The organism is Fusobacteriaceae bacterium (assembly GCA_031272775.1).
Taxonomy (GTDB): Bacteria; Fusobacteriota; Fusobacteriia; order Fusobacteriales; family Fusobacteriaceae; genus JAISST01.
The window spans coordinates 1-57,209 of the sequence record JAISTB010000016.1; the positions used below are offsets into that span (position 1 = coordinate 1).

Sequence of the window (57,209 nt, forward strand, 5' to 3'; positions counted from 1 at the left end):
TGAAGTCGATACGGGAGTTTATCACAGACGAGGCTTATCTTGCGGGCGTTAGAATTCTCATCGAAAGCCGCGACGAGACGCCGACGCCTGAAACTTATGCCGAGGCCTGTATGACGGTGTTGACAAAAATCGGCGCTGAAATCTCGGCTATCAAGGAAACCTACGAAGGTACTACAGATTTCAGCGATAAAAAATTCAGCGAAGTCTTCAGGAACAAGACTCGGCTTATTACCGACCCGCATGGAGAAGGAGAAGGGATATCACAAAACGCGCCTTCGATTAGGCCTGAGTGGAAAATTGACCTCGGACTTGCCGACTGGTTCGTGTTCAACGACAATTTCGGTACAACAGAAGAAAAAGCGTTTGTTGCGTATTTTGCTTCATATGTTGAGGATTTGAAGCGTGAGTACGAATACGTATTCCTCGTCCGAAACGAAAGGCAGCTTGTTCTGTATTCCTTTGACGGAGGGGAGCGTTGTGAGCCGGACTATTTGATGTTCCTCGGACGCAGAAACGGAACCGGTGTTGAGCAATACCAGATATTTGTCGAGCCCAAGGGCAACCATCTTCTCGAAGTCGATAAGTGGAAGGAGGACTTCCTGCTCCAGATTGAAAGTCGCGGCATTCCAAAAAAGACCTTTGCCGACGATAACGAATACTACGTATGGGGATTCCCGTTCTATAACCAGCAAAACAGGATTGATACATTCACCCAAGCGTTCGTGCGACTTCTACCGCCTGGGTACTATGGTCTTCCCCAAGAAACGCAACGTGAGGTTGCCGTCGACACTCCGCCTCTAGATTATAATGATGAACCTGCGAATAAATGATCACCAACGAAAAGAGATAAGCTTATGGCAGACATATTTGACAAAGAAAAACGCTCAGCTGTAATGCGGAATATTTAAGGCAAGGGAAACAAGTCCACCGAACTGGCGATCATTGCCATTTTTCAAGAATTAGGTATCAGTGGTTGGAGGCACGGATATCAGCTCAAAGGTCATCCGGATTTCGTCTTCCTAAAGAAACGCATCGCCGTTTTTGTCGACGGTTGCTTCTGGCAAGGTCATAATTGCAGAAATGCTCGTCCCCAAGAAAACGAGACATTCTGGAGGAAAAAAATCGGCGACAATATCGCGCGTGACAGGATAATTACCACGTTGTTTGAAAGTCGAGGCTGGATAGTTATTCGCATATGGGAGTGCGAATTGAAAAAAATAACCGTGAAATTCTTGTTAAAAAATTAAGCGGCGCATTATTAGTGAAAGATACTGAATAAATCTTGTATATTTATATATTGACACCTTACGAAACAGCAGAATCTATTCCGCAAACCTCAACAAAAGGAGAGCCCCCCATGACAACCTTCATCTGCTACCCCAAATGCACAACCTGCCAAAAAGCAAAATCCTGGCTTGACCGCAAAGGAGTCAAATACGAAATCCGCGACATCAAGACGGCCAATCCAAGCTACAAGGAACTGAAAACCTGGCTTGCCACAAGCAAGCTGCCGGTAAAAAGCTTTTTCAATACAAGCGGCTTGCTGTATAAGTCCATGAATCTCAAAGAAAAACTCCCCGCCATGAGCGAAGACGACTGCCTGAAACTACTCGCCACAGACGGGATGCTTGTGAAGCGCCCGCTTTTGATCGGGGACGGGTTTGTGCTGGTGGGATTCAAGGAGGGGAATTGGGCGCATAACATACGCCCCGCCGTAGGCGACCCGGCCCCTTACCCGCAAGTGTAAGGGCGTAATCTTGCGCCCGCCTTGTCATCACCTTAATACTGGCATTATCCCCAAAGGAGGTCCCCAATATGAATAAACCACTGGTAGCATACTTTTCAGCAAGCGGCGTCACAGCCAAGGTAGCGAAGATACTGGCGGAGGCGGCAAGCGCCGATCTCTACGAAATCAAGCCGGAAGTTCCTTACACGCAAGCGGATCTGGACTGGCAGGACAAAAATTCCCGCAGTTCCATCGAAATGAAAGATAAATCCTTCCGCCCGGCCATCGCCGACAAAGGCGCCAACATCGCCGCATATGACGTGATATTCCTCGGCTTCCCCATCTGGTGGTACATCGCGCCGACGATCATCAATACTTTCCTCGAAAGTTATGATTTCGCGGGAAAGACTGTCGTGCTGTTTGCCACATCCGGCAGCAGCGGTTTCGGAAAAACCGTGGAAAGCCTGAAGGGTAGCGTTTCCGCTTCCACGATGATCAAGGAGGGCAAACTTTTGAACGGCAAACAGACCAAGGAAGGTCTCGCGGCTTGGGTTGCGGATCTTGGAATATAGGACGTTTTCAAATTTTATTGACAACATCAATAAAATCATATACAATTTGGGCAAAAATATGTAATATTGCCTGAATAAATGTCTCGATTCGACCGGAAAGCGAAAAAACCCAGAGATGATGAGATTAAAAAGTCATGAATGGAGAAAGCCCATATGAAAGTTGGCAGAGAAAATGAAATTTTGGAGTTCAAACGGACTACAGGCGAACTAAATGAAGCCGTCATCTCGATTTCTGCTATTCTGAACAAACATGGAGGCTGAGAGCTCTATTTTGGCGTGCAAAATGACGGTACTCCTGTCGGGATGGATATTTCTGACAAAACGCTTAGGGATATAAGTCAAGCGGTAGCTAATTTCCTTGAACCAAAGATATATCCGAAAATCAATGCAGTATATATCCACGAAAAGCATTGTATTCGTGTGGAATTTTCGGGCGACAAAGCACCATATCTGGCCTTCGGTTGCCCTTACATCCGCGTTGCGGACGAGGACAGACAAATGTCTGCGGCGGAACTGGAGAAGTTCATCCTCAAAAAGAATGCCGGACGCGATATCTGGGACAGCGAACCTTCCAATAAAACTGTAAGCAATGTAGACGAAGGCGTACAGTATCTGATTGAAAAAATGAACTGGCGTGTTGTGCTGGATGGTTCCGTCCAGCGAAAAGAAATTCCGGAAGTCCCTGTCGATGCGATCCGTGAAGCCATCACAAATTCCTTTGCCCACAGAGATTACCGCTCCACGCAAAATAATGAAATAGCCGTTTTCAGCGATAGAATAGAAATCTACAATCCGGGACGCTTCCCAGACGGACTAACGCCGGAAGACTATATTCACGGGAATCCTCGCCCGATTAAACGCAACCCGAATCTTGCGCAGCTTTTGTATTATTCAAAGGATATTGAGAGTTTTGGAACCGGCTTGCAGCGAATCGTGGCCGCCTGTGAGGAAGCGAAAGTAAAGGTTTCGTTCGAGACACTAAAGCTCGGGTTTGTCGTAGTGTTTCACCGCCCGACTAGCGATTTTGCTACAAAGGATACTAACTGGATAACCAATGACCAGAGAAATGCCCCTGCAAGCATTGGCAACACTGTAAAAGACACTGTAAAAGACACTGTAAATGTGTTGCAGGCGAAAATATTAGGAGGTCCCCCGTAAATGAAATCATACCGCAAAGAACTGCATTTCCACACGAAAACCCGTCGGGCCTTTGTAAACATCACGCCGCAAGTGGAAGCGGCGTTGGCTGAGAGCGGGATCCGCGAAGGCCTGTGTCTTGTGAACGCCATGAACATCACGGCCAGCGTATTGATCAACGACAATGAAAGCGGTCTGCACAGCGACTTTGAAAAGTGGCTGGAAAAGCTCGCGCCCGAAAAACCCTATGACCAGTACGCCCACAACGGCTACGAGGACAACGCCGACGCACATTTGAAGCGCACCGTCATGGGACGGGAGGTCGTGGTCGCCGTCACAAACGGCAGGCTGGACTTCGGGACCTGGGAGCAAATTTTTTACGGAGAATTCGACGGCAAGCGCGACAAGCGGGTATTGGTGAAGATCATCGGGGAATGACGAAGGCGCCCGCAAATAGTCGTTGTCAGAAAGGAAAAAACATGCTACAATAACGATTATACAAAGCGGTCCGAGGGACCGCGGGGGGAGGTAAAAAATGGCGGAAAAAGAAGAAAACATCACGATCCGCGCCATGGTCGCGGAAGATTACGACGCGGTGTACGCGCTCTGGAAACGGACGGAAGGTATGGGCCTGCGCGCCATCGACGACTCGCGGGAGGGCATCGCCAAATTTCTGCGGAAGAATCCTGAGACGAACTTTGTGGCGTTGAAGGCGGGTCAACTTGTCGGCGTGATTCTCGGGAGCTATGACGGCAGGCGCGGCTACGTCTACCATACGGCCGTCGAAAGCGAACTGCGCGGACAAGGGATCGGGAAGGCTCTTGTCAATACGCTCCTGGCCAAATACAAGGAGATCGGCGCGACGAAGCTCGGCCTGATTGTACTGACAAACAACCCCGAAGGCCTGAAATACTGGCAAAAACGGGGCTTTGTGCTGCGGACCGACAACCATTACCTGAGCTATACCGTAGACCCTGAAAATATCTGACCCGGGTTTGCGGGCAGCGACCGGAGTGATGAACTTTTCCCCCGCGGATGAGGCCTGGTTAAGTAAAGAGGAATTTTATGCGTTTCAAATTGCAATCGAAATATGAACCTACGGGCGACCAGCCCGAGGCCATCGAACAGATCGTCAACAATATCCATAACGGCGTCAAGGATCAGGTGCTCCTGGGCGTGACGGGCTCGGGAAAGACATTTACCGTGGCCAATGTCATCGCGCAGACCCAGCGGCCGGCCCTCGTCCTCGCGCCCAACAAGACCCTGGCCGCCCAGCTCTATTCCGAGTACAAGGCCTTTTTCCCGGAAAACGCCGTGGAATATTTCGTCTCCTACTATGATTACTACCAGCCCGAGGCCTATATTCCGTCTACGGACACCTATATCGAAAAGGACTCGTCCATCAACGACGAGATCGACAAGCTGCGCAACGCGGCCACCGCGGCCCTGATCAACAGGCGGGACGTGATCATCGTCGCGTCGGTATCGGCCATCTACGGCCTAGGTTCCCCCGAGACCTACAAAAAGATGACGATCCCCCTGGACAGGCTGACCGGCATGCCCCGGAAAGACTTGATCCGGCGGCTGATCGCTCTGCGCTACGAGCGGAACGACATCGCCTTCGAGCGGGGAAAATTCCGCGTCAAGGGAGACGTCGTCGATGTGTATCCATCGTATACGGAAACGGGCTACCGCCTCGAATACTGGGGCGACGAGCTCGAGGAAATCTCGGAGATCAATACGCTGACGGGGCAGAAGATCAAGAGAAATCTGGAGCGGATCATCATTGCTCCGGCGACGCAATATCTGACTGAGGACGGCGACGAAGAACGCGTCTTTCAAGAGATCCGGCAGGACCTTGTGACGGAGGTCGACGCCTTTTCCCAAAGGGGGAAGCTCCTCGAGGCCCAGCGCTTGAAGCAGCGGACGGAATATGACCTCGAGATGATCCGGGAGATCGGGTACTGCAAGGGCATTGAAAATTATTCCCGCTATCTGGCCGGAAAACAGCCGGGGGATACGCCGGACACGCTGCTGCGGTATTTCCCGCGGGATTTTCTCATTTTCATCGACGAATCCCACATCGCGGTCCCGCAGATCCGCGGCATGTACCTCGGCGACCGTTCCCGGAAAGTTTCCCTTGTGGAAAACGGCTTCCGGCTCAAGGCGGCCCTTGACAACCGGCCCCTGCGCTTTGACGAATTCCGGGACATCGCGGGACAGACGGTCTTTGTTTCGGCGACCCCGGGGGATTTTGAGGTGGACGCCAGCGGCGGCTGTATCGCCGAGCAGCTGATCCGGCCCACGGGCATCGTGGATCCCGAAATCGACGTGCGGCCCACAAAAAACCAGATTGACGACTTGCTCGAAGAGATCCGGATCCGGGCAAAGAAAAAAGAGCGGGTCCTGGTGACGACGCTCACAAAAAAAATGGCCGAGGAATTGACGGAATACTACATCAATCTGGGCGTAAAAGCCAAATATATGCACTCGGATATCGAAACCCTCGAACGAATCGAGATTATCCGCGGCCTGCGCAAAGGGGAATTTGACGTCCTCGTGGGAATCAACCTGCTGCGGGAAGGCCTCGACATTCCCGAAGTCTCGCTGGTGGCCATATTGGAGGCCGACAAGGAAGGCTATCTCCGGAGCCGCCGTTCCCTGATCCAGACCATCGGCCGGGCCGCCAGAAACACCGAAGGCCGCGTGATCCTTTACGGCGACGTCGTCACGATGTCCATGCGGGAGGCCATCGACGAAACAAACCGGCGGCGGGCCAAGCAAATCGAATACAACGCCTTCAATCATATCGACCCCCGGACCATCGAAAAAGAAATCGCCGAGGATCTGATCAATCTTGACTACGCCCTCCCCGTGGACGAGGCGGGGCTCGGGCGCAAGAAAAAATTCACGTCCCGGGAGGATATCGAAAAAGAGATCGGCAAGCTTCAAAAATCCATCGCCAGACTCTCCAAAGAGCTTGATTTTGAAAACGCCATCGTCAAAAGAGACGAAATGCTGCGCCTGAAAAAGCTATTGCTGGAATTTTAGGGCCTTTTTCTGTTTTTTCCGGCGAATTGCGTCTCCGACCTTGACAAAGGGCGAATTTCCGGATATAATAGAAGCAGACAGCAAACCGCCCGTCGCGGAAGGCGATGAAGAAGGCGGTAAAGAAAGCAGGTGAGGTTCCGTGACCAATGTGCATATCCGCTACGCCGTAATGAGTATCAGCCTGCTCGTGATTATTTTGCTCGTTTACCTCATGAAAAAGAAGCGCAAATCCCGCCTGATCGTTGTCGATGACGTCATCGAAAGCTACTATTACCGCTATGGCGGCGATATCGGCTGGATCCGCGGGCAATTCCTCAATTACAAATTCAAATCCCTTTCGGCCATGCTGAGCAGCAAAGACGCCGAAGATTCCGATTTCCGGATCGATATCCTCGAAGGGGAGGACGGAAAGAAAATGAACGTCTACGCGACGGAATACAGCTACAATTCCTCGCCGAAGCTGGAACCCCTGATCCGGGAGCTGCAGTTAACGGAGCAGCAATACGGGCGCTTCCTCGAAAATATCCTCGCGACCTACTGCGTCAAAGGCCCCGACGCCATCCGGGAGCAAATCCGGAACAAGAAAAAAGAAAACAAGCATTAACCCTATTTCACAAGCTTTTTGTAAATCGGAAAGCCGTCGAAGGTCGCGAAATAATCCTTCGGCGTCTCGGCTCTGCGGATCGGCTCAAAGGAACCGTCGGCCTTCAGGAGAATTTCCGCCGAGCGCAATTTTCCGTTGTAGTTGTAGCCCATGGAAAAGCCGTGGGCGCCCGTATCGTGGATCACGAGAATATCGCCGACATCCGTTTTCGGAAGCTTCCGGTCGATCGCGAACTTGTCGTTGTTTTCGCACAGGGCCCCGACGACGTCGTAGGTATGGTCCTCAGGCGCGTCTTCCTTCCCCAGTACCGTAATATGGTGATAAGCGCCGTACATGGCCGGTCGCATGAGATTTACCGCGCAGGCGTCGACGCCGAGATATTCCTTGTAAATGTGCTTTTGGTGCACCGCCGTCGTCACGAGGCAGCCGTAGGGACCGGTCATAAAGCGGCCCGATTCCGTATAAATGGCGATATCCGTCATGCCCGCGGGGCCCAGGATTTTTTCATAGACCCGGCCCACGCCCGCTCCGATGGCCTTGATGTCGGCGGGTTCCTGCTCGGGCGTATAGGGAATGCCGATTCCCCCCGAGAGATTGATGAAGCCGATGTGGACGCCCGTCGCCTGTTTGACTTCCACGGCCAGGGAAAACAATACCTCGGCCAGCATGGGATAATAGTCGTTTGAGACGGCGTTGCTGACGAGAAAGGCGTGGATGCCGAATTCCTTGACGCCTTTGGCCGAGAGGATCCGGAAGGACTCGATCAGCTGTTCTTTCGTCATGCCGAATTTGGAATCGCCGGGATTGTCCATGATGCCGTTGCTGATCCGGAACAATCCGCCCGGATTGAAGCGGCAGCTCATTTTTTCGGGAAATTTCCCGAGGATGGCCTCAAGATAGGGAATGTGCGTGATATCGTCAAGATTGATGATGGCGCCCAGCCTGGCCGCAAGGCGGTATTCCTCCGCCGGCGTGTTGTTTGAGGAAAACATGATGGCGTCGCCCATGATCCCCAGAGCGTCGGAGATCATGAGCTCCGTCAGGGACGAACAATCGCAGCCGCAGCCGCATTGATTCAAGATTTGCACGAGAAAAGGATTCGGCGCGGCCTTGACCGCGAAATACTCCCGGAAGCCCGGATTCCACCCGAAGGCCGCGTTCATAGCCAGGGCGTTTTCCCGGATACCGCGTTCATCGTAGAGATGAAAGGGCGTTGGATACTGTGACGCGATTTCCAGCGCTTTTTCTTTTGTAACAAATGCTCGTTTTTTCATTTTATCCCCCGTTAAAACATAAATCCGAATCTGATTTCAAAGATCGGTTTTTTCTTTCTGTCGATGTCATTGGTCAAAAATACCGCCACAGGCCCCACGAAGGTATCCCAGCCGACGCCGACGCCGTAGCCGGTCACGACGCCCTCGTTGAGGCGCCGGTCCTTCTGGTGGAGGATCTTGTCGGAATGATAGGCCAGGACGTTGTATTTTCCCATGAGATAGAGCGAATTGCGCAGGCGGTACTGGAGTCCGGCGCTCGCGATCGCAAATTCGTCCGTATAGCGCCCCATGGCCGGAAGTCCGAAATAGGTGATGTGATCCTTCATATTGACAAAGCGCCCGCCGCCGATTTTGAAAAGTTTTTCGGCCGTCAGCCGCTCCCCGGTCATTTTTCCGTAGGAAGCGCCGAGACTCAGCGAGAGGTCTTTGGACAGCGGCAAATAGAAATCCGACAGCAGCTTGTAAGCGCTGTAGCGGTCGCTTCCCCGCATGTGCTCCGCGTAGAAGAATACGCCCTTTGTGGGGAAAATCCGGTTGTCCAGCGAGTCAAAGGCCACGTAGGGCCCTGTCATCACGCGGTTGAAATGCCGATCAAAATCGAGAGCGCCCCGTTCGCCTTCGTCGTAAGTGACGCCGCCGCTTTCCCAGGTGAAAGAGAGGCCGGCCACGGCCATTTTGTATATGGACGTAAAAATATCAGCCGTCCCCGTAAATTTGCCGCTGCGATAGGTCGATACATGGTCGCGGTTCCGGAAAATGAACAGCGGATTCTGCTCGTAACCCAGCGAAAAGGCGGAGCCGAATTTGAAGCGCATGGAATCATAGTAGGAGGCGTTGCCGATGGAAATTTTCGGATACTCGGAAATCTCCGCCGCAATGCTGTAATTCCTGCTCCAGACGCCGTATTGGGGAAAATCCACCAGGGCCTTGAGGGCCGCGCCGTAGCGGGACACGTAGCCCAGAGCCGCCCGGACGTGGATGTCATGGCGCTCCCGGACGTCGAAATGTAAAACTTCCCCGTCCAGATGATAATAGAGCTTGTCCACATAGGGAATGCTGTAGATTTCCTTGGCCCATCTGTCGATCTCTTCCCGGCTCAATTGGCGCGCTTTTTCCGGTCTCAGCTTGTTGACATTGCCTAGCGTAAGCGTCTTGTTTCCGCGGAGAACGACGGCGTCCACGGCCCGGTCCTTTTCCCGCGGGGCCCGGTTCCGGAGCGCCTTGAAACGATTGCCGTCGGAAAGGGTCCGGAGCGCCTGGCCGTATTTTTGCGCGGCCGCGTAACCTCTGGCGATCAGCGGCGCCATATCGGTAAAATCCATGTTTTTCTTGTCTCCGACGTCGGGCTCGATGAGGATCGTCGGGAGTTTTTTCAAAAATACCGTGTTCATATCCCCGTGGAACGTCGAGAGCTGCTCGACGACCGTAAAGAGGTTGACTTCTTCGTCGATCACGATGGGATCGGTGCTGACGTTGACGGCAATGATGATGTCGGCGCCCATTTCGATGGCCACGTCGATGGGAAAATTGTTGCTCGCGCCGCCGTCCACGTAGTAGCGCCCCTTGTCTTCGACCGGCGGGAAGACGCTCGGGAAAGACATGCTCTTCAGTACGCCCAGGGCGAGGTCCCCCGATCCGACCACGGCCGCCTTGCTCGTCTGGAGATCCGTCGCCACGGCGCGGAAGGGAATCGGCAGGGCGTCGAAGTCTTTGATGTCTTCGGCCCGGGAAAAGATGGTCTTCAGGTCAAAATAAGTCTGCTGGTTGGAGACAAAGCCCCGGGGCAGGGAGATTTTCATGTCCCGCGTGACGCGGAAATTGATCGGGTATTTCTCATAGGACAATTTTTCGTAGACGTCCGTAAAAGGCCGCTTGCGGGAAACCGCCGCGAAGGGGCTCGTAAAATTCGTGTGGACAAGGGTGTTTTCAATCTCCGCGGGGGAATAGCCCGCGGCGTACATGCCGCCCACAAAGCTCCCGATGCTGGTCCCCACCACGAGATCGAGGGGAACCTGATATTCCTCGAGGGCTTTCAAAACGCCGATATGGGCCGCGCCTCGTGCGCCGCCGCCGCTCAGAACCAGGGCGACCTTCGGTTTTTTCGCGGGCGTCCGGGCGGATTTCCGGGCGGGTTTCCCCTCTTCGGCCTCCCGGATCGGCTGTTCATTTTCGGAAAGAATGGCCTGTTTCAGTTTTTCCAGCTCTTCTTTTTGGGCCAGAAGGCCCTCGATTTGGGCGTCAATGGCCTTGACCCGGTCCTCCTTCGTGAGCGGGGCCGCGCCAAAAATTGCCGCGAACAGCAAAAAGAACAAAATCAGGCTCAGCAAAGTTTTTCTCATCCCGATTCCTCATTTCCGGAAAATTCTGTTTCCATATTTTATCACAAAATCACCCTCTTGTCCACGAATAAGTTGAAAGGAAAGTCTTTTCGGGACGGAATAATGAAAAAGTCAACAAAAATATTGATTTCCATTTGATTTTATCGCCCTCTTGCTGTACAATATACTATAAAGACAGAACATCGGGAAAGTTTTCGACGATGGGTAAAAGTTTGAATCAGGAGGTTTACATGAAGAAAAAACTGATCTGGATAAGCATCGCAACCATGGTGATCCTGGCCGGCTGTAGCGGACTGGGTTCCTCCAAATCCGACTCCTCCCCCGCGCCTGTTTCTTCCTCAAAATCTTCCGGCTCCGGATTTTTGAGCGGCATCTTCAACAGGATCCCGGCGGAACTGCAGGAAGATGTGTACGGCAGAGTCGATGAAAATAACGAATTGTACGGCTTCGGATCCGGCGCTTCGGACAAACTGGGCGCGGCGGCGGGACAAATGCGCGCCATTGACAGCGCCAAGGCGGATCTGACAAAGAAAGTGAGAAAAGAGGTGCAGGCGACGCTCAATACTTACTGCGCTTCGCTGGACGCCTATACCCAAACATTGGTGAAACCCGCCATTCCCGACATGACCGGGCACGCGACGGAGCTCAGCATGTACAATATCCTTCAGAAAGGGGCCTGGGAAGACGACAAGAAGGTATACGCCCTCGTGACCGTGGCCAAAAACGACGTCCACAGCAATACCCGAAACGTATTCCAGACCTTCCTCGACAACATGTCCAGGAAGATCAGCAGCGCCAAAGGTCAGATGTAATATGTTTGAAACGACAGTAACATTAACCCGGGACATCGTCTCGGAATATCAAAGCGCCTTTCTGAAAAAAGGCAGATTCCAAAAAATGGTCATCATTTACGCTGTTGTGGTGGCCTTGTTCGCCGCCTACGTGCTGCTTTCGCCCCAAAAGGGCGGGATGCGCTATCTTTTGTTGTTGGCGCCGGTCCTTTTGGGCTGGTTTGTCTACAAAAAAGTCAGCAATCTCGCTTCGCAAGAGTATATGCGCTATGTGAGCGCCAACAACGGCGAGGACCTTTCGGTTGTTTACACCATAGACGAGACCGGCATAAACGGGGTAAGCGGCGCTCAGGGAAACAGCATGGCCTTTACCTATGACCAGATGACGCGGGTCGTGGAGACGGAAAACCTCTATGTGGTCTTTTTGAAGACGCACATGGTGATCCCCCTGGCCAAGGCCGGATTTACCAAAGGGACGCCGGAAGAATGCAAGGCCTGGATCGAAAGCAAAATCGGCGTATAGCAAAGGCTCGGGGGCAATCGGAAAGAATCGGGACGTGATGGAATGGAAACTCTGAAAATACTGGAATCCGGCCTGTTGACCACCGTGCAGGATCTCGGGCGATACGGATACCAGCGCTACGGCATCGCGGTGGGAGGCGTCATGGACGCCTTTTCCGCCAAAGTTGCCAACAGACTCGTGGGAAACAAAGCTGAGGACGCGGTCCTTGAAACGACCTTGAAGGGCGTCGACATTGCCTTTGTGGCCGACTGCGTTTTTGCCGTAACCGGCGGTAAATGCGCCTGTTCCCTGAACGGGAAGCCCCTTTCACTCTGGCGGGCTTACCGGGCCAGGACCGGAGATGTGCTCAAAATGGGCATTTGCCAGGAAGGCGTCCGAAATTATCTCGCTTTTTCCGGCGGCATCGACGTCCCCCTCGTCCTCAGCAGCCGCTCGACCAATCTCAGAGCCAATTTCGGCGGCTTTCAGGGCAGGGACATCAAGATGCACGACGTCCTGCGGGTATTCCCGCGCTATCTGCCCGACATCCCGCTTTTGAAATTTAAAGACGACCTCCGCCCCGTATATCCGAAGGAGGTCAGGATCCGCGTGATTCTCGGCCAGCAGTCGGATTATTTTACGGAAAAAGGCGTCAAGACGTTTTTCGCGGACGCGTACAAAATCACGCCCGATACGGATCGGATCGGCATGCGCCTGTTGGGGAAAAAAGTCGCCCACAAGGAGACGGCCGACATCATCTCGGACGGCATCACCTTTGGCGCGATCCAAATCATCGGAAACGGCCAGCCCGTGGTCCTTATGGCCGACCGCCAGACGACGGGGGGATACACGAAGATCGGAAACGTGATCACGGCGGACCTGCACATGCTCGCCCAGGCCCTGCAGGGAACGAAGGTGCGCTTTGTCAGAGTTACCGTGGAAGAGGCCCTGGAGGCCCTCGGAGAATTTGACCGGCTCATCTCCGACGACGCTTCTTACGAGCAGATATTCGAATTGCCGGAAAAACCGGTGGACCCGCCCATTTACCCCGGATTGATCCCTGTCCCGGCGGGCGTCAACGGGAAAAAATACGTGAAAAAACTCTACCGGACCTGCGCCCTCTTGCGGCCCGTCACGGCCAAATACACCCTGACCATCGCGGATCAACGCTTTGAGGTGGAAGTGGAAAAAATCCCGGATTGAACCGGGATTTTTGGAAAGCGCTTTATCCTCGCGCGTATGTGTCAAATAATGCTTACAGGTAGATGAAGGCGCCGATCGCGCCGCAGGCGGCCATGACCAGCATGGGTTTGGGCTTGAATTTTTGCAGGACGAAAAGCGCTAACAGAAAGAGCGCGCCGCCGGCGTAGTTATTGATGCCGCTCAGGGTGATCCGCGCGTTTTTCTCGCCCCAGAGACAGAGGATCAGGATCGAGAGTCCCGCCGAGAGGATCATGGCCACCACCGCCGGACGGAGCCCCGCCAGTACGCCCTGGACCACCGAGAGATTTTTGTATTTGAAAAAGATATAGGCCAGAATCCCCATAATGATGCAGGAAGGCGTCACAAAGCCCGCCGTGGCCACAATGGCCCCGGGCAGTCCGGCGATTCTTGTCCCCACGAAGGTGGCGGAATTGATCGCGATGGGACCCGGCGTCATCTGGGAAATCGTAATCAGATCGGTAAATTCGGCCAGGGTCAGCCAGCCGTGGTAATTGACGACCTGGTTTTGGATCAGCGGCAGCGAAGCGTAGCCGCCTCCGACGGTAAACAGGCCCACTTGAAAGAAACTCCAGAACAGTTCGAGAAAGATCATGTCAGTTCACCTCTTTTTTGCGGCCGGTCAGCATGATCCGGGCAAGGCCGATCAGGGCGCAGACGAGGATCGTATAGACGACGTTGACTTTCAGGATAAAGGTCACGACAAAGGTCGCGATCATGATGAAATAAGAGACGGCGTCCCTGGTCTTGATGACGTTGCGGCCGAGGTTGATGACGACGTCAATGATGGTGGCGGCAACTCCCGCCTGCATCCCTTTGAGGACCGCCTTCACGATCCGGTTGGACTGGAACGCGGTATAGAAAAAGGAAATGACGGTCAGGATAATCAGACAGGGCATAACGGAGCCGAGGATCGTCACAAAGGCGCCGGGGACGCCCGCCACGTCATAGCCCAAAAGGAATGACGCGTTGATGGCCACTGCCCCCGGTGAAGACTGGGCGATGGCGATGAGATCCAGGATCTCGTCTTCGGCGATCCAGTGGAGCTCATCCACAAATTTTTTCTTCATAAGCGGAATAATGACATAGCCGCCGCCGAAGGTAAAGGCGCTGATGAAAAATGTCGAGATGAACAGTTTCCAATACACATGTTTCGGTTTCGGCTTTGCCTGATCCGCCGCTACTGCTTGCTTTTCGGGTTCTTCTTTGGGATAGTCAGACATGTAATTCTCCTTTTGATCTTAAAATACACTCTATTATAGCACGCTTTGAAGGAATTTTTAAGATATTTTACAGATATTTTGGAAATATAGCGGGGAGGTCCTATGAAAAAAATCCTTGTTCTGGCGCTTTTCGCGGGCATTCTGGCGCTGGGGGCGGAAATCGCCGTAAAAGACGCCGTCAGAAAAAACAACCTGATTTACCGGAAAGGCGCGGCGCAGCCCTTTACCGGAACCGTGACGGAAAAATATCCCGGCGGGAAACCGAAGGCGAGCGCGGCCTACACGAAGGGCAAACCCGACGGGCTCTCCCGTTCCTGGTCCCCCGAGGGGAAACTCCAGAGCGAGATCCGTTTTAAGAACGGCGTCCGGGAAGGGGTGACGAAAGTTTATCACAAAAACGGCGCTCTCAAGAAAGAGGCGACCTATCGGAACGGGCGTCAGGAGGGAAAGGAAAAGATTTATTACCGGAACGGGAAACTCCAGATGGAGTGCGATTACAAAAACGGGAAGAAAGACGGAAGCGAAACGGTCTATGACGATGTCGGCGAAGTCTTCTCCCGGAAGAACTACAAAGCCGGAGCGCCGATCTATTGAACTTTTCCTGAAAAAACCGGCCCGCGCCTTTTGATGAACAAATTGACAAAATATTTTTTGTCGGAACCCTTGACAAAACGCAAAATCCGGGATATATAAGCTAATATAAACGTTTAGCAAGAGGGATGGCCATGACGACGATCAAAGATGTGGCAAAACTGGCGGGACTTTCCATCTGTACGGTGTCAAGAGCCCTCGCCGGGAAGGACAAGATCCGCCCCGAGACCCGTGAGCGCGTTTTTGCGGCGGCCAAAGAGCTGGACTACAAGCCCAACCTCTCGGCTCGGAGCCTCAAGACCGGCAGCACCCACACGCTGGGCCTGATCATGCCCGACATTACGAATCCCTATTATCCCAAGGTCGCCAAATACATCGAGGAATACGCGGAAAAATTCGGCTATATGCTGTTTTTCTGCAACGCCAGCGAAGACGTCAAGCGGGAGCAGATGCTCGTGGAATCCCTCAAAAAAAGAGATGTGGACGGCGTCCTGGTCTTGCCCTGCTCCTGTGAAATCAAGCATTTTGAAAGCTTTTCCGACGCGGGGATCCCCTACGTCTTTCTGAACCGGAAATTTCCCGGCAACATCAACTGCGTCCCCACCGACAATTTTTACGGGGCCTATATGATGACAAAATATGTGATCCAAGCGGGGCACAGGAAGATCAGCGCCGCTTTTTTGAGTTTTGAAAACCAGATCTATCATGAGCGCTTCGACGGCGCCGTGCGCGCCCTCGAAGAGCACGGGCTCAAGCGCTGCGTCGAGTATTTTCTCTTCGACATCAGGGATATCGGCGACGCCTACCAGCGGATCAGCCAGATGCTCCTGGGGGCGGACCGGCCCACGGCCCTCGTGGCCGCCAACGACATGATCTGCATCGGCGCTTACGGGGCGGCCAGCGCCTGCGGACTCCGGATCCCCGAGGACTTTTCCGTCACGGGCTACGACGATATTCCCATGGCGGCCCTGATGATCCCGCCGCTGACCAGCTACCGCCAGTCGGAAGAGGAAATCGCCAAAAGGGGCGTCGACTATCTGCTGTCCTGCATCGCGGGAAAACCACAGCCCTACGGCGATCGCCTGCGGGGCGAAATCATCGTGCGGCAGTCTGTGGCCCGGCTTTAAGCCGGGAGATTCCGCGGTAAACTGCGCCCCGAAAATATAAACGTTTATATTTTGATTTGTCCCGCCAGGGGCCGATATTCCACAAAGACACACGAAGACAAAAAGGAGAGAACATGTTTCAGGTATTATCCGGAAAAGAAGCGGTGAAAAAAATCCCGTCGGGGGGAACGGTCTGTTTTATCGGAAATTTGAATCTGTTGGAACCCGAGACGATCCTCTATGAATTGGAGCAATCCTGGCTTGCCACCGGGAAACCCGGGGATCTGACGATCCTTTTTCCGGTTTTTCTGGGCTCGGCTTCGGGAAGGGGAACGGATTATTTTTCCCACGAGGGCATGGTAAAACGCGTGATCGGCGGATCTTTCGCCTCCATGCTCCCCAATCGCAAACTGAACGAGTTGATTTTTCAGAACAAAATCGAGGCCTACAACCTGCCCATGGGTTCCTTCTACAATTTGCTGAAAAATACCGGCGCGGGGCAGCCGGGTCTTTTCACGGGCGTGGGGCTCCATACCCAGGCGGATCCGAGATACCGCGGCGGCAGGCTCAACGACGCCACGACCGAAGACATCGTCGAGGTCCGGGAACTGGACGGACGGGAATGGCTGTACTACAAAAGGCTTAAGATCGATGTGTCCGTAATCCGGGGCACCTCCGTCGATGAAAAGGGGAATATTTCCCTCGAGCATGAACCCACGTCCCAGGGGATCCTCCCGACGGCCATGGCCGCCAAAAACAACGGCGGCGTAGTGATCGCCCAGGTGAGACGCAAGATCAAAAGCGGCTCCGTGCATCCGAGGCTCGTCATGGTCCCGGGGAAACTTGTCGATTACGTCGTCTTTGACGAGCGGGACGAGGCGCAGACGTCGCAATATCCGGACTCCGTGCTGGGCGGCGTCCGGCAGCCGGTGGAATTGAAGACGCCCATGGCGCTCACGCAAAATAAAGTGATTCTCCGGCGGATGGCCATGGAGCTGAAGAAAGGGGATCTCGTCAATTTGGGCTTCGGAATTCCCGCCAATCTGCCCGCCATCGCCGTCGAAGAGGGTTTCCTTGACGATATCCAATTTTCCATCGAACACGGCCCCGTAGGCGGCGTCCCGGGCTGGACGGGGACATTCGGCGTCGCCATGAACCCCGATCTCATCCTCGAAAGCAACGCGGTCTTTGAGCTGTACTCGGGCGGAATCCTCGACGTGGCCTGCCTCGGCATGGGAGAGGGAGACCCCGCGGGGAACGTCAACAATCACAAATTCAAGAACATCATCGCCGGAACCGGCGGCTTCAACGACATCATTTACGTGACGCCGAAAATCCTCTTTGCGGGGACCTTCACGGCGGGCGGCCTGAAAACGGCCATCGCCGACGGCAAATTGTACATCGAGCAGGAGGGAAAATACAACAAATTCAACGCGGTCATCGAAGGGATCACGCTGAACGCCGAAGAAGCCCGCAAAAAAGGACAGAAGGTGCTCTACATCACCGAACGGGCCGTCTTTGAACTGACGGAACGGGGCGTGACGCTGACGGAAATCGCGCCGGGCGTCGATCTCAAAAAGCACATCACCGACGTGCTGGATTTCGCCCTGGACATTTCCCCCGAGCTGAAGCTGATGGACGCGAGATTGTTTTATCCAGGAAAGGTAGGGATCAAGCTGAAATAGCTGTTGCGAATGAAATATACCATATATATTATGTATAATTTTCCCGGAGGGATACGATGGCAAAAGAAATGGCAATTGACGAATATCATGACGATCTGCTGGTCCGGATCAGCGACGACATCGCCTGGGTGACCATCAACCGGCCGCAGGCCATGAACGCCTTGACGCGCGATACAAAAAGGCATATATTGCGCTTTATGGAGGAGGCCGGGGAGGCGGAGGACTTCAAAGTCATTATCCTGACGGGCGCGGGAGAAAAGGCCTTTTGCGCGGGGACGGACCTCAGGGACATGGTGACCTTCGGCCCCATAGACGCCGAGCAGATGCTGTGGCTTGAGCACAAGATGAATGACGCCATCCGCCATTGCAACAAGCCCGTGATCGCCGCGGTAAACGGAAACGCGCTGGGGGGCGGTTGCCTGATCCCACTGATCTGCGATTATTCCATCGTGGCCGATACGGCTGTACTGGGCTTCCCGGAAATCAAATCGGGCCTTCCCGCCAGCATCGAAATCGCCATTATCCACAAATTCGTGGGGCTGGCCAGAGCCCGGGAACTCATTTATTTCGGCGAGACCTTTACGCCCGCGGAAGCCGTCGACATGGGGCTTATGAATAAGGTTGTCCCGCAAAAGGACGTGCTTACCGCCGCCGAAGCGGCCGCCCGGAAACTTATGAAACAAAGCCCCACGGCCCTGCGGCTGCAAAAAGAACTGGTGAACAAATGGATCGAGACGGATTTTGTGAGCGCCGTGGAGACAAGCATTTACGCGGCCGGACTGGCCTTTACGACCGACGAGCCGAGAGAAGCCATGAACCGCTTTTTCGAGCGACAAAAGAGCAAAAAATGAGGATATCATGAATAATGATAATAATAGTAAAGAATATAAAAATGAACTTGTCCGGGTTTCGTTTCCGGAAAAACGGGTGGCGCTTCTGACGCTCAACAATCCGCCACTGAACGTGATCACGCTGGCGCTTTCGGCGGAACTCAAAGAAACGCTGGCCGCAATCAACGCGGATTCGGACATTCGCGTCGTGGTCATTACGGGATCGGGCGAGCGGGCTTTCAGCGTCGGCGCCGACGTGGGGGAATTCCCGCAGGTGTGGGACGATGTCATCGGGAAAAAGCTGCAAAAGGAAAACGAGGTCTATAACGACGTCGAATTTTTGGATAAACCGGTTATCGCCGCCATGGAAGGCGTCGTTTGCGGCGGCGGCGTGGAGCTGGCCATGGCCTGCGACTTGAGGATCCTGTCGGCCCGGGGGAAAATGGCCTTGCCGGAGATCAATTTAGGCGTATTCCCGGGGAGCGGAGGCCTATTCCGGCTGCCGAAATTCGTGGGTAAGGCCAAAGCCATGGAACTCATGTTTACGGGAGAATTTATCGACGCCGACGAATGTCTGCGGATCGGTCTCGTGAACAGACTGGCCCACGCGGGGGAAGCGCTCCGGGCGTCCCTTGAACTCGCAAAAACCATTGCCGGCAAGCCCTTTGAGGCTCTCAAACTCATCAAAAGAGGCGTGCGGGAAATCGGTCAGGCGCCCACGGAGCAATGTTTTGAACAGAATCTCGCCTACAGCCGGCGCATCTTTCAGACCGAAGACTGCGCCGAGGGCGTCGACGCCTTCTTCCACAAGAGAAAGCCCGACTTCAAATAGCGGAAAAAACGGGGGTTGCAAAATTGAACGAGCAGACGACAAAAATAGAAACGGAAGTCCTTGTCATCGGCGGGGGCTGCGCGGGCTTGCGGGCCGCCATAGCCGCCGCCGACGCGGGAGCGCGGACGCTCCTTGCGGCCAAAGGCCCCGTCGGAAAGACGGGGGCTTCGACCCATCCCGTCGCGGAGATGGCGGGGTATAACGCCGGAGATCCGGTGATACCGGGGGACGTCGCGGGACATTATGAGGACATGATGAAGGCGGGCCGGGGCATGGCGGATCCGATCCTCGCCCGTATCCTCGCCGAGCGGGCGCCCGGGACGATCCGGGATCTAAAAAGTTGGGGCGTCAAATTCGAACGGGAAGGGGAAAGGGATTACCGCTTCCGGAGCTGCTTCGCAAGCGCCCCGAGGACCCATGTGGTCCGGGGGCACGGCGAAACCATGGTGGCGGCCATGGCGGCGCAGATCGCGCTGAGACCAGAAATTACCGTCTTTCCGGGGCTTACGATCGTATCCTTGATCGTAACCGAAGGGCGCTGCCACGGCGCCTGGGCCATAGACGCCAAAGGTGAGCGGATCAAAATCACGGCGGCCGCGGTTATCCTCGCCACAGGCGGGGCCTCCCGGGCCTTTGCGGGAAACCTCAATCCCGCCGATGTCTCGGGGGACGGCTACGCCCTCGCGTACGCGGCCGGGGCGGAGCTCATCAACATGGAATTTATGCAGGCCGGCATCGGTTTTTCCCGGCCGGTCGTCAATATCTTCAACGCCTATATCTGGGCCGCCCATCCGAAACTCTCAAACGGCTCTGGGCTGCCTTTTCTGGAAAAGCATCTCCCGGCCGGGCTCACGGCCCGGGCGGTCATGGATGAGCACAGGCGGCATTTTCCCTTTTCCTCGGGGGATCCGTCAAAATATCTCGAAATCGCCATGATCAAGGAAATCCGCGGCGGCGGGGGAACGGCCCGCGGCGGAATACAAGCGGATCTCAGGCATCTGACGGACGCTTATGTCAACGGCGTCCCCGATGATTGCGGACTTCACCACATGTGGCCGCTGGCCCGGGATTATATGAAAGGACGGAATGTGGATCTTTTGAAAATGCCGGTGGAGATCGCGGTCTTTGCCCACGCCGTCAACGGCGGCGTCCGGATCGACGAAAGCGCCCGATCGACGATCCCCGGGCTCTACGCGGCTGGAGAGACGGCGGGCGGACCTCACGGGGCCGACCGGCTGGGCGGCAACATGTTTGTGACCTGCCAGGTCTTCGGGGCGCTGGCCGGGGAAAGCGCCGCGATTTTCGCGAAAAATGAAAAAAAGCTTCCCGAAGGTGGCGATCGCCTGGACGAAGAGACGGAAGCGCTGCTGCGCCGGGAGCTCGACGCGGCGGCATTGATCGGTGACTTGCAGAAAAGCAATCAGGACAATCTGCTCGTTTGCCGGAGCGAAGCGCGCTTGAACGCGGTTCTGCAAAAAACGGAAGCGCTGAAAAAACATCTCGGGGCGGCCCCGGTCACGGATCAAATTCATCCGGAAAATTTCCGGCTGAGCAGTCTCATCGGCGCGACGGAACGGATGGCCGAAGCGGCTCTTGCCCGCAGGGAAAGCCGGGGCGCCCATTACCGGGAGGACTTCCCCGAAACGGATCCCGCCTGCGGAAAGCCCATTGTCCTCAAAAAAGGCAACAAGGAATAGCGTAAGGTTATAGATCAATTCTATTTTATTCAAGGAGGTTATACGATGAAAAAATGTGTCAAAGTGTTGTTGCTGGCGGCATTGGCCGGAATTTCCCTCGTGTCCCTGGCCGCCGACAAGGTGTACGAACTCAAAATCTCTACTTCCCAAACGGAACAGGCCCTGATCTCGCGATCCTATCAGAAATTCGCCGACAGGCTCCTTGAAACGAGCAAGGGCAGAATCAAAGCCGTGGTTTACCCCTCGAGCCAGCTCGGAAACGATGAAGACGTGATCGAGCAGGCCATCCAGGGCGCTGCCGTTGCCGTCAACACGGATCCCGCCCGGATGGGCACCTATGTCAAGGAAATCGGCATCCTGATGATGGGCTTTTTCGCCGACAACTATGAGGAATGCCGTACAATTACGGAATCGGCCCTTTTCAAGAGCTGGGAGGAAGAACTCGCGAAAAAGCACGGCATTCGCGTGCTGGCCTTCGATTTCTATGACGGGCCCCGGCATTTCATGACAAACAAAGAAATCAAGAGCCCCGCCGATCTCAAGGGTCTCCGGATCCGCACCATCGGTTCCGAAGTTTGTCTGCAATCCATCGGCGCCATGGGCGGTACGCCTGTCGCCATGGCCTGGGGAGAAGTGTACAACGCGATCCAGTCCAAGGCTCTGGACGGCTGCGAAGCGCAGAATACGTCGACGCTGCCTTCCAAGCTCTTTGAAGTCACAAAATACCAGACGAAAACCGGACATTTTCAGCTGATGCAGGCTCTGATCTGCGGCGAATCCTGGTATCAGACGCTGCCTGACGATCTCAAGAAGATCCTCGTGGATACGGCTCATGAAATGGGCGCGGTAACCGCCAAAGACGTACTGGCCGAAGCCGATCAGGCCGAAGCGGAAATGAAGGCCGCCGGTCTTATCGTGAATACCGTCGATACGGCCCCCTTCAAGAAAGCCGTTGAACCCGCTTACGAAAAACTGGGTTACAAAGAACTGCGCGACAAACTCTATAAAGAAATCGGAAAGGTAAATTAAACCATGAACAAACTTGCGAGGCTCTGCCTGAAGGCGGAACAACTGGTGGCGTGCACGCTGTTGGGGCTGATCGCGGTCCTCGTGTTCGGGTCGGCCGTCGCGCGGACGGTGGGCAGGCCGCTGAACTGGGCGCAGGATTTCGCTCTTCTCGCCTTTGCCTGGCTGACGTTCCTCGGAGCGGACATTGTGGCCAAGACCGGCAGTCTGATCCGGATCGACATGATCACAAAATCGCTCCCCAAAAGCGTGCAGAAGACGCTCGCCCTCGTATTCGGGGCGGGTATGCTGGTTTTTTTGCTCGTTCTCATCTATTACGGCTTTGTCCTGGTCTCCAAGAGTTGGACCCGCATGTTCAACACGCTGAATTTAAGCTATGCCTGGTGCACGCTTTCCGTACCCGTGGGGTCGACGCTGCTGTTCACCACGATGTTGGGCATTTTTATCCGGGACATCAAAAGACCGGCCGAAAAATGGGGAGGTGAGCAACCGTGATCTACGCCGTCGGTATTTTTATGGTATTTCTTTTCTTCGGCATGCCGGTCGCCTTCGCCATCGGGATCTCCGGATTCACGTTTTTCCTGATCCGGGGCGGCATCCCCTGGACGATCCTCGTGCAAAAATCGCTTTCGACGACCCAGTCCTTCACGATGCTCTCGATTCCCATGTTTATCCTGGCGGGAAATTTGATGAATCATACGGGGATCACGAACCGGCTCGTGAAGCTGGCCAATGTGCTGACCGGGCATATGTACGGCTCCATCGGGCAGGTTTCCGTTGTGCTCTCGACGCTGATGGGCGGCGTGTCCGGCAGCGCCGTGGCGGACGCCGCCATGGAATGCCGGATACTGGGCCCAGAAATGATCAAACGGGGATACGCGCCCGGCTGGGCCGCCGCCGTCAACTGCCTGACGGGGCTTATCGTAGCCACCATTCCGCCCTCCATGGGGCTTATCCTCTACGGAACCGTCGGGGAAGTGTCCATCGGAAGACTCTTTGTGGCGGGCTTTATCCCGGGCTTTATCATGTGCGGCTTTATGATGATCGCAACAGCCTGGTCCGCGCGCCGTTATGGTTACAAGCCGGACCACGACAAACCCTATCCGCTGTCGGTCATTCTGAAGGCGTGCTGGGACAGTATCTGGGCCTTGCTTTTTCCGATTATCCTGATCGTCCTGATCCGGGGCGGCGTCATGACGCCGTCGGAATCGGGGGCCTTCGCGGTATTTTACGCGCTGGTCGTCGGGCTTTTCATCTATCGGGAACTGACCTGGGAAAAGCTCAAGGCCTGCGTCATCGACAGCGTCAAGGATATTTCGGTGACAACGATGATTCTGGCCTTTTCGGGCGTATTCAGTTACGGCGTCGTCTATGACCAGCTGCCCCGGGACATCACCCAGGTACTCGTGGCGCTGACCAACAACAAATATGTCCTCTTGCTGAGCATTATCCTCATGCTCACGATCTTCGGCATGTTTATGGAAACGACGGTCATCACGCTGATCGTGACGCCGATCCTGCTGCCGGTCATCAAGCAGTACGGAATTGATCCTGTGCATTTCGGCATCATCATGATGACCACGGTGACCATGGGGTGCTCGACGCCGCCGGTGGGGGTCGCGCTCTACACCTGCTCCACGATTATGGATTGCTCGGTGCAGGAGACGACGCGCTACGCCGTACCGCTCTTCGTGGCGATCTTCGCGACGCTTGGCGTCGTGATCTGCTTCCCGCGCCTGATCCTGTGGCTGCCGAACCTCGTGTACGGCGTGGCGAGATAAAAAGAAAAAAACGGGCTGTCGCCTTGCGCGGCGGCCCGTTTTTACTGTTGCGCTCCCTTCTTATTGAAAATATACTAAAATAATATATTTTATTTTTTCGCGCCGAAGGTCGTGTAGTTTTTGGCGTCCATGGTAAAGGCGATGCCCATGCCCTGTTCCCGCAAAAAAGGCAGGTTCTGCAGCGTATCGATAATTTCTTTCGTCTGCGTTTTTTCGCAGAGGATCAAAAGCATCTCCTTTTCGGGAATAATTTCGACGCCGAAAAAGAGCGCGTCTCCTTCTTTCGCAGTGCCGTGGGCCTTGATGATCGTCCCCCCGGGCGCGCCCTTCTTGCGGACCGCTTCCATGGCGTCCTCGGCATAGCCGTCATTCATGATGACCGCCAGCAGTTCATGCGTCGCTTCTCCCTTTTCCTTTGTCTGCACTTCGTTGCCTCCTGTTTCCGCGTCTCTCATTCTGATAAAGCGATTGACGTCAAGCTCGATAAACCATCCCCTGGTCTTTTTGTCCTCCGAGGCCGCGTCCGCAATCGCGAAGCGGATGCGCCGCAATTCCTCCTCTCCGGCCACGATCCACAGGACTTCCCTGCCTTCGTCGCCCAGCGCCAGAAAATCCAACACGCGGTTTCCCGACGGGCCCCGCCCCATGATGACGGTGCCGCCGCCGGTCCCGGCGTAACGGGCCGCCTTCATCAGGCGATCCCCCTGATTGTATCCCACTACGGTCAAAAGCAAGGTCAATCCCATTATTCCTCCCTGTATTTGCCCCGGTACAAAAGCCCCAGGACCTGGATCGCGATCAGCGGAATCAGCGCCACCAGGGCGATAATGCCGAATCCGTCCACGACGGGGTTTCCGCCCATGGCTACGGAAACGCCCAGCGTCAGCGCGAGTATGAAAGTCGTCGTCATGGGACCCGTGGCGACGCCGCCCGAGTCAAAGGCCACGGCCACAAAGAGCTTCGGGCAGAACAGCGTCAGCGTCAGGGCGACGGCGTAGCCCGGTACGAGAAAACCCCGCAGCAGATCCCCGCCGAAGAGCACCCGGGTCATGGAGAGCGCCACGGCGACCGCGACCCCCGCGGAAAGCGTGATCAACAGCACTTTTCGCTTGATGGCGCCGCCCGATACGGTCTCGACCTCATCGGTCAAAACCCAAATGGCAGGTTCCGCCGCCACCACCACAGCGCCGAGGACGGCCCCCAGCGCAATGATCAGGATCGCGAACATGGGATTTTCCCGGGCAAGACCGCCCAGCAGCATGCCGAGCCGATGTCCGGCCGGAACGAAGCCCCCCTTTACCCCCGTAAAAAAGAGGATCAGGCCCAAAAAGGCGTAGATCCCGCCGAAAATCAAACGCCGGAGCCTTACCGGCGGCATTTTGACCAGAAACAACTGAAAGATCACGAAGAGTACGGTCAGCGGCAAAAGCGCCACGGCCACCTCCCGGCAGATCTCCGGAACGAGGCCCCACAAGTAGGAAAAGCCGCCCGAGGCCGCGATCGTTTCCGCGACGGTTTCCCCGGCGGAAATCGCCCCGCCCGTTTTTTTCGTCAGGATGAGGCCGTACGAAAGAACCGCCGCCACGGGACCCACAGAGCAAATGCCCGTAAGGCCGAAGCTGTCCTCATTTTCCCTGCCCTTGCGGACCGAAGCCACGCCGACGCCCACCGCGATAATGAAGGGAACCGTCATGGGGCCCGTGGTCGCGCCGCCCGCGTCGAAACCCACCGATAGAAAATCGGCCGGGGTCAGGAAGGCCAAAGTCAAAAGCCCCGCGTAGAGGATGAAAAGAAGCGCCTTGTAGGATTTCCCGAGCACGGTCCGTAAAAGGCCGATCACCATGAAAGCGCCCACGCCCACGGCGATGGCAAGGATTAACGCGCTCTTGACAACGGCTTTGTTGAAGCTCACCAGCTGGTCGGCCAGGACAATCACGTCGGGCTCGGCTACGGTGACGAGGACCCCCGTCAAAAAGGACAGGGCCAAAAGGAATTTCAGGTTGCGCTTTCTCGTGAGGATCGTCCCGATCAATTCCCCCATGGGGCGGATACAGAGGTCGGCCCCCAAAAGGAAAAGGGACAGGCCCAGGATCAAAAGGGCGCCGCCGACTAAAAATTGCAGCAGCAGAGCGTTTCCCAGAGGCGTGATCGTCACGCCCAGGACGAGGACGATGCCCATGATCGGAATGACCGAATATATGGTTTCTTTGATTTTTTCCGTCAGATTCATTTATTTTTCTCCATTCAACTCCATTATATCACATGGCGCGGAATTCGCAAACAAAAAATAAAAGATACCCCCTATTTTGAGGGTCGGAGCATCTGCAGAGATAAAACAATCGCAACAAATCAGAATGCAAAAAATTGGCAGGAGAATTTTCAATATATTGTTTACAAAATCTCGAAAAATTAGTATAATGACTGTAAACAGTATAACCATATGGAGATATTCCGAGAATGAAACTATATCTTGATAATTGTTGCTTTAACAGACCGTATGATGACCAAAGCCAATCAAAATCGTCTCGCCAATCGAATTTGTGGAAGGAAGGGAGGATTACTATGAAAGCTGAAATGACTGATACTGTGCTAAAGATAGAAGCTATGAAATGCTTGATCGATAAGTTCGGAATGGTTGATGCTGAAAGATTTATCTATCTTCTGCTCAAAGAGCCCTTTGACTATACCATTTGGCATAGAAGTCTGTTTGAGGGTATGAGTGTGCGTGAATTGAGCGAAGCGGCACAGAAGTTTTGTGATGAAAATAAAAAATGAAAAAAGAGAGCTGCGGCTCTCTTTTTTACATGCTGGGCTCTTTTTTTATTTTTGTAACTATTTAAACATTGTACGAAATTTAGGCATTTTCCTAAAAAGAACGGCTAAGTTCATAGAAGGTGAAGCAAAATAGATAAAAATAAAGCAAAATTTCAGAAAAGATGAAAATTTTTTGAAAGTTTTCCCGATTTGTGTTATAGTGGAAGAGAAAGAAAACATCGAACAAGGATTCACGGAAAGGAGAAGGCATGTATCGGATCGGAAACGGCTATGATGTGCACCAATTGGGAGAAGGGCGAAAATTGACGCTCTGCGGGATCCATGTCCCCTGGGAAAAAGGAGAAATCGCCCACTCCGACGGCGACGTGGCCATCCACGCCATTGTGGACGCTTTCATGGGGGCGCTGGCCCTCGGGGATATCGGCGCCCATTTTCCGGATACCGACGCCGCCTGGGCCGGCATTGACAGCCGGATTCTCCTCAAAAAGACCATGGATCTCGTGGCGGGGAAAGGCTACGACATCGTCAACCTCGATTGCACGATCGTACTGCAAAGGCCAAAAATCAGGCCTCACATCGAAGCCATGCGGGAGGCGCTGGCCGCCTGCCTCAATATACCCGTAGATCGCGTCAGTGTAAAGGCCACCACCGAAGAAAAAATGGGCTTTACGGGGGACGGGTCGGGCGTCAAGGCTTACGCGGTCGTATTGCTTCAAAAGAAGGCGTGAAAAGGGGCATTCATGGCATATTTTCTCGTAAATAATCTTTATATGGGCTTTTCGGGGGAGACGCTCTTCCAAAATGTCGGATTTTCCATAAACGAAAACGATAAAATCGGTCTTATCGGGATAAACGGCGCGGGGAAGACGACGCTGCTGCAAATTCTCCTCGGGGAAAGGGAGGACGAAATTGACCCCGCGACGGTCAAAAGAGGGACCATCGCGCAAAGCAAGGATCTGCGGCTCGGGTACCTGTCCCAGAATCCGGAACTCGATCCCCGGCAGACGATTTTCGGCTACCTGATGGAGGCCTTCGCGGCGGTTCGGGAAGATTTCAAGACCATACAGGAACTGAACGTCATGCTGGCCGAAGGAATCGGGGATTTCGATGAAACCATGGAAAAATTGGGCGAAATCAGTTCCCGCTATGAGGCCAACCAGGGCTATAACGTCGAATACAAGGTCCGGCAGGTGTTGAACGGCCTGGGGATCGAAGAAGCGCTCTGGCAGAGCGAAATCGGCGCGCTCTCGGGCGGGGAGAAGTCGCGAACGGCGCTTGCCCGCGTCCTTTTGGACGAGCCCGACCTGCTGATCCTCGACGAGCCCACGAACCATCTGGATCTCGTCGCCATCGAATGGCTGGAGCGCTTCCTTCGGGACTACGGAAAGGCGCTGCTGCTCGTTTCCCATGACGTCTATTTTTTGGACAATGTCTGCAACAAGATCCTTGAGCTGGAACAAAAGACGATCCGCGAATACCGCGGCAATTATACGGATTTTGTGATCCAGAAGGAGGCCTGGATCTCGGGGGCCGTCAAGGCCTGGGACAAGGAGCAGGAAAAAATCCGGAAAATGGAAGAATTTATCCGCCGTTATAAAGCCGGGGTCAAGTCCCGCCAGGCCCGGGGCCGCGAAAAACTCCTGAACCGCATGGAAAAAATGGAAAATCCCGTATTCACTCCCCGCAAGCTCAAACTGCGCTTCGAGATCGACCGGCCCAGCGCGGACCTCGTGCTGAGGATACGGAATCTCTCCAAATCTTTTGACGGAAAGACGCTGTTTCAGCACATCAATCTGGACCTCTGGCGCGGCGACAGGGTCGGCATTATCGGGAAAAACGGCGTCGGGAAATCGACGCTTCTGAAAATCATCAACGGCGTGAAAAAAGCCTCCTCCGGGGATTTTGTGATCGGGGAAAAAGTCACGATCGGCTACTATGACCAGACGCAGCAAAACTTAGACGAGCGGGCGACCATACTGGATGAGCTGCGCTACGGCTTTGATCTGAGCGACGAGGCGGCAAGAACCATAGCGGGCGGATTTTTATTCAGCGGAGACGCCGTGGAAAAAGTTATCGGGACCCTGAGCGGCGGGGAAAAGGCCCGGGTCGCCCTCATGAAGATCATGCTGAGAAAGCCCAATTTCCTGATCTTTGACGAACCCACAAACCATCTGGATCTCTATTCCCGGGAGATCCTCATCGAAGCCCTCGAAGACTATGAAGGGACGCTGCTCCTCGTCTCCCATGACCGGAATTTTCTCGATTCCGTCGTCAGGGAAATTTACGAGATCCACAGCGAGGGAGCGACGCTCTTTCACGGAGATTACGACGCTTACCGGAAACGGCGCGCGGAAAAAGCCGACGATGAGGAGAAGGAAAAACGGATCACCTCCTATGAGGACCGGAAGAAACTGAACAGTTACCGTTCCGCCCTCGAGCGGAAAATCCAAAAAGCGGAGGAGAAAATCAACCGCGCCGAGGCCAAAAAAGCCCAAAAAGAAAACCTGTACCGGCAGGCGGGGATCGCCAATGACCTGGACGGGCTTCTCGCCCTGCAAGAAGAAATCGCCGTCCTCGACAATGAAATACTAAGTTATTTGGAAGAGATTGAGGAAAGCGAGACGGAACTGGGAAAAATAAAAAAATAATTGTTTTCAAAACGCGGTTTTTATGATATAATTGGTTTAATATCATGATGTCAACAACAGCGGGATAAATCTTTGGAGGATGTTATGTCAACAACGACCGGAAATGGCGGTAATAGACAAAAGATTTGTTTGATTTTGCTGGCGCTGGCTTCTTTACTCTTTCAGTCACGAATTTATTCGGCCGGCAGTCTCGAGAAAAAAATCAAAAAACTGGAGTTGGAAGTCATCGAATTCGAGCGGAAGACGGCCGGCGTCCGGGCAAAGCAGAAAAAGCCCGCCAAAGAAGGCGTAGCGGACAAAAAGACCAAGGCCCCCAAGGAAATGCACATGGCCATTCCCGAGTATGATCCCGCCACGCGCAATATCGCGGTAAAGAATAAAGAAGAAGCCGAAAAGGATACGGCCGGCGCAATCGCCGCCGAAAAAGCCTCTGAGGCGGAAACGCCCGCGAAGATTCTCCTTTCGGACGCCGCCGGCAAAGTTGAGGAAGCCGAACAGGTCCAACTGGATCGGGACGGCAAGCTCGTCGCTTACGGATCCGGCGAGATCCCCGCCGATATCGGGGAACATCAGAGCATCAAGAACATCGACGAAAAAGAAACGACCGCCCGCACGGAAAATCTGACGCAGCAGGCCGTCGCCAAAGAAAAGGAAATCCGCGTCAAGGTGGAGATCCTTGACTTTGTGAATAAAGTGGAGCAATCGATTTAGTTTACTTACCTGGTAGAGTTATAGAGCAGAGAGCCCGTAAAGGAGCGTTGCGAGAAGCAAGGCTCCTTTTTCTGAACGCTATTTTCCGGATTTTTGGAGCGCCCTGCTCAGCAAAACCCGGCTTCCCGGAGCAGGCGGTTTTTCAGGCTGTCGTCGGCAAAGGAAACCGCGACGGCATTTTTGAAGAGCGCGTCGGCAAGGTCCGGAAAGGTTCCGCCGCAAAGTTTTAGGGCAATGGCCGTCTCCCGGGCCGATGTCGTTCCGCTGACGGTCCGGTTGTCGGTATTGACCGTAACAAGGAGCCCCCGTCTCAGGAATTCTCCCATGGGGTAGTCGTCGAAACTTGCCACGGCCTTCGTTTGGAGGTTGCTCGTGGGGCACATCTCGATCCCCGCGCGCATTTCTTTCGCTTTTTCCATCAGGGCCGGCGCCTTCCGCAGCGCGATGCCGTGCCCCAGGCGCTTTGCCCCCAAGTCCAAGGCAAGGGCGACATTTTCCACGCTCCCCTGCTCTCCGGAATGGATCGTAAAGGGAAAGCCCATGGCCTTTGCCCGGAGAAAAAGTTCCGCATGCATGGCTGTGGGGTAGCGGTTTTCATCACCGGCGAGATCGAGGGCGACGACGCCTTTTCCGAGGAAATCGCGGGCGGCTTGAAGCATGGCGGCGTTTTTTTCGAAAGAATGATGGCGCATGGCGCAAACAATGAGGTTGGCGGGAAGCCCGAAGGCCCTTTCGCCCTCTCTGACGCCGGACAACACGGCGTCGATGACTTCGGCGCAATCGAGCCCCGCATCGGTTGAAAGCGCGGGCGCGAAGCGGATTTCGAGATAACGCAGGTCATCCCTGGAGGCGTCGGCGATGAGCCGGTAAGCCGCGAGTTTTAGATTTTCCGCGGTTTGCAGCCCCTTCAGGGGCAGCGCGAATTTTTCGAGGTATTCCGTGAGGTCCCGGCATCGGGGCGAGACCTGCAACAAAGCCAAAAGCCCGGCGTCATCGGCCGGCAATTCTTCGGGCGGCAGGAGTTCTCTCACGGTTTCGGGAGAAAGGGACCCGTCCAGATGACAATGCAGATCAATAAAGGATTTATTTTCCATAGGTCTGATACACCCAGTTCCTCGTTTCTTCGTCGGCCTCATGGATAACCGCGATGTCATTGATTTCCACAGGCGTATGGCGGTTCATGGCGCCTTCGAGAATGTCGTAGATCGTGAGAAAGGCGATTTTCTTTTGCAGGAAAAGGGCGACAGCCGCCTCGTTGGCGGCGTTCAAAACCGCCGGCATGGTTTTGCCGCATTTTCCTGCGGCGTAGGCCAGATCCAGCCCCCGAAAGGTCTCGCGGTCGGGTTCCTCAAAGGTCAGGGCCCCGGTTTTGATCAAATCCAGGGGTTCAAAAATCGGGTTTTCCAGACGATCGGGCCAGGTCAGCGCGTACTGGATCGGGAGCTTCATATCGTGGTTGCCCAACTGGGCGATCACGCAGGCGTCCCGGAATTCCACCATCGAATGGACGATGCTCTGGGGATGGACGAGGACGCGGATATTTTCGTAGGGGACGTGAAAGAGCCAGTGAGCTTCGATGACCTCCAGGCCTTTGTTGACGAGGGTTGAGGAATCCACCGTGATCTTTTTTCCCATGACCCAGGTCGGGTGGGTCAGAGCCTTCTCGATCGTGACGTCTTGAAGCTCCGCCCGGGTTTTTCCGCGGAAGGTCCCGCCGCTGGCCGTCAGGAGAATCCGTTTCACCTCGGCGGCTTTTCCGCCCGCGAGGCTCTGAAAGACGGCCGAGTGTTCACTGTCCACGGGGATGATTTCCGCGCCCGGACAGGAGGCCATGAGGGCGTCGATGTATTCTCCCGCCGCCACCATGGTTTCCTTGTTGGCAAGGGCGATCCGTTTTCCCCTGCGGATGCCGGCAATCGTGGCGTCTATGCCGACTGCGCCCGACACGGCCGTCAGCAGAATATCATAGTCCGCTTCCGCGGCAAGGCGGGCCAGCGCGTCGGGACCGCAAAAAAAACGAACCCGGGGAAAGGCTTCCCGCAGTTTCGCGCAGTCTTCGGGAGCGGGAACGGCGGCGTAAGGCGGCTCAAATTCCGCCAATTGCCGCGCAAGCAGATCGATGTTGCGCATGGCGCTCAGGCCCGCCGCGCAAAAATGTTCTTTTTGGTTCCGGATGACCTCAAGGGCGCTTGTTCCGATACTGCCGGTGGCGCCGAGGATCAATACTTTTTTCAAGAAACAACCTCCGCTAAATTCATTTTCCCCCCAATCCTCAGGCAAAGAGCCGCAAAAACAGCGATATGACTGGCAGGACAAAGATCAGGCTGTCAAAGCGGTCCAGAAATCCGCCGTGTCCCAAGAGGAGCGCGCCGGAATCCTTCGCGTGAAAGCCCCGTTTGATGATGGATTCAACAAGGTCGCCGATCTCGCAGGCCAAGGCGGCAACGAGGGCGTAGCCGATCACAAAGCCGTAGCGCAGTTGCCCGGCCCCGTCCGTAAGCCCCATGTCGGCCCCGGGAAAGAGACCCGTTTCCGCGAGAATCAAGACGCACAGGACCGTAAAGAGGACGCCGCCGATGGCGCCTTCCTTGGATTTTTTCGGGCTGATTTCCGTCAGTCCCTCTTTGAAAAATTTCCGCCCCAGCGTAGCGCCCGTGAAAAAGGCGAAAGAATCGCAGACCCAGACGGCGATCTGGGTGAGGACAAGCCAGGAATTGCCCCGGGGCAGGGCGGCGATATTGAACACAAAGGAAAAAAGATAGATGTACAGGATGCCCGTCAGCGTCACGCCGAAGTCCTGGTTGACATTGACCAGATCCCCGCGCAGCAGCGTCAACAGCGAAATCAGTACGAAGGCCGCCACAAAGGCGTCGCCGCTGTAGCGCGGGCCGCCGAAATATTTAAACGAAAGCAGAAGCAGGGACAGGACGATCCCCGGGTATTTGTAAGGGTTGCGGCCGTCGCCTTGGGCCATCGTGTAATACTCGTAGAGGCCCATGGCCGAAACGACAAAAACGAGGAAATAATGCCAGATCCCGCCACTGGCGTACAGCAGGATCAAAAGCGGGATGCCCGCCACGGCCACCAGTATTCTACTCAACATGTCTATATCCCTCCGAAACGTCTTTCTCTCGTGTTGTAGTCAGCGATGGCCGCGTCGAGGTCTTTTTCCCCGAAATCGGGCCAAAGGGTTTCACAAATGTGGATTTCCGCATAGGCGATCTGCCAGAGCAGAAAATTGGAGATCCGGTATTCCCCGCTGGTCCGGATCAGGAGCTCCGGGTCAGGTAGCCTGTTGTAGAGCGCTCCGGCAAAGTCCTCTTCCGTAATTTCTTTTTTGCCCGAGGCGAGAAGCCGGTTGGCGGCGTCAAGGATTTCCGCCCGCCCGCCGTAGTTGAAGGCCACGTTCAAGACAAGCCCTGAATTTTCCGCCGTCACTTGTTCCAGACGGGCGATGGCCGCCTTCAGGTCTTCGCTGACGCCTTCCTTGCGGCCGGAAACCATGAAGCGGACGTTTTTCTCCATGAGGTTTTTCTCTTCCTGCTTCAGATAGCGCTTGAAGAGTCGCATCAGCGTCCCCACTTCCTCTTTGCTCCGTTTCCAGTTTTCCGTGGAAAAGGCGTAGACCGTGAGGATTTTGATTCCCAGTTTTCCCGCGTGCTCCACTGTCCGCCTCAGGGAATGGACGCCCTCCTTGTGGCCCAGTGTCCTCGGGAGGCCTCTTTTTTTTGCCCATCTGCCGTTGCCGTCCATAATGATGGCCACATGCCTTGGAATGTCCATGCTTCTCTCTCCCTTTTCCGCCCCTCGGGGCTCTTTTGTACCATTATACCATTTCAAGCGAAAAAAGTCCATACGGGTTTGAAAGTCAGGGAAAAGTCAGTGTCGCACGTCTTGCCAGCGCCCGGATTTTGTGCTATAATGAATTGGAGCCGCCGGTCGGCTTTACAAAATCCATGAAAAAACGAAAGGTCGTGAGCGATGAATACAAAACTGAAGGATCTGGTCAAGGGACTTTACGCGGGATTTCTGATCGGCATGGGGGGCATTGTGTACCTTTCCTGCGACAACCGCTACATGGGCGCTTTTTTATTTTCCATCGGCCTGTTGATGATCTGCGTCTACGGGCTGAACCTCTATACGGGAAAAGTCGGCTATTTCGACTTTGCGGCCCGCCGGGAGAGCGCGGGCTTTATCGGCCGGGTCTGGGTCGGAAATCTGCTGGGAACGGGACTTGCGGCCATCTTGCTCAGATTTGCCGGCAAAAAGACCCTTGTGGAAAGCGCCCGGGCCATAGCTGCCGGAAAATTGCGGGCGGGAACCCTTTCGATCCTCGCTTCGGCCTTTTTCTGCGGAATTCTCATGCATTTGGCGGTCAATACGTTCAAAAAATACCGGGACAGTCACATCATCGCGGGGATGGCGGCCGTCTTTATGGGCGTCATGGTCTTTATCCTCAGCGGTTTTGATCACAGCGTGGCCAATATGTTTTATATTTCCTGCGGCGGCGCCTGGGGCCTGCGGGCGCTTTACGCCATCGTTGCGGCCTCCGCGGGAAACGCGGCGGGGGCGCTCTTCATCCGCTGCGCGCTGACGGACAAATAAAAATGGCGCTTCCTGCAAGACTCGAACTTGCGACACTGCGGTTAACAGCCGCATGCTCTACCGACTGAGCTAAGGAAGCGCACAAAAATGACATTTTTTTCTCAACAGGTACATTTTATGCGAAACAAGCCCCTTTGTCAAGCTTTTTTTATAATTTCCCTTCTTTCATATATTGGGCAAGTTTTCCGTTGATCGCGAAAAATTCATCCGCCGCCCGTTTGCCGCTTATTTTTTGCCGCGCTTATCGTTCTTCTCAATGGCTTCCCACAAGCCGTTGAGATAGGTGAGGCCCAGGGCCCTGTCGTAAAGCCCGTAGCCGGGGCGTCCCGCTTCTCCCCAGATCATGCGCCCGTGGTCGGGGCGGATATAGCCGTCAAAGCCCGTATCATAAAAGGCTTTCATGATCTCGTACATGTCGAGACTGCCTTCGGCTGAAAGATGGGAGGCTTCCCGGAATTTTTTCGGGCCGAGGAATTTGACGTTCCGGACATGGCCGCAGGCGATGCGCTTCTTTTCGCCGAAATGCCGGATAATGGACGGCAGGTCGTTTTCGGGGTTGGAGCCCAGAGAGCCCGTGCACAGACAGAGGGCGTTGGCCGGACTGTCCACAAGAGAAATGATCTTGTCGAAATGCTCGGCCTTGTGGGCGATCCGCGGCAGACCGAAAATGGGCCAGGCGGGGTCGTCGGGGTGGACGGCCATGCGGACGCCCAGTTTTTCACAGGTGGGGATGATCCCCTCGAGGAAATATTTGTAGTTTTCGAGGAGTTTTTCGGGGGAGATGTCCTTGTAGACGGAAAGGACCCGCTCCAATTCCTTGAGCCGCTCGGGTTCCCAGCCCGGCAGCGAGAAGCCTTTGGAATTCTTCATGGTGTTTTCCACAAGATCAAGGGGCGTCATCCCTTGAAGCTCCGCGTCATCGTAATAAAGGACGTTGGAGCCGTCCTCAATGACCCGGGCGAGGTCCGTCCGGAGCCAGTCGAATACCGGCATAAAATTGTACACGATGACCTTGACGCCGTAGGCGGCAAGATTTTCTATGGTCTCCACATAGTTGGCGATCCACTTGTCTCTTGCGGGGACGCCCATCTTGATGTCCTCGTGGACATTGACGGACTCGATGACCTCGACTTCGAGGCCCGCGTCATGGACCTGCTGCACATAAGGGGCGATGACTTCTTTGGGCCATACGACCCCGGCGGCGTACTGATCGAGGAAACCCATGAGTCCCGAACAACCCGGGATCTGCCTGATTTGCTGCAAGGAAACGGGGTCGCTTTTTTCCCCGTACCAACGGAATGTCATTTTCATATTGTTATCCTCCTGTCAAAAATCCAAAATAATTTTCATTGTATTTTCCGGATCGTTTTTCAGTTGATCGAGGGCCCCCTCGATATCCGTAAACTTGAAATGATGCGTGATGATCCGCGTCGGATCCAGTTTTCCCTCCTCAAACCACTGAATGACCTGGGGAAATTTGTTGTTGTTGAGGCGGGTGCCGCGGATATCCAGCTCCCGGCTCGTGATCGTAAATTCCGTGATCTGGGCCTGGCTGTCGTGGAAACCCATGGTGACCACGGTACCCGCGGGCCGGACCGACAGCGCCGCTTCCTTGAGCGATACGCCCACGCAGGCGGCGTCTATGGCCACATCGCAGCCGAGGCCGTCCGTGAGGCTCTTGACAAAGGCGACGGTGTCCTCGTTTTTTGAATTCAGCACATGGGCCGCGCCGAATTCATTCGCTCTCGTCAGCCTGTCGTCGATGATGTCGGTCATGATACATTTTGCCCCCAGAATATGACAGACTTGCAGGATCGTCAGCGCGATCTGGCCGCTGCCGCAAATGAGGACCGTATCTCCTGCGGCTACCCCGCCCCGGGAGACGACCTGGGCCGCCACCGTATAGGGCTCGATACAGGAAGCCAGCTGCCAGGGCATGTCGGCCGCGACCGGAAAGACGTTTTTTTCGGGGACCGTCACATATTCCCTAAAGCCGCCGTCGGCGTGGACGCCCAGGACTTTGAGATTCGCGCAGACATTGCCGCGGCCGATCAGGCAGACCTTGCACACGCCGCAGTTGCAGACGGGGTTGACCGACACGTGATCGCCGGCCTTGACGCGTGTTACGGCGGCGCCGGTTTCCACGACCTCGCCGGCAAATTCATGGCCGATGACCCGGGGGTAAGTGGCGACAGGAGACGTCCCCCGGTAAATGCTGACGTCGGAGCCGCAAATCCCGGCGGCTTTGACCTTGATCAGGACCTCGTCGGCTTTTTCGATCCGGGGCATGGGATCTTCTTCGATTTTGATCATATTGGGGCTCAATACCCGTATGGCTTTCATCATTTCCTCCTTGATTTATGGAAAAAAAGCGTCATCTCCGGAAAAAAACACGTACTTACGCAAAACCTGTATTCACGTAATATATCAGTTAATACAAAGATACCACATTTTTCCCCAATAAGCAAGAGGCCCTTCGGCAATAATTTCAAGAATTCTCCGCTTTCGGGAGAAAAGCCTTCAAAAAAGCAAAAATTCAACTATTTTCGAAAAAACTATTGACAGATAATGAATCGTAAGGTACAATTTAAATATGAAATCGTTTTATTTGGAACAGTCATATGACCCCGAAAAGGGAATTTCATTTGGCGGTTCAAGGAAAAACTGATATTTTAGTTCAGGAGGTAAGACATGAAAAGAATCGGTGTTGTTTTTATGGCGCTTATCGTGGCGATGTTGGCCACGGCAAGCATGGTTTTCGCCTCAGGCAAACCCATTGACCTTGTGATCGGGCATATTGTGGCCGAAGATCATACGTGGCACAAGGCTTCCCTCAAGTTCAAAGAAGTCGTGGAAGCCAAATCGGGCGGCAAAATCAAAGTGACGATCTATCCGAACAATCAGCTGGGTTCGGAACTGGACGTCATTCAGTCCATCCTGACCGGCGGCGGCGCGGATATCGTCTTTACCGGCGAGTCCATGCAAACATTCGCTGAAGAATTGGGGATCATCGGAATGCCCTACGCGATCACGAGCGACGCCCATATGGAAAAAGTGCTGAACGGCCCCGTGGGCAAAGAATTTGAAGATCTGATGCTGAGTTCGGGCTTGCGCGTAATCGGCGCCTTCGTCAGAGGGCCCCGGAACATCACGTCGAAGAAACCCATCAAGACCCCCGATGATCTGAAGGGCTTCATTATCCGGACGCCCGCGTCTCCCATGACCGTGGCGGCCTTTGAGGCAATGGGCGCCAAACCCACCCCCATGGCCTTCGGAGAAGTATTCACCTCCCTGCAGCAGGGCGTTATCGACGGACAGGAAAATCCCTTGGCCATGATCAAGACCGGCGCCTTCTATGAAGTGCAGAAATACGTGGATGTTACGGAACATCTGCGGGCCTGGGTCTACATCGCCATCGGAGAGGACAAATTCCAGTCGCTGCCCAAGGACCTGCAGGCGATCGTTCTCGAAGCCGGAAAAGAAATGCAGACCTACGAGCATGAATTGTTCCTGGCCGAAGAAGCCCAGCTCAAAGCCGAATTGGAAGGCAAGGGCATGGAATTCGTAACCGTCGATCAGAAACCCTTCCGCGACAAAGCCGTCGAAGGCGTGCTGAAAGTCCTGACACCGAAACAGAAAGCGCTCTATGAGAAAATCGTAGCCGCCGAATAACAAAAAAATACGCGTGTGTGGGGAAAGCCAGCATCCGACGGATGGATGTTGGCTTTCGCCCTATTCGCTCCCTGACAAACGAAAGGAGGCAAGCGTGGCAGAAAACCTGAACACAGAATGGGAAAAAAATTACGAAGAAAAAGTCGAAGAACTTTCGGGCGACGATACGGGAAAGGGTCCGGGCAAAAGCGGCCTCGAGCGCTTCATCGCGGCCAAGAACGCCCTGATGTCCACCATCGCCGTCTTTTTCCTGGCGGGCTTTATCGTGAGCGTCATGATCCAGGTCACGAGCCGGACATTTTTGCCGAAATCTCCGGCCTGGACCGAAGAGATCGCCCGCTATTTCTTTATCTATATGGTCGCTTTCGGGGCCAGCGTCGCCGTCCACACAAAGGAATTCGTGGGCGTCGACATGCTGACGGTCTATTTTCCGAAGATCGTCAACAAGATTTTGGAGGTCCTGATCTATGTGGGCCTCTTCAGCCTGAGCGCCTTTTTATTGAAAAATTCCGTCCTCAAATTCGCGCTGATCAACTTCCGGATGGTATCCACGGCCATGCAAATCAACATGAAATATGTCTATGTTTCCATGATCGTTTTGTTTGCGCTTTTGGCGATCAGTTATCTGTTTGAGATCGCCCTGGTATTCGTGCGGAAGGAGGAGGAGAAAAAATGGTAGCCTTGTTGTTTATCAGCTTTTTGGTTTGTCTGGCTCTCGGGGTGCCGGTGGCCTTCAGTCTCGGCGTCTCGTCCTTGCTTTATTTCATTGGGGCCGGCATGCCGCTTCAAATGTATTCCCAGCGCTTTTTCGCGGGGCTCGATTCCTTCACGCTCCTTTGTATTCCGGGTTTCGTTCTCGCGGGCAATCTGATGAATTTCGGCGGGATCACCGAGCGGCTCATCGCGTTCTGTAACAAGCTCGTGGGCCATTTTACGGGCGGACTTGCCATAGCCAACGTCGTGGCGTCCATGATCTTCGCGGGGATTTCCGGAACGGCGCTGGCCGATACGGTCAGCGTGGGCGGGGTCCTGATCCCGGCCATGAAAAAAGAGGGCTATGACACGGACTTCACCTGCGCCGTGACCTGCTCGTCCTCCTGTATCGGACCCATTATTCCGCCGTCGCTGCCGATGATTATCGCGGCCACCATGACGAGCCTTTCGGTCTCGAAACTGTTTGCGGCCGGCATCATTCCCGGCATTTTGATGGGTCTCGGCATGATCGTCGTGTCCGTTGTCGTCTCCAAGAAGCGGAATTATCCCAAGGCCGAGCGCCGGGCGACGCTGATGGAGATCCTGAAGACCGGAAAAGACTCCTTCTGGGCCATCCTGATGACGCTGATCATCCTGTCGAGTATCCTTTTCGGCGTCGTTACGCCGACGGAGGCTTCGGTCCTGGCCGTGGTTTACGGCATGCTCGTCGGGGCCTTTGTCTACAAGGAACTGAATCCCAGGCGGCTTTTGCAGTGCCTCCGGCAGACGGCCGTGTCCTCGGCCGCCATCATGGGCCTTGTGGGCTTCGCTTCCGTATTTGCCTATATCCTCACGAAGGAGCACATCCCCCAGATGATCGCCGACGGCATGCTCGCCCTGACCCGGAACAAATTCATCCTGCTCCTTTTGATCAACATTTTCCTCGTTTTCGTAGGGATGTTTATGGAAACCATCGCGGCGATCCTGATCCTCTTCCCGGTGCTCTTGAACATCACGACCCAGGTGGGCGTGGATGCCACGCAATTCGGCGTTATGGTCGTCCTGAACCTTGTGATCGGGCTCTGTACGCCCCCCGTCGGCGTTTGTCTCTTCGCCGCGGCCAATATCGGGGAAATCAAGCTCGCTCCGGTCATCAAGGAGCTTGTGCCCTTCCTGATCAGCAATTTCGCGGTGCTGCTTCTCGTCACCTATGTGCCCGCCATCACCATCGGCTTTGCCAATCTGATTCTCTAGGGCAGCGGGACGCCGTATATGGAAAAACAGAGCTTGAAACTGCTGCCGAGGGAAGAACGGGAAACCAACCGGGATTATGCCTATCGTGTCTTGAAACGGAACATCCTGGTGATGACGCTGAAGCCCGGGGAAGTGCTCAACGAAAACGAAATCGCGGAACTTTTAGGCGTCAGCCGGACTCCGGTCCACGAGGCCGTGACGCGGCTCAAAGCGGAATATCTCGTCGACGTCTTTCCCCAGAGCGGCACGCGGGTTTCCCTGATCAGCATCCGGAACGTCAAGGACGGCGTATTTTTCCGGAACATTGTGGAACAGGCCATTTACCGCGAATTGACAGACAGGCTGACCGACGGGTACGCGAAAAAAATCGAGGAAAACCTCGACCGGACGGCCACCCTGATCCAAAAGATGCAGGATGAGCTGCAGACCGAGCAAAGCGGCGCGATAAACGGCTTTGAAAACTATATTGACGCCTTTATCGGCATCGACGACGAGTTTCACCGCCTGGCCTATATGGCCGCCAACCGGGGTCTGCTGTGGAATTCGGTCAAGAGCGTCTGCTCGCATTTTGACCGGATCCGCTACGCGGAATTCGCGCTGAGGAAATCGACGATCAAACACGTGCATGACGATCACTTGATGATCTATGAGTATATTCTCGTGGGCGGTCTGCCCGATTTCGACTTTGAAAAATTTTACTCGGCCCATCTGACTTATTACAAGAATTATTTTTTCGCGATTTATAAAGAAAATCCCCAATTTTTTATGGAAGAAGGAGTTTAGCATGAAACTGAACCGTTTGGCCCTTAATGACAAAAAACAGTGGATTGACGCGGGTTTTGCCCTGCCGTCGTTCGATCTTGACGCCGTGTATGAAAAGACCCTGTCGCGGCCGACTTGGGTCCATCTGGGCGCGGGGAATATTTTCCGGGCTTTTCCGGCCAACGTACAGCAGAATATCCTGAACGCGGGCCTTGCCGACACGGGAATCATCGCGGCGGAGGGCTTCGATTACGAGATCGTCGAAAAACTTTACCGGCCCCACGACAACCTCGGGGTCCTTGTGACGCTGAAGGCCGACGGGTCCATCGAAAAGACCGTTGTGGCCAGTATCGCCGGGGCTCTTGTTCTCGATCCCGGTCACCCCGACTGGAAGATTCTGAAAGAAGTCTTCACGGCGCCGACGCTGCAAATGGTGAGCTTTACCATTACGGAAAAGGGGTACAACCTCACGGACGCCAAAGGGGCGTATATGTCGGCGGTGGCGGCGGACTTTGAGGCGGGACCCGAAGCGCCGGGGAGCTATATCGGCAAAGTGGCGGCGCTCCTCTATCAGCGCTACCTCGCGGGGAAGTTCCCCGTGGCCATGGTCTCCATGGACAACTGCTCCCACAACGGCGACCGGCTCTTTGCGGCCATCGAAGCCTTCGCGCGGCATTGGACGGAAAAGGGAAGCGCGGAACCCGGTTTTCTGACCTGGATCAATTCGCCGGATCAGGTTTCCTTTCCCTGGTCCATGATCGACAAAATCACGCCGAGACCCGACGACAGCGTCGCGAAAATGCTGACGGAATCAGGCTTTGACGATATCGATACGCAAATCACCTCAAAAAACACGTATATTTCCACATTCGTAAACGCCGAGGAAGCGCAATATCTTGTGATTGAAAACCTCTTTCCCAACGGGCGGCCCCCCCTGGACAAAGGCGGCGTGATCTTCACGGATCGGGAAACCGTGGACAAGGTGGAGAAAATGAAGGTCTGCACCTGTCTGAATCCGCTCCATACGGCGCTGGCCATTTACGGCTGCCTCTTGGGCTATACGCTGATCTGGAAGGAAATGCGGGATGAGGATCTGAAAAAATTGGTGGAAGTCATCGGCTACCGGGAAGGTCTGCCGGTTGTGGTCGATCCGGGCATCATTTCCCCCAGAGCCTTTATCGACGAAGTCCTGCAAAAAAGGGTCGTGAATCCCTTTATGCCCGATTCCCCGCAACGGATCGCCACGGACACGTCGCAAAAGCTGGGGATCCGCTTTGGAGAGACCATCAAATCTTATCTCAAGAGCGACAGCCTCAAAATCACGGATCTCAAGTTGATCCCCCTGGTGCTGGCGGGCTGGTTGCGCTATCTTTTGGCTCTGGATGACGAAGGGAAGCCCTTTGAGCTCTCTTCCGACCCGCTTCTGGAGACCGTACGGCCGCATCTGGCAAGCGTCAAACTGGGCGACAAAAGGGATTTTCACGGGGAACTGGCGCCGATTCTTTCCGACGAAAAAATCTTCGCGGTCAATCTTTACGACGCGGGTTTGGGGAAGACCGTGGAGGAATATTTTGCGGAACTGATCGCGGGCCCCGGGGCCGTACGGGCCATATTGCAAAAATATCTTTCGTAGGGGTGGATGGCAATCCACTCGCGAATGTGAGGCCATATGGACAATTATTACGATATTATCATTATCGGCGGCGGGGTCATCGGCTCCGCCGTCGCCCGGGAACTGGCCCGGTATCAGGTCAAAATCGCGGTTCTCGAAAAAAATCTCGATGTCTGCTATGAGACCAGCGGCAGGAATTCCGCCGTGGTACACGGCGGCTTCGCCTATGACGAGGGCTCTCTCAAGGCCCGGTTTTGTGTGGAAGGCAACCGGGAAATGGACGCGGCGGCAAAGGAGTTGGACTTTGCCTTTTTGCGCTGCGGCAAGGTCCTCGTGGGGAATACCGATGAGGACATGGAGCAGCTGAAAAAGACCATGATTCAAGGGGAAAAAAACGGGAGCCGGGGCCTTCGTCTCGTCGATGAGGCCGAACTTCACCGGCTGGTCCCCGCCGTGGTCGGGAAATTCGCGATGTTTTCGCCCGCAAGCGGCATCCTCGATCCTTTTGAATTCACGGTAGCCCTCGCGGAAAACGCCTGTCAAAACGGCGTCCGCTACTATTTTGACCATGAAGTGAGCGCCATCGAAAGGGAGTCCGGCGGCTACAAGATCACGACAAGACCAGAGGGCCCGGGGGAAACGCCCGCCGGCGGCAAGGGCAGCGAGGTTTTCCGCTGCCGCTGGGTCGTCAACGCCGCGGGGCTTAATTGCGGCGTGATTTCCCATATGCTGGGCATCAAAGGCTATCGGGTCATCGGCTCCAAAGGGGACTACCTGATCCTCGACAAAAAGACGGGCCCCCTGCTTCCCATGCCGGTCTATCCGGTTCCCAGCAATACCTACATGGGGATCCATGTGACCAATACGACTTCGGGCAATGTGACGGTCGGCCCCAACGCCGAGCTTGTTACGGACTTCGCGTACTACGGCGTGCCGCGGGAAAATATGGACTATCTGGCCGAAAGCGCGTCCCGGCTCTGGCCCCATATCCGGAAAGAAGATTACATCCGGAATTACTCGGGGATTTTGCCCAAATGGGTCGATGAAAACGGGAAAATTCAAGATTTCAAGATCGAAATCCGGGAAGAACTCGCGCCCCGGGCTGTGAACCTCGTGGGGATGGAATCGCCGGGCCTGACCTCGGCCATTCCAATCGGGCGCTATGTGGCCGGAATGATCCGGGAAAGAGAATCTTTCCCCGAAAACAAAGCCTTCAACCCCGTGCGAAAGGGCATTCCGCATTTTCAGAGGGCCGATGAGCGGGAAAGGCAGGCCTTGATTGCCGCCGATCCCGATTTCGGGGAACTGATCTGCCGCTGTGAGCAGGTCACCAAGGCCGAGATCCTGCGGGCTATCCGGAATCCCCTGGGCGTTTCGACCCTGTCGGGGATCAAGGTCCGGACCCGGGCCATGATGGGCCGCTGTCAGGGCGGCTATTGCCAGATGCGGATCGCGAAGCTGTTGCAGGAGGAGCTGGGGCTCAGAAAGACGGAGATCCTCCACAACAGGACCGGTTCCCGACTCTTTTTCGGGGATATCCGGGAGGAGGCGGGCCATGAAAACACTTGACGTCGCAATCGTTGGCGGCGGCGCGGCCGGCCTCGCGGCGGCTCTCACGCTTTGGGACCGGGGCGTCCGCGATATCCTGATCATCGAGCGGGAGCACAGCCTCGGGGGCATCCTCCGGCAGTGCATCCATGAGGGCTTCGGGTTGATCCGTTTCGGGGAGAATTTGTCGGGCCCCGAATACGCCCGCCGTTTTATCGAAGAGATTGAAAAGAGAGTGATTCCTTATTGCTGCGATACGGCCGTAACCGACATCAGCCCGCAAAAGGTACTGACCCTCGTGAGCCGGCGGGAAGGCCTCGTCAAGATTCAGACGAAAGCCGTCATTTTGACCATGGGCTGCCGGGAGCGTACCCGGGGGCAGCTAGCCATTCCCGGGGAACGTCCGGCGGGCGTCTTTACCGCCGGCGTCGCCCAGGCCTATATGAATTTGTACAATACAAAACTCGGAAACGACGTCGTGATCCTGGGTTCGGGCGACGTGGGCCTCATCATGGCCAGACGCCTGACATTGGAAGGTTCCCGGGTCAAAGGCGTCTATGAAATCCTGCCCCATCCCTCGGGCCTGCCGCGGAATATTGCCCAATGTCTTGATGATTACGGGATTCCGCTCTATCTCAGCCATACGGTGACGGAAATCGTCGGCGACCGGCGGATCAATGGCGTCAAGATTTCCGCCGTCGATAAAGACCTGCAAGCGATATCCGGAACGGAACGTTTCGTGTCCTGCGATACGCTGATTCTTTCGGTGGGCCTTATCCCCGAAAACGAGCTTTCCGCAGGGGCGGGCGTTATTCTTGACGAGAAGACAAAAGGCGCCCTTGTGGACGGCGCCAACCAGACGAACGTTCCCGGAATCTTCGCCGCCGGAAACGCGCGATACGTCCATGATTTGGTCGATAACGTCTCCCTTGACGGGGAAAAGACCGCCCTGGCCGCGGCGGCTTGGCTGAAAGGGACCCTGAGCGCAAGTTTGATTCCGGCAAATCCGGATTCCGCAAGTTCCGAGACCCCGCGTTTTTTCCCGAAACCGGGCGCAAGATTGATCCGCTGTATTCTGTGTCCCAACGGCTGCGACCTGGAAGTTGTCGCGCAAGGGGAGCAAATTCTTTCCGTAACGGGAAACCGCTGCCCCAAAGGTGTGGAATACGCGGAAAGCGAGATTCGCCATCCCATGCGGACCTTTGCTTCTTCCGTTTCAGTCGAAGGCGGTGAGCTGCCGCTTGTGAGCGTGCGATTGTCGGCGCCCGTTCCCCGGGACAGGATTTTTGACGTGATGGAGGAAATCAAAAAAATCCGCCTCAAGGCCCCTGTCCGGATCGGGGACATCGCCTGCAAAAACGTTCTCGGGCTCGAAAGCGACGTAGTTGTAACGAAGACGCTCAAATAAATGTGGACATTCCGCCGATAATGCGGTATAATCCGGTTGAAGCGTATAAAGATTGCAAATGGAGCAGACCATGAAAAGTTTTTTATGGACCCTCGGGGGAACCGGTTTTATCTTTCTGATGACCAGTCTCGGTTCCGCCGTGGTATTTTTCTTCCGAAAAGAGGTCAACCGCGGAATTCAGACAATTTTCCTGGGCTTTGCCGCGGGGATTATGATCGCGGCTTCCGTGTTCGGCCTTTTGATCCCCGCCATAGAAGAATCCGCCAATTGGGGAAAATACAGCTTTATCCCGGCGGCGTTGGGTTTTCTCTTGGGCGTCGGTTTTCTTTTGATCCTGGACGGAATCATCCCCCATCTGCATCCGGCGACCAATACTCGGGAGGGGCCTTCGTCCTCCATGAAGCGAACGACGCTCCTGGTATCGGCCGTAACGATCCACAACATTCCCGAAGGGATGGCGGTCGGACTCTCATTCGCGCTGGCCGCGCAGCACAGCGGAGACGCGTCGCTGTACAGCTCCGCCATCGCCTTGGCATTGGGCGTCGGCATCCAGAATTTCCCGGAAGGGGCGGCTGTTTCGCTGCCTTTGCGCAAAGAGGGCTTTACGGCTTGGAAAGCCTTTCTGATCGGTTGCCTGTCGGGCGTGACGGAACCCCTTTTCGGAATCCTGGTGGCGTCCCTCTCCGGAGTCATCGGTCCCGTCATGCCGTGGTTGCTCTCGTTTTCCGCGGGCGCCATGCTCTACGTCGTCGTGGAAGAACTGATTCCCGAGGCGCATTTGACAGAGCACACGCATGCGGGGACCCTTTCGGTCATGCTGGGCTTCGTAGTCATGATGATATTGGATGTGGCGCTGTAAATCAAAAACCGAACCAACCCCAAGGTGGGGCGGGTCCGGTTTTTTTCGTGATCAATTCCCGGAATTCTTCCGGAATCCGCTTATTTGACGCCGCTCTTGTCCAATACGGAAACGCCGGTATCCACAACTTCTCCGCCGAGGTTCTTTCCGTTCTTCAGAATATCTACGGCCGCGCGAACCGCTTTGTCGCCCATGACATCGGGATTCTGCTTCATTGTAGCCAGCAGGTAGCCGTCGGAAACGAGACTCTTGATGGCGTCGGAAACGTCAAAACCTATTCCCAGAATATCGGATTTTCCGGCCGCTTTAAGGGCGTTCCCCGTGCCTGCCGTGGAGCCTTCATTGGCGCCGAATATGCCCACTACGCCTTGCGTAATGTAGTTCTGGGAAATTTCCTGGGCTTTCGCCGCGTCGCCGTCGGAATACTGCGTCTCAAGAATGGTGAAACCGGAGCCCGCGAAGGCTTCCCGGAATCCCGCTTCCCGATCCACCGTGGACTGCGTCGCGGTGTTTACGTTGACAATCCCTAATTTTCCGGATTTCACGCCTTTTCCTTCGAGGGTCTTTCTCAGCAGTTCGCCCGCGGTTTTTCCGCCGGCTTTATTGTTCGTGGAAAATGTGGCTTCGGCGGGCACGTTGGCCGGGGAGTCCACATAGATGATCTTGATGCCGGCGGCCTGTGCTTCTTTCAGCGCGCCGGAAATGGCGTCGGGACCGTTTGCCGCAATCAGAATCGCGTCGTACTTGCTGGCGATGGCGTTATTGACCATCTCGATCTGCTGCGCGTCGTCTTTTGTGTTGGGGCTTTTGAAATCAACGGTAACGCCCAGTTCTTTGGCGGCGGCCTGTGCGCCTTCATTGAGCGTGATCCAGTGGGAGTCGATGGAGTCCATCGTGATCAGCGCGAATTTCAGCGCTTTTGCCTCTACTTTTTGACTCGTCGTAATAAGGAAGAGAGCCGCGGACATCAGAATTGCAGAAATGAATTTTTTCATACCAACCTCCTGAAATAATAGTATTTTATGTGAATCAAAAATATCCTGCGTTGCTATGCTTTTTTCTTTTTCAAAATCCCGCTGCGCAGTACAATATCCAGCAATACCGCCGTCACAACGATAATTCCGATGACAATTCGCTGGATGCCCACCTGGGCCCCGATCATGTTGAGACCGTTTTCCAGCGTCTGCCATACGGCCGCGCCCATAAAGGTCCCGAGGAGCAGGCCTTGTCCGCCCAGAGGGGACACGCCGCCGATAACGCCTGCGGCGACGCCGTACATCTCATACATATTGCCGGCCTCCATATTACCCATGCCGGCCTGGGCGCATAAGATCAGACCCACGACGTAGGAGCAGAAGGCGGATACCATGTAGGCCTTCGTGACCGTGGAAACCACATTGACCCCTGACATCTTGGCGGCGTCGATATTGGACCCGATGGCATAGATATGCCGCCCTGTCCGGGTTTTCGACAGTACGATAAAAAAGATCACAAACAAAATGAGCGCGATCCAGAACGTGTTGTAGATCCCGAAGGTCTTGCCGTAGTAGAGGGCCGCCTGGAAGGCGTCGGCCTTGTCCTTGCCCATGCCGGTCAAAAGCGCGTTGGTGTTGCGGTTTCCGTTGGCCATATAGGCGATGCCCCGGGCCACAAACATCGTACCCAGCGTCGCGATAAAGGGCGGGAGCTTGAATTTTCCCACAAGGGCGCCGTTGATGAGGCTGATGGCGAGGGCCGCCGCCAGCGTAAGCGGCAGCGCCAGAATCAGCGGATAACCCCGGGACAGCATGGTCCCCGAGATCATGGCGCTCATGGCGACGACGGAACCGATGGAAAGATCGATATTCCCCGTGATCAACAGATAGCTCTGGGCGATGCCTACGATGAGATACTTGGACATCGAACGCAAAAGATTGGCGATATTCGCGGTCGAATATACCGAAGGCTCCATGAGCCCGAAGGCCACATAGATCACCACAAGGCCCGCGAAGGCCGTTAGGGACGCGCCCATGCCGCGTACGGCCAGCAGTCCCGAAAACAGATTTTGCCGCTTGGTTTCCATGCCGATAAATCCTCCTGACTTTATGCCAAAAACTTTTCTTCAAAGCGCGTCGCCAGAGTCAGAATCTTCTCCTGCGTCGCCTCTTCCGCCGCCAATTCTCCGGTGATGCGCCCGTCGCACATGACGAGGATCCTGTCGGCGATACCCAGTATTTCCGGAAGCTCCGAGGACACAAACAACACGCCGATGCCCTGCTGCTTCAACTGATTCATCAAATTGTAGATCTCGACCTTGGCGGCGACGTCGATGCCGCGGGTCGGTTCGTCAAAGATGACGACGCGGGATTCCCGGGCGAGCCATTTTCCGACGACCACTTTCTGCTGATTGCCGCCCGAAAGATTGCCGGCGTCCACGTCCACGCCCGGCGTCTTGATCTTCAAATTCCGGACCGCTTCGGCGCAGGCGGCGCTTTCTTTGGCGCGGCGGACAAAGGTAAACAGGCCGCACAGCCAGTCGAGATTGGGGAGCGCGATATTGTAGCGGATGGAAAGCTTCGTACAGAGACCGTCTTTTTTCCGGTCTTCCGGCGCCATGACGACGCCCGCCCGGATGGCCGTTTCCGGCGAGGTAATCTTGACTTCCCTGCCTTCCACAAAGATCTCCCCCGAGGTCTTGGGATCGGCTCCGAAGATGGCCCGGGTCGTCTCGGTCCGGCCCGCCCCCATGAGTCCGGCGATACCGACGATTTCCCCTTTATAGAGTTCAAAATTGATGTCGCGGACCAGTTTCCCGGCGTTGAGGTTTCTCACCTCGAAGATTTTCTCCCCCCGCTCGCAGCGCACATGGGGGAATTTTTCCTTGATTTCCCGCCCCACCATGGCGGCGATGATCTCATCCATACTGATGTTGTTGAAATCTTCGGTCAGGATGTATTTCCCGTCCCGCATGATCGTCACCCGGTCCACGATATGCCGCAGTTCGTCGAGACGGTGGGAAATGTAAATGACGCCGCAACCCTGTTCCCGCAGCTGCTTGATGATCAGGAACAGGTCTCCGATTTCCTTGGACGTCAAGGCGCTCGTGGGTTCGTCCATAATGAGTATCCGCGCGTTGGTGGAGAGCGCTTTGGCGATTTCCACCATCTGCTGCTTGGAAACGGGCAAATCCCCGACAATATCGCCGGGGTTCAAATCGATATTCAATTCTTGAAGGACGCGCCCGGCCTCCCGTTCCATTTCCCGGTCATTCAAAAAAAGACCGCCGGCAAGCTCGCGCCCGAGAAACATGTTCTCGGCAATGCTCAAATGCCGACACATATTGAGTTCCTGATGGATGATGGCAACGCCCAGCGCCTGGGCCGTTTTCGGCGTCAAATCTCCCTGGGGCGCGCCGAATATTTCCATTTGGCCGCTGTCCCGGGTATATACGCCGGACATAATTTTAACCAGCGTCGATTTCCCCGCCCCGTTTTCTCCCAGGAGCGCCATGACCTCGCCGCTTTTCAGTTCAAATTGCACGTCGTCCAGCGCTTTCACGCCCGGAAAACTTTTGCAAATTCCGCTCATCCGTACGATGGTGTTCCCCATAAAAAGACCCCCTTTTATTACGGCTTTACGCCGTTTTGTACGAGTATGCGTCATTATGATCCCTTATCTTTCATCATACCATAATTTTCAGAACTTGTCAAGGGAGCCCCGGAAAAGTTCTCAAATAACATTGGACATTCGGGCGACGATGATGTATAATTTATTCAAGAATGAACAGGGTCTCCGCTGGCGCGGGAGACAAAATTTTCAGGGAAAAACGAGTCTATAGGAGGGCAAGATGGACTTTATCAAAGAAAAACGCAGAATTTTCGCAAAGAATCCGGCCGGGCAAGTCATCGCGGAAGTGACGTTTCCCCCTTACAAGGAAGACGCGGTCGTCATCGACCACACCTTTGTGGACGACTCTCTGCGGGGCCAGGGCGTCGGCGGGCAGCTGATGGAAGCCGTCTACGACCACCTCAAAAAAGAGGGCAAGTCGGCTGTTCTGCTGTGTTCCTACGCGGTCAAGTGGTATATGGCTCATCCGGAGCGGGGGGATATTGTCGTAGACAGGGGGTAAGCGCCGACGGCTTGATTTTTTCAAAAAAAGATTTACAAAAACGCTTTTTGGCGGTATAATATCAGCAAGATATCAATACCCCTGCTCCTCTCTCCGAGGCGGACCCCGTTCCGATGCAGGGGTTCTTGTTTGAAGGGGGAACAATGGCATTTGACAAGCCCAATCTGTCCTATGAGGACCAGCTGGCCCTGTTTGAATCCCGCGGCATGGCCGTAAACAACAGGGAGCGGGCGCTGGAGCGGCTCCGACACATCAGCTACTACAAAATCAAAGAATTCTCGATGTTTTTCATGACAGGGAACCGCTACAATCCGGGGACGTCCTTTGAGGCGGTCATCCAGAATTTTTACTTTGACAAGACCCTGCGTTTCGAGCTCCTCAGCATGTCAGAAAAAATCGAGCTTTCCATCAAAAACAAATTTTCCTATCTGATGGGCGGGAAATATGGCCCTTTCGGCTATCTCAAATTTCACAACTGGATCGACCGGAAGATTCCCCTGAACCAGATCAAGTACGAGGAGCAGAATTTCGCGAAAAAAATCAAGGAAAAAGAGACGGAATTTGCGGGTTTTTTCCTGCTGGAAGACTACTACGCCAATTTTCCCGAGGAAAAGCGCATCCCGGTCTGGGTCATGACGGAGCTTCTGACCTTCGGGGAAATCATTCATCTGTTGAAACTGATGTCCCACAACAATAAACTGGCCGTCGCGAAAAAATACGGCCTTCTGGCGGACGAATTCGGCTCCTTCATCGAAAACATCCGTCTGATCCGGAACCTCTGCGCCCACAACCATCCGGTGATCAACCTGACGATCAAATCCGTGCCGGTCATTCCCGAAAGCTTCAGGCCTTATCTCTGCGAGACGAACAAGATCGCGACTTCGGTTTTGATCTTTGTCTGGTTTGTGAAGACGATCCGCCCCGAGTACGATTTCGGATCCTTGAAAAAGATCCTGTTCAAGCTGATCAAAAGGGAAAAGGTCGCGCGCATGTACGGCTTCGCCTCGGTCAAGGCCATCAAGGAGTTTATCGCGCTGAAAACCTGAATCAAACAAAAACCTGCGCCAGATCGCGCAGGTTTTTTTATGGATAAAATCAGTCGTTTATTTTTCCGCCGCCGCGTTGGTCCCCGCGATGCGTCCGAACACATGGATATCGGCCAGGGCGTTTCCGCCGAGGCGGTTGCTGCCGTGGATGCCGCCGGTAACCTCGCCCGCCGCGTAAAGACCCGGAATGGGCTTGCCGTTGGCGTCAAGGACCTGGGCTTTGGAGTTGATCCGGATGCCGCCCATGGTGTGGTGGACCGTGGGAATCCGCGCGCCCGCGTAATAAGGCGGCGTATCGATCTTGATCCTCCAGAGCGTCCGTCCGAATTTGTCCTTGCCTTCCGCGACGCCTTTGTTGAATTCGTCGACGGCGGCCTGCAGATGGTCGGCGGGAACGCCGATCTTCCCGGCCAGTTCGGCAATGGTCTGGCCTTCGAAGGCCCGTCCCGCTTTGATCAATTCTTCAATGCTTTCGTTGAAATTGTTCTTGGTCTGGGGCGTCGGGTAGCTGTTCTTGTCGCAGATAACCCACATAAAGGCGTCGGGCTGCTTGAAGAGAGCCAGCGTCATAATATCCCGGCGGGCGCCTTCGTCGACGAAGCGGTCGCCGTTTTTGTTGACGAAGAATCTGTCTTCAACGCCCTGCTCGATGTTGCCCGAGAGGCTGCCGGTCTTGGGATCGCCCATGGGCAGGAGCTGGATCCATTCCATGCCCGTGAGGCTGCCGCCCACGGATTCGGCCATGACGATGCCGTCTCCGGTCGCGCCCGGATGATTTGTGGTCCCGGCGGAATCCAGATTGGGCCAGAGGTTCTTGACGCCGTTAAATTTCTGCCGCAGTTCCTTGCTGGCGCCGAAGCCGCCGGTCGCGATGATGACGGCCTTTTTCGCGGTAAATTCGTAATCCGTCGAGGCGCTTTCGGCCTTGACGCCGCTCACGCGGTCGCCGGACTTGATGAGTTCCGTGGCCTTTGTTTCATAGAGGATCGTGATCTGATCCGTATGCTTGGCGATATAGGCGAGATCCGTCTCGATATAGCCCGTGCCCAGCGGTTTCACCGGCTGATGGGCTCGGGGCCAGAGACCGCCCAGTACCGTAAACATCCTCGGGGTGAATTCCATGCCGAGGCCTTCCTCCCAGTGGAGGGCGTCCAGGGCGTTGCCGGCGAGGGTCTCGATGAGTTCCGGCGTCCCTACGTAGTCGCCGCCGTTGTAGCTTTGCAGCATATGGAGCTCGGGACTGTCAAAGAGCCCTTCTTTCTTTGCGGCCACAAATTCCTCGTACTGTTTTTTCACTTTTTCCTGCCAGGCCTTCTCGGCGTCGTCGTGGGGCGCCCTGGAAACCATGGCCTTGATGGCGTCATGGTTCGCCTGGTTCATCGGGAGGACCTTTTGCCGTTCGGGATCGGCCGCGTTGTAAGCCGCTCCGGAAATCATGGTGTTGCCGCCCGCTCTGGGCATTTTTTCCAGAACGAGCACTTTGGATCCGGCCTGCTGGGCCGTGATGGCCGCCGCGAGACCAGCGCCGCCCGCGCCGATAATGACGACGTCGTAGGTTTCGGCTTTTTTGCTCTTCGCGCCGCCCGCGGCCGCGCCTTTGGCGCTCAGGGCCGCCGTATCGGCGCCGGCCTTGGCGAGAGCCGCCGTCGCGCCTTCGATGATCCCCGCGCTCGTTACCGAAGCGCCGGCGATGACGTCCACGGCCAGGGTCTGGCCGGCCACGATGGCCGCCGGGATCCTGTCAATGGCTGGATCGGAAACGCCCGGCGTTTCCTTGTGTTCCAGAATTTTTACGGCGGAGATGCCGCCTCCTTTGATCGTCACTTCGATCTTGATGTCGCCCTGCAGGCCTTTGCCCGTTCCCTCATAGACGCCGTCCTTCGCGCCCTGCAATCCGGCCGCGTGCAAGCCCGCGCCCATGAGAAAACCGAAAAAGAGCACAGCCGTCAGGATGTACCTGTTGATTTTTCTCATTTTCACTTCGCCTCCTCTGTGTTGCCTTTATGGTTTATATTTCCTCTTACGGGAAGAAGGGATGCCGAGCTCTTCCCTGTATTTGGCAATGGCGCGTCGGGAAATAGTTTCTCCGCAGTGGCGGGCGATATGGTCGCGGATGTCGTTGTCGGAGACGGGGTTTTCCCGATCTTCATTTTTGACGAGGTTCTCGATGACGAGCTTGACCCCGATGGCTTTACAGTTTCTCGTGAGGAGCGATTTGATGGAAATCGTCCCATAGGGCGTCGCGATATATTTGTCTTTGATGGCCCGGCAAATCGTGGATTGGTGGAGGTCAAGCTCCCTGGCCACGTCTTTTAGCGCGAGGTCCTTCAAGTTGTCTTTTCCTTCGAAAAAATAATTGCGCTGCTTTTCCGCCAAAATGTTGAGGATCCGTTCAAGGGTCTCGCAACGCTTTTCCACGGCTTTGATCAGGTACATGGCGCGCTGGAGGTTGCGCTTTTCGATGGCGGAATTGCAGGGATAGGCCGTGTTGATCCGGATTTTCGGCATGGCGTCGGCATTCAGCGACACGACGAGGCGCTCGTCGCAAATCTCGATCTTGCCTTCGGGGACGACGTATCGGTTGTCCCGTTCGACGAGAAAGCCTCTGGCGGGAATGGGGTTCAGCGTCCGGATCAGGTCGAGGGCCTCGTGAACTTCGGCCTCGCTGATCTGCAATTTTTCGGCGATATAGGCAAATTTGCCGTAGCCCAGATCCTCCAGGAACACGTCGATCAGGCAATAGATATGCTTTGTCGCGATTCCCTTTGCCCGGAGCTGGATTTTGAGGCAATCTTTCAAATTTTCGGCCCCTACGCCCACCGGTTCCAAACCGTGGACGACCTCGAGGGCCTTCAGGATCTTTTCTTTTTTGACCTTGAGGTCCCGCATGAGCTGATCCTTGCTCAAAAGCAAATAGCCCCGGTTGTCCAGGTTATTCAGGATATAGCGGCAGATTTTTTCGATATCTTTGGGAATCATCAGGGAAGAAAGCTGGTTTTCGAGGTACTGGAAAAAATTCTCCTTCTCCGTCGCCGTATCGAGCCAGGAACTTCCGTCGCCGCTCACCGTCGTGTCCGGAATGCCTACATAGGAGACTTCGATGGCGTCGTTGTTTTGTCGTTCTTTTTCGATAAAGTCGGTGAGATACGCAACCGGCATTTGCAGGATCTCCATGCTGACTTTCATTTCCTGGGTCAGGATGAGTTTCTGTTCCTGCTTGAGGTTCAAATTCATTTCCAAAGTGATCACCTGTTCAAATATAGCACAAAAAATACTCTACTGTGACAAAAAAACAACTCTCTGTATTCATTTTACTACATTTTCCAGGAAAAATCAAGCTCAAAGCGTATATTCTTTGGGGGGAGCGCCGGAAAAGTCGTAAAATACGGCTTTGGCGCTTTCAAGATAGAAAATCTCGAATGTGGGGCTCGCGCTGTTTTTGTAGATGGTACGTACCAGGGGCGCCCGTTCAAGGATTTTGTCCTTGACCGCAATGTCTTTGGAAAAAACGGCTTTTCCGCTGACGCGGACCCACTGGGCCTGGGGGGAAGTCGAGCAGATCTCTACCCAGGGGTTCTTGACGAGTTCCTTGTAGACCGTTTTGTCATTACCGGTACAAAACCACAGCTTTCCGTCGTCTTCGAGCATAAATTGGAAGGGTCTCACGCTGGGCCGGCCGTTGAGGCCCACCGTGGCGAAATACTGGATGGGGTTGTCGGTAAAAAACCGGATCACTTCATTCACGCTTTTACCTCCTCGCGCTTTAAAAATGGCATGATGACCTGATTGACCAAGTGTTCAAAAAATTCCTGATCCCCGGGACTGAAGCGGTCTTTGACCGGCGCGTCGATGTCGAGGACGCCGTAGAGCGTATCCCCCGAGATCAAAGGCACGACGATCTCGCTTTGGCTCGCGCAGTCGCAGGCGATGTGGCCCGGAAATTCGTGCACGTCGGGGACGTTGACGGTTTTCCCTGCGCTCGCCGCGTAACCGCAGACGCCCTTGTCCAAGGGGATTTTCGTACAGGCCGGTTTCCCCTGAAAAGGGCCCAGCACGAGGATCCCGCCCGACATCAGATAGAATCCGGCCCAGTTCAGCCCGTCGAAGGCCTCCATGATGAGGGCGGAGATATTGGCGAGATTGGACCAGAAAGGCAGGCTGTCGTCGGCGAGGGCGGCCGCCTGTCGCAGGGTGAGTTCATAATCGGGGACATTCATGGGATCGCTTCTCCTCGGGCGGCGTGTTTTGCCCGTTTTATGATGATTCAGCGTTTCTTTTGGATTTTGGCGAAGACGGCGGCCAGTTCGGCGGCCGAGGTGAGGATGTCGCTCTTTTCGGTGACGGGGATGCCGGTCCTTAGCTCGGGCACGTAATAGTAGGCCTTTCCCTTGATGATGAAATACTTGGACACGTCAAAATACAGGACGTCGTCCATGGACGTCGAGACGTACTGGGAACTGTTGACCTGGAGCGTATCGTGGACGAGCAGGAAATCCGCCGAGACGAGATAGTAATCGACCGCCCGGCTGCGTCCCTCCCCGGCGTAGAAAAAGCGGTAGCGGATGGGCTTTTTGTTCAGCGTGTAGCGCGTAATCGTCAGATCGTCCTCAAAATCCTCGGCGAGGGCCATGGCAATGTTGCCGGTCCCCTCCAGGGCGTCGGAGCTGTAGGCCCGGATGAACTGGCCCATGTATTTTTCCGCCTGGGCCGCGTAATCCTCGGTCAGCTCGCTTTTGAGGGCGCCGGAGGCGCAGGCCGCGGCCGCAAAGACAAGGGTGAGAAAAGCTGTTGCCGCGCATCGTTTCAAGCGCTTCATGATAATCCCCCTTCGGGAATAAGATGGGTGTCCGAACAGCGTGTGCTTCTTTTTACTTGACTAAATAGTACCACAGCCGTGCAATTTTCGCAACAGAAAGTTCTAAATTTTTCGAATTTATGCTATAATAGGAGTTGAACAAGAAAACGCGAAAGGATTTCACGATGAAACCGACAAAAAATATCCGTAAAACGCTACGCTACCGGCTGGAATACCTGGCCTTCATGATCTGCAAATTTTTAATCTTGCGTCTCCCGCAGCCCGCGCGCTTCCGCTTGGCGGAAAAATTGGGCCTTTTGGCCTACCGGCTGCTGCGGATGCGCAGGCGCATTGCCCTGGCCAATCTCCGGCTGGCCTTTCCCGAAAAGAGCGGGGACGAGCGCGAAGCCATCGCCAAAGCCTCTTATTCCGTTATGGCCAGGGCCTTCCTCTGCTCGCTCTGGTTCCGCGAATATGTGGAAACGCCGGGACAGGTCCGGATCGTGGGCGGCGATGAAGCCGACGCCGTCTATGCCCGGGGAAAGGGCGTTATCGGGGCCACCATGCACACAGGGATTTTGGATCTCGCCTGCTGGCTCTATCACGGCAAGCCGCTGGCCGCCGTGGCCAAGAACCAACGCAATCCCCATATCAATGAGTTTATCACGGAATCGCGAAAAGAAGGTCTTGGAATTACCGTGATCCCCAAGACGAAGCATACGACG

General features: G+C 54.9%; 57 protein-coding genes and 1 tRNA gene (1 of these 58 running past the window's edge). 37 read left to right on the forward strand and 21 right to left on the reverse strand.

Features of this window, described 5'->3' with window-relative positions; translation table 11 throughout:
* From LBQ97_04515 to LBQ97_04555, 9 genes are all read left to right on the forward strand, one after another.
* Positions 1-830, forward strand: an 830-nt coding sequence (locus LBQ97_04515) for a hypothetical protein (protein ID MDR1831981.1), incomplete at its 5' end; no start/stop codon positions are given.
* A 111-nt stretch (positions 831-941) separates the two neighbouring features.
* Positions 942-1,247 carry a very short patch repair endonuclease gene (locus LBQ97_04520; protein MDR1831982.1) on the forward strand — a complete coding sequence of 102 codons (306 nt, stop codon included), beginning with the start codon at positions 942-944 and terminating at the stop codon, positions 1,245-1,247.
* 110 nt (positions 1,248-1,357) lie between these two features.
* Positions 1,358-1,747 (forward strand): arsenate reductase family protein, encoded by a 390-nt coding sequence (locus tag LBQ97_04525; protein ID MDR1831983.1) that lies wholly within the window; start codon positions 1,358-1,360, stop codon positions 1,745-1,747.
* Between the two features lie 68 nt (positions 1,748-1,815).
* Positions 1,816-2,298, forward strand: a complete 483-nt coding sequence (locus LBQ97_04530; GenBank protein MDR1831984.1) for an NAD(P)H-dependent oxidoreductase — start codon at positions 1,816-1,818, stop codon at positions 2,296-2,298.
* Between the two features lie 303 nt (positions 2,299-2,601).
* On the forward strand, positions 2,602-3,456 hold the full coding sequence (locus LBQ97_04535; protein MDR1831985.1) for a hypothetical protein: 855 nt from the start codon (positions 2,602-2,604) through the stop codon (positions 3,454-3,456).
* Complete coding sequence (locus tag LBQ97_04540) at positions 3,457-3,873, forward strand: secondary thiamine-phosphate synthase enzyme YjbQ (protein ID MDR1831986.1); 417 nt, start codon at positions 3,457-3,459, stop codon at positions 3,871-3,873. It begins immediately after the preceding gene.
* A gap of 97 nt (positions 3,874-3,970) precedes the next feature.
* Positions 3,971-4,423: a GNAT family N-acetyltransferase gene (locus LBQ97_04545; GenBank protein MDR1831987.1), complete on the forward strand. Its 453-nt coding sequence runs from the start codon at positions 3,971-3,973 to the stop codon at positions 4,421-4,423.
* 77 nt (positions 4,424-4,500) lie between these two features.
* Positions 4,501-6,486 (forward strand): excinuclease ABC subunit UvrB, encoded by a 1,986-nt coding sequence (gene uvrB / locus LBQ97_04550; GenBank protein ID MDR1831988.1) that lies wholly within the window; start codon positions 4,501-4,503, stop codon positions 6,484-6,486.
* 139 nt (positions 6,487-6,625) lie between these two features.
* The gene (locus LBQ97_04555) at positions 6,626-7,090 is read left to right on the forward strand and encodes a hypothetical protein (GenBank protein MDR1831989.1); all 465 of its coding nucleotides are present in this window, start codon (positions 6,626-6,628) and stop codon (positions 7,088-7,090) included.
* Positions 7,091-7,092: 2 nt separating this feature from the next.
* On the opposite strand, the gene LBQ97_04560 is transcribed toward LBQ97_04555, so the two are convergent.
* Both LBQ97_04560 and LBQ97_04565 read right to left on the reverse strand, forming a co-directional pair.
* Positions 7,093-8,364 (reverse strand): diaminopimelate decarboxylase, encoded by a 1,272-nt coding sequence (locus LBQ97_04560; GenBank protein ID MDR1831990.1) that lies wholly within the window; start codon positions 8,362-8,364, stop codon positions 7,093-7,095.
* A gap of 11 nt (positions 8,365-8,375) precedes the next feature.
* A complete protein-coding gene (locus tag LBQ97_04565) occupies positions 8,376-10,703 on the reverse strand; it encodes a patatin-like phospholipase family protein (protein MDR1831991.1) in 2,328 nt (775 codons plus the stop codon).
* A 230-nt stretch (positions 10,704-10,933) separates the two neighbouring features.
* On the opposite strand from LBQ97_04565, the gene LBQ97_04570 reads away from it, so the two are divergent.
* Genes LBQ97_04570 through LBQ97_04580 form a run of 3 tightly spaced genes read left to right on the forward strand, consistent with a single transcriptional unit; the run spans position 10,934 to position 13,199 of the window.
* Entirely contained in the window at positions 10,934-11,515 is a 582-nt protein-coding gene (locus tag LBQ97_04570) for a hypothetical protein (GenBank protein ID MDR1831992.1), read from the forward strand.
* A gap of 1 nt (position 11,516) precedes the next feature.
* Positions 11,517-12,017, forward strand: a complete 501-nt coding sequence (locus LBQ97_04575; protein MDR1831993.1) for a YcxB family protein — start codon at positions 11,517-11,519, stop codon at positions 12,015-12,017.
* Between the two features lie 42 nt (positions 12,018-12,059).
* A complete protein-coding gene (locus LBQ97_04580; protein MDR1831994.1) occupies positions 12,060-13,199 on the forward strand; it encodes a biotin-dependent carboxyltransferase family protein in 1,140 nt (379 codons plus the stop codon).
* Positions 13,200-13,251: 52 nt separating this feature from the next.
* Here the strand turns inward: LBQ97_04580 and LBQ97_04585 are convergent, their stop codons facing one another.
* Entirely contained in the window at positions 13,252-13,812 is a 561-nt protein-coding gene (locus tag LBQ97_04585) for a chromate transporter (GenBank protein ID MDR1831995.1), read from the reverse strand.
* Between the two features lies 1 nt (position 13,813).
* On the reverse strand, positions 13,814-14,440 hold the full coding sequence (locus LBQ97_04590) for a chromate transporter (GenBank protein MDR1831996.1): 627 nt from the start codon (positions 14,438-14,440) through the stop codon (positions 13,814-13,816).
* A 102-nt stretch (positions 14,441-14,542) separates the two neighbouring features.
* On the opposite strand from LBQ97_04590, the gene LBQ97_04595 reads away from it, so the two are divergent.
* The 9 genes from LBQ97_04595 to LBQ97_04635 all read left to right on the forward strand — a co-directional run bounded on the left by LBQ97_04595 (position 14,543) and on the right by LBQ97_04635 (position 23,988).
* The gene (locus LBQ97_04595) at positions 14,543-15,034 is read left to right on the forward strand and encodes a toxin-antitoxin system YwqK family antitoxin (GenBank protein MDR1831997.1); all 492 of its coding nucleotides are present in this window, start codon (positions 14,543-14,545) and stop codon (positions 15,032-15,034) included.
* Positions 15,035-15,165: 131 nt separating this feature from the next.
* Positions 15,166-16,158 carry a LacI family transcriptional regulator gene (locus LBQ97_04600; GenBank protein ID MDR1831998.1) on the forward strand — a complete coding sequence of 331 codons (993 nt, stop codon included), beginning with the start codon at positions 15,166-15,168 and terminating at the stop codon, positions 16,156-16,158.
* A 113-nt stretch (positions 16,159-16,271) separates the two neighbouring features.
* Positions 16,272-17,822, forward strand: a complete 1,551-nt coding sequence (locus tag LBQ97_04605; protein ID MDR1831999.1) for a 3-oxoacid CoA-transferase — start codon at positions 16,272-16,274, stop codon at positions 17,820-17,822.
* Between the two features lie 56 nt (positions 17,823-17,878).
* On the forward strand, positions 17,879-18,673 hold the full coding sequence (locus tag LBQ97_04610) for an enoyl-CoA hydratase/isomerase family protein (GenBank protein ID MDR1832000.1): 795 nt from the start codon (positions 17,879-17,881) through the stop codon (positions 18,671-18,673).
* A 7-nt stretch (positions 18,674-18,680) separates the two neighbouring features.
* Positions 18,681-19,484 (forward strand): enoyl-CoA hydratase/isomerase family protein, encoded by an 804-nt coding sequence (locus tag LBQ97_04615; protein ID MDR1832001.1) that lies wholly within the window; start codon positions 18,681-18,683, stop codon positions 19,482-19,484.
* A gap of 23 nt (positions 19,485-19,507) precedes the next feature.
* Positions 19,508-21,181 (forward strand): FAD-binding protein, encoded by a 1,674-nt coding sequence (locus LBQ97_04620; protein ID MDR1832002.1) that lies wholly within the window; start codon positions 19,508-19,510, stop codon positions 21,179-21,181.
* Between the two features lie 45 nt (positions 21,182-21,226).
* Entirely contained in the window at positions 21,227-22,210 is a 984-nt protein-coding gene (locus tag LBQ97_04625; protein ID MDR1832003.1) for a C4-dicarboxylate TRAP transporter substrate-binding protein, read from the forward strand.
* Positions 22,211-22,213: 3 nt separating this feature from the next.
* Positions 22,214-22,702 (forward strand): TRAP transporter small permease, encoded by a 489-nt coding sequence (locus tag LBQ97_04630; GenBank protein MDR1832004.1) that lies wholly within the window; start codon positions 22,214-22,216, stop codon positions 22,700-22,702.
* Positions 22,699-23,988, forward strand: a complete 1,290-nt coding sequence (locus LBQ97_04635; protein MDR1832005.1) for a TRAP transporter large permease — start codon at positions 22,699-22,701, stop codon at positions 23,986-23,988. Before LBQ97_04630 ends, LBQ97_04635 begins: the two co-directional genes overlap by 4 nt.
* A gap of 89 nt (positions 23,989-24,077) precedes the next feature.
* Here the strand turns inward: LBQ97_04635 and LBQ97_04640 are convergent, their stop codons facing one another.
* Both LBQ97_04640 and LBQ97_04645 read right to left on the reverse strand, forming a co-directional pair.
* A complete protein-coding gene (locus LBQ97_04640; protein ID MDR1832006.1) occupies positions 24,078-24,734 on the reverse strand; it encodes a hypothetical protein in 657 nt (218 codons plus the stop codon).
* Positions 24,734-26,218, reverse strand: coding sequence for a DUF1538 domain-containing protein (locus LBQ97_04645; protein MDR1832007.1), 1,485 nt, complete (start codon positions 26,216-26,218; stop codon positions 24,734-24,736). Before LBQ97_04645 ends, LBQ97_04640 begins: the two co-directional genes overlap by 1 nt.
* Before the next feature lie 332 nt (positions 26,219-26,550).
* Between LBQ97_04645 and LBQ97_04650 the strand changes: the two genes are divergently transcribed.
* The 4 genes from LBQ97_04650 to LBQ97_04665 all read left to right on the forward strand — a co-directional run bounded on the left by LBQ97_04650 (position 26,551) and on the right by LBQ97_04665 (position 30,122).
* On the forward strand, positions 26,551-26,763 hold the full coding sequence (locus LBQ97_04650) for a hypothetical protein (protein ID MDR1832008.1): 213 nt from the start codon (positions 26,551-26,553) through the stop codon (positions 26,761-26,763).
* A 248-nt stretch (positions 26,764-27,011) separates the two neighbouring features.
* Entirely contained in the window at positions 27,012-27,491 is a 480-nt protein-coding gene (gene ispF / locus LBQ97_04655) for a 2-C-methyl-D-erythritol 2,4-cyclodiphosphate synthase (GenBank protein MDR1832009.1), read from the forward strand.
* A gap of 12 nt (positions 27,492-27,503) precedes the next feature.
* Positions 27,504-29,411: an ATP-binding cassette domain-containing protein gene (locus LBQ97_04660; GenBank protein ID MDR1832010.1), complete on the forward strand. Its 1,908-nt coding sequence runs from the start codon at positions 27,504-27,506 to the stop codon at positions 29,409-29,411.
* A gap of 84 nt (positions 29,412-29,495) precedes the next feature.
* Positions 29,496-30,122, forward strand: a complete 627-nt coding sequence (locus tag LBQ97_04665; GenBank protein ID MDR1832011.1) for a hypothetical protein — start codon at positions 29,496-29,498, stop codon at positions 30,120-30,122.
* A gap of 107 nt (positions 30,123-30,229) precedes the next feature.
* On the opposite strand, the gene add is transcribed toward LBQ97_04665, so the two are convergent.
* From add to uppS, 4 genes are read right to left on the reverse strand one after another with little or no spacing between them, the layout of a single operon-like run.
* Positions 30,230-31,216 carry an adenosine deaminase gene (gene add, locus LBQ97_04670; protein ID MDR1832012.1) on the reverse strand — a complete coding sequence of 329 codons (987 nt, stop codon included), beginning with the start codon at positions 31,214-31,216 and terminating at the stop codon, positions 30,230-30,232.
* A complete protein-coding gene (gene dxr, locus LBQ97_04675) occupies positions 31,206-32,357 on the reverse strand; it encodes a 1-deoxy-D-xylulose-5-phosphate reductoisomerase (GenBank protein MDR1832013.1) in 1,152 nt (383 codons plus the stop codon). The genes add and dxr overlap by 11 nt, the downstream gene beginning before the upstream one ends.
* 37 nt (positions 32,358-32,394) lie before the next feature.
* On the reverse strand, positions 32,395-33,225 hold the full coding sequence (locus LBQ97_04680) for a phosphatidate cytidylyltransferase (GenBank protein MDR1832014.1): 831 nt from the start codon (positions 33,223-33,225) through the stop codon (positions 32,395-32,397).
* A 2-nt stretch (positions 33,226-33,227) separates the two neighbouring features.
* On the reverse strand, positions 33,228-33,905 hold the full coding sequence (gene uppS / locus LBQ97_04685) for a di-trans,poly-cis-decaprenylcistransferase (GenBank protein MDR1832015.1): 678 nt from the start codon (positions 33,903-33,905) through the stop codon (positions 33,228-33,230).
* A gap of 198 nt (positions 33,906-34,103) precedes the next feature.
* Between uppS and LBQ97_04690 the strand changes: the two genes are divergently transcribed.
* Positions 34,104-34,727: a formate/nitrite transporter family protein gene (locus LBQ97_04690; GenBank protein ID MDR1832016.1), complete on the forward strand. Its 624-nt coding sequence runs from the start codon at positions 34,104-34,106 to the stop codon at positions 34,725-34,727.
* Between the two features lie 3 nt (positions 34,728-34,730).
* Here the strand turns inward: LBQ97_04690 and LBQ97_04695 are convergent.
* From LBQ97_04695 to LBQ97_04705, 3 genes are all read right to left on the reverse strand, one after another.
* A tRNA-Asn gene (locus LBQ97_04695) sits at positions 34,731-34,806 on the reverse strand.
* A gap of 146 nt (positions 34,807-34,952) precedes the next feature.
* Positions 34,953-36,038 carry a mannonate dehydratase gene (gene uxuA / locus LBQ97_04700; GenBank protein ID MDR1832017.1) on the reverse strand — a complete coding sequence of 362 codons (1,086 nt, stop codon included), beginning with the start codon at positions 36,036-36,038 and terminating at the stop codon, positions 34,953-34,955.
* A 15-nt stretch (positions 36,039-36,053) separates the two neighbouring features.
* Complete coding sequence (locus LBQ97_04705) at positions 36,054-37,070, reverse strand: zinc-binding alcohol dehydrogenase family protein (protein MDR1832018.1); 1,017 nt, start codon at positions 37,068-37,070, stop codon at positions 36,054-36,056.
* 348 nt (positions 37,071-37,418) lie between these two features.
* Between LBQ97_04705 and LBQ97_04710 the strand changes: the two genes are divergently transcribed.
* The 8 genes from LBQ97_04710 (at position 37,419) to LBQ97_04745 (ending at position 46,535) form a co-directional block, all read left to right on the forward strand.
* Entirely contained in the window at positions 37,419-38,399 is a 981-nt protein-coding gene (locus tag LBQ97_04710) for a TRAP transporter substrate-binding protein (GenBank protein ID MDR1832019.1), read from the forward strand.
* 94 nt (positions 38,400-38,493) lie between these two features.
* A complete protein-coding gene (locus LBQ97_04715; GenBank protein MDR1832020.1) occupies positions 38,494-39,078 on the forward strand; it encodes a TRAP transporter small permease in 585 nt (194 codons plus the stop codon).
* Complete coding sequence (locus tag LBQ97_04720) at positions 39,072-40,346, forward strand: TRAP transporter large permease (GenBank protein ID MDR1832021.1); 1,275 nt, start codon at positions 39,072-39,074, stop codon at positions 40,344-40,346. The genes LBQ97_04715 and LBQ97_04720 overlap by 7 nt, the downstream gene beginning before the upstream one ends.
* Before the next feature lie 18 nt (positions 40,347-40,364).
* Positions 40,365-41,129: a GntR family transcriptional regulator gene (locus LBQ97_04725; protein MDR1832022.1), complete on the forward strand. Its 765-nt coding sequence runs from the start codon at positions 40,365-40,367 to the stop codon at positions 41,127-41,129.
* 1 nt (position 41,130) lies between these two features.
* Complete coding sequence (locus tag LBQ97_04730; GenBank protein MDR1832023.1) at positions 41,131-42,741, forward strand: mannitol dehydrogenase family protein; 1,611 nt, start codon at positions 41,131-41,133, stop codon at positions 42,739-42,741.
* 36 nt (positions 42,742-42,777) lie between these two features.
* Entirely contained in the window at positions 42,778-44,289 is a 1,512-nt protein-coding gene (locus LBQ97_04735) for an NAD(P)/FAD-dependent oxidoreductase (protein ID MDR1832024.1), read from the forward strand.
* Positions 44,276-45,676 carry an FAD-dependent oxidoreductase gene (locus tag LBQ97_04740; GenBank protein MDR1832025.1) on the forward strand — a complete coding sequence of 467 codons (1,401 nt, stop codon included), beginning with the start codon at positions 44,276-44,278 and terminating at the stop codon, positions 45,674-45,676. The genes LBQ97_04735 and LBQ97_04740 overlap by 14 nt, the downstream gene beginning before the upstream one ends.
* A gap of 70 nt (positions 45,677-45,746) precedes the next feature.
* Positions 45,747-46,535 carry a ZIP family metal transporter gene (locus LBQ97_04745; protein ID MDR1832026.1) on the forward strand — a complete coding sequence of 263 codons (789 nt, stop codon included), beginning with the start codon at positions 45,747-45,749 and terminating at the stop codon, positions 46,533-46,535.
* Positions 46,536-46,615: 80 nt separating this feature from the next.
* Here the strand turns inward: LBQ97_04745 and LBQ97_04750 are convergent, their stop codons facing one another.
* Genes LBQ97_04750 through LBQ97_04760 form a run of 3 tightly spaced genes read right to left on the reverse strand, consistent with a single transcriptional unit; the run spans position 46,616 to position 50,123 of the window.
* Positions 46,616-47,530, reverse strand: coding sequence for a substrate-binding domain-containing protein (locus LBQ97_04750; GenBank protein MDR1832027.1), 915 nt, complete (start codon positions 47,528-47,530; stop codon positions 46,616-46,618).
* 53 nt (positions 47,531-47,583) lie between these two features.
* A complete protein-coding gene (locus LBQ97_04755; protein MDR1832028.1) occupies positions 47,584-48,597 on the reverse strand; it encodes an ABC transporter permease in 1,014 nt (337 codons plus the stop codon).
* Between the two features lie 20 nt (positions 48,598-48,617).
* On the reverse strand, positions 48,618-50,123 hold the full coding sequence (locus LBQ97_04760) for a sugar ABC transporter ATP-binding protein (protein MDR1832029.1): 1,506 nt from the start codon (positions 50,121-50,123) through the stop codon (positions 48,618-48,620).
* 238 nt (positions 50,124-50,361) lie between these two features.
* On the opposite strand from LBQ97_04760, the gene LBQ97_04765 reads away from it, so the two are divergent.
* Entirely contained in the window at positions 50,362-50,643 is a 282-nt protein-coding gene (locus LBQ97_04765) for an N-acetyltransferase (protein MDR1832030.1), read from the forward strand.
* 143 nt (positions 50,644-50,786) lie between these two features.
* Positions 50,787-51,689, forward strand: coding sequence for an Abi family protein (locus tag LBQ97_04770; protein MDR1832031.1), 903 nt, complete (start codon positions 50,787-50,789; stop codon positions 51,687-51,689).
* A 57-nt stretch (positions 51,690-51,746) separates the two neighbouring features.
* On the opposite strand, the gene LBQ97_04775 is transcribed toward LBQ97_04770, so the two are convergent.
* The 5 genes from LBQ97_04775 to LBQ97_04795 all read right to left on the reverse strand — a co-directional run bounded on the left by LBQ97_04775 (position 51,747) and on the right by LBQ97_04795 (position 56,505).
* Complete coding sequence (locus LBQ97_04775; protein ID MDR1832032.1) at positions 51,747-53,663, reverse strand: flavocytochrome c; 1,917 nt, start codon at positions 53,661-53,663, stop codon at positions 51,747-51,749.
* A gap of 27 nt (positions 53,664-53,690) precedes the next feature.
* Entirely contained in the window at positions 53,691-54,923 is a 1,233-nt protein-coding gene (gene rpoN, locus LBQ97_04780) for an RNA polymerase factor sigma-54 (GenBank protein ID MDR1832033.1), read from the reverse strand.
* Between the two features lie 105 nt (positions 54,924-55,028).
* Positions 55,029-55,433 (reverse strand): pyridoxamine 5'-phosphate oxidase family protein, encoded by a 405-nt coding sequence (locus tag LBQ97_04785; GenBank protein MDR1832034.1) that lies wholly within the window; start codon positions 55,431-55,433, stop codon positions 55,029-55,031.
* Complete coding sequence (locus tag LBQ97_04790) at positions 55,430-55,906, reverse strand: GAF domain-containing protein (GenBank protein MDR1832035.1); 477 nt, start codon at positions 55,904-55,906, stop codon at positions 55,430-55,432. Before LBQ97_04790 ends, LBQ97_04785 begins: the two co-directional genes overlap by 4 nt.
* 47 nt (positions 55,907-55,953) lie before the next feature.
* Positions 55,954-56,505 (reverse strand): hypothetical protein, encoded by a 552-nt coding sequence (locus LBQ97_04795; protein MDR1832036.1) that lies wholly within the window; start codon positions 56,503-56,505, stop codon positions 55,954-55,956.
* 164 nt (positions 56,506-56,669) lie between these two features.
* Here LBQ97_04795 and LBQ97_04800 point away from each other — a divergent pair, with 164 nt between their 5' ends.
* Positions 56,670-57,209, forward strand: partial view of a lysophospholipid acyltransferase family protein gene (locus LBQ97_04800; protein MDR1832037.1) — the 5' portion only. 357 nt of this gene lie beyond the right edge of the window; the window shows 540 of its 897 coding nt (coding positions 1-540); it begins with the start codon at positions 56,670-56,672; its stop codon lies beyond the right edge, outside the window.

Coding starts and splice junctions, on each gene's coding strand:
- LBQ97_04530 (MDR1831984.1), top strand. CDS start 1,816: ATGAATAAACCACTGGTAGCATACTTTTCAGCAAGCGGCGTCACAGCC.
- ispF (MDR1832009.1), top strand. CDS start 27,012: ATGTATCGGATCGGAAACGGCTATGATGTGCACCAATTGGGAGAAGGG.
- LBQ97_04580 (MDR1831994.1), top strand. CDS start 12,060: ATGGAAACTCTGAAAATACTGGAATCCGGCCTGTTGACCACCGTGCAG.
- LBQ97_04605 (MDR1831999.1), top strand. CDS start 16,272: ATGTTTCAGGTATTATCCGGAAAAGAAGCGGTGAAAAAAATCCCGTCG.
- LBQ97_04690 (MDR1832016.1), top strand. CDS start 34,104: ATGAATACAAAACTGAAGGATCTGGTCAAGGGACTTTACGCGGGATTT.
- LBQ97_04745 (MDR1832026.1), top strand. CDS start 45,747: ATGAAAAGTTTTTTATGGACCCTCGGGGGAACCGGTTTTATCTTTCTG.
- LBQ97_04540 (MDR1831986.1), top strand. CDS start 3,457: ATGAAATCATACCGCAAAGAACTGCATTTCCACACGAAAACCCGTCGG.
- LBQ97_04755 (MDR1832028.1), bottom strand. CDS start 48,597: ATGGAAACCAAGCGGCAAAATCTGTTTTCGGGACTGCTGGCCGTACGC.
- LBQ97_04615 (MDR1832001.1), top strand. CDS start 18,681: ATGAATAATGATAATAATAGTAAAGAATATAAAAATGAACTTGTCCGG.
- uppS (MDR1832015.1), bottom strand. CDS start 33,905: ATGGACATTCCAAGGCATGTGGCCATCATTATGGACGGCAACGGCAGA.
- LBQ97_04630 (MDR1832004.1), top strand. CDS start 22,214: ATGAACAAACTTGCGAGGCTCTGCCTGAAGGCGGAACAACTGGTGGCG.
- LBQ97_04720 (MDR1832021.1), top strand. CDS start 39,072: ATGGTAGCCTTGTTGTTTATCAGCTTTTTGGTTTGTCTGGCTCTCGGG.
- LBQ97_04795 (MDR1832036.1), bottom strand. CDS start 56,505: ATGAAGCGCTTGAAACGATGCGCGGCAACAGCTTTTCTCACCCTTGTC.
- add (MDR1832012.1), bottom strand. CDS start 31,216: ATGGAAAATAAATCCTTTATTGATCTGCATTGTCATCTGGACGGGTCC.
- LBQ97_04570 (MDR1831992.1), top strand. CDS start 10,934: ATGAAGAAAAAACTGATCTGGATAAGCATCGCAACCATGGTGATCCTG.
- LBQ97_04645 (MDR1832007.1), bottom strand. CDS start 26,218: ATGAATCTGACGGAAAAAATCAAAGAAACCATATATTCGGTCATTCCG.
- LBQ97_04740 (MDR1832025.1), top strand. CDS start 44,276: ATGAAAACACTTGACGTCGCAATCGTTGGCGGCGGCGCGGCCGGCCTC.
- LBQ97_04775 (MDR1832032.1), bottom strand. CDS start 53,663: ATGAGAAAAATCAACAGGTACATCCTGACGGCTGTGCTCTTTTTCGGT.
- LBQ97_04565 (MDR1831991.1), bottom strand. CDS start 10,703: ATGAGAAAAACTTTGCTGAGCCTGATTTTGTTCTTTTTGCTGTTCGCG.
- LBQ97_04640 (MDR1832006.1), bottom strand. CDS start 24,734: ATGGGATTGACCTTGCTTTTGACCGTAGTGGGATACAATCAGGGGGAT.
- LBQ97_04765 (MDR1832030.1), top strand. CDS start 50,362: ATGGACTTTATCAAAGAAAAACGCAGAATTTTCGCAAAGAATCCGGCC.
- LBQ97_04525 (MDR1831983.1), top strand. CDS start 1,358: ATGACAACCTTCATCTGCTACCCCAAATGCACAACCTGCCAAAAAGCA.
- LBQ97_04535 (MDR1831985.1), top strand. CDS start 2,602: ATGGATATTTCTGACAAAACGCTTAGGGATATAAGTCAAGCGGTAGCT.
- LBQ97_04750 (MDR1832027.1), bottom strand. CDS start 47,530: ATGAAAAAATTCATTTCTGCAATTCTGATGTCCGCGGCTCTCTTCCTT.
- LBQ97_04600 (MDR1831998.1), top strand. CDS start 15,166: ATGACGACGATCAAAGATGTGGCAAAACTGGCGGGACTTTCCATCTGT.
- LBQ97_04590 (MDR1831996.1), bottom strand. CDS start 14,440: ATGTCTGACTATCCCAAAGAAGAACCCGAAAAGCAAGCAGTAGCGGCG.
- LBQ97_04595 (MDR1831997.1), top strand. CDS start 14,543: ATGAAAAAAATCCTTGTTCTGGCGCTTTTCGCGGGCATTCTGGCGCTG.
- LBQ97_04710 (MDR1832019.1), top strand. CDS start 37,419: ATGAAAAGAATCGGTGTTGTTTTTATGGCGCTTATCGTGGCGATGTTG.
- LBQ97_04625 (MDR1832003.1), top strand. CDS start 21,227: ATGAAAAAATGTGTCAAAGTGTTGTTGCTGGCGGCATTGGCCGGAATT.
- LBQ97_04680 (MDR1832014.1), bottom strand. CDS start 33,225: ATGTTGAGTAGAATACTGGTGGCCGTGGCGGGCATCCCGCTTTTGATC.
- LBQ97_04560 (MDR1831990.1), bottom strand. CDS start 8,364: ATGAAAAAACGAGCATTTGTTACAAAAGAAAAAGCGCTGGAAATCGCG.
- LBQ97_04705 (MDR1832018.1), bottom strand. CDS start 37,070: ATGAAAGCCATACGGGTATTGAGCCCCAATATGATCAAAATCGAAGAA.
- LBQ97_04575 (MDR1831993.1), top strand. CDS start 11,517: ATGTTTGAAACGACAGTAACATTAACCCGGGACATCGTCTCGGAATAT.
- LBQ97_04545 (MDR1831987.1), top strand. CDS start 3,971: ATGGCGGAAAAAGAAGAAAACATCACGATCCGCGCCATGGTCGCGGAA.
- LBQ97_04585 (MDR1831995.1), bottom strand. CDS start 13,812: ATGATCTTTCTCGAACTGTTCTGGAGTTTCTTTCAAGTGGGCCTGTTT.
- uxuA (MDR1832017.1), bottom strand. CDS start 36,038: ATGAAAATGACATTCCGTTGGTACGGGGAAAAAAGCGACCCCGTTTCC.
- LBQ97_04660 (MDR1832010.1), top strand. CDS start 27,504: ATGGCATATTTTCTCGTAAATAATCTTTATATGGGCTTTTCGGGGGAG.
- LBQ97_04735 (MDR1832024.1), top strand. CDS start 42,778: ATGGACAATTATTACGATATTATCATTATCGGCGGCGGGGTCATCGGC.
- LBQ97_04730 (MDR1832023.1), top strand. CDS start 41,131: ATGAAACTGAACCGTTTGGCCCTTAATGACAAAAAACAGTGGATTGAC.
- LBQ97_04770 (MDR1832031.1), top strand. CDS start 50,787: ATGGCATTTGACAAGCCCAATCTGTCCTATGAGGACCAGCTGGCCCTG.
- LBQ97_04665 (MDR1832011.1), top strand. CDS start 29,496: ATGTCAACAACGACCGGAAATGGCGGTAATAGACAAAAGATTTGTTTG.
- LBQ97_04790 (MDR1832035.1), bottom strand. CDS start 55,906: ATGAATGTCCCCGATTATGAACTCACCCTGCGACAGGCGGCCGCCCTC.
- LBQ97_04610 (MDR1832000.1), top strand. CDS start 17,879: ATGGCAAAAGAAATGGCAATTGACGAATATCATGACGATCTGCTGGTC.
- LBQ97_04650 (MDR1832008.1), top strand. CDS start 26,551: ATGAAAGCTGAAATGACTGATACTGTGCTAAAGATAGAAGCTATGAAA.
- rpoN (MDR1832033.1), bottom strand. CDS start 54,923: ATGAATTTGAACCTCAAGCAGGAACAGAAACTCATCCTGACCCAGGAA.
- uvrB (MDR1831988.1), top strand. CDS start 4,501: ATGCGTTTCAAATTGCAATCGAAATATGAACCTACGGGCGACCAGCCC.
- LBQ97_04760 (MDR1832029.1), bottom strand. CDS start 50,123: ATGGGGAACACCATCGTACGGATGAGCGGAATTTGCAAAAGTTTTCCG.
- LBQ97_04725 (MDR1832022.1), top strand. CDS start 40,365: ATGGAAAAACAGAGCTTGAAACTGCTGCCGAGGGAAGAACGGGAAACC.